The sequence below is a fragment of the Leptolyngbya sp. FACHB-541 genome, from assembly GCF_014695875.1.
Classification (GTDB): Bacteria; Cyanobacteriota; Cyanobacteriia; order Elainellales; family Elainellaceae; genus JAAUTN01.
Map to the genome: position 1 here is coordinate 1 of NZ_JACJPC010000112.1, position 57,446 is coordinate 57,446.

Genomic DNA, 57,446 nt, shown 5'->3' on the forward strand with positions numbered 1-57,446 from the left:
TACGCTTGATGGGTTGCGTCAGCAGTTGCGAGAACGTCTGGCAGCACTCACTCCTGAAGTGATTGCATCGATTACCGCTCGTCCCTCTATCTTGGAAGCTTTATCTGTCGCCGGAATTTAGAGAATTGGTATAACTGGGGTAGCTTGAACCAACGAGATCAAGCTGTTTTGCAGTTAGTCTCTGAGCATCGCCATGTTTGCTGTCTGAGTGTCAATCGATCAGGACAGCCACGCCATCCGCTCTATGTAAGAAGTGATACTTATCCTATGCCTTTTCAATCTTGACGATTTCTTCAAGCCGCTTTAACGCAACTTTCTCTAATCTAGGCAGGAGCTTGGGCAATCTAGATGCAGATATTCAGCCTGTATCTAAGTATTTTCCCAATGAGTCAGAAAAAATTAATGCTTGCGTTTGGTTCGATTTTGGCAATGACTACAATTTTGTTGACTACGAGAGCAGCACTAGCTGACTTTCGGGTTAGCAATGGCACAGGTGGCAACTACGCCTATCAACTTTGGAGAACGGATGACGGTACTCAGTACTACCTAAAAATCTGGAGTCGGCGCAGCTATCCTAATGGCAGTCATTTTCAATCAGGCAGTTTTGAATCAAGCCGGGATGCGCTGAATTATTTTGATTGTGAGTATGGTGGGCGATCGCTTCCTAGCTGTCCCAACTAACATCGCTTCCAACTAAAAAACGGGAGAGGGCTTAAGCCCTCTCCCGTTTTTTCTAGCTTGCCGGAAAGCAAACGTTAGGGGCACAGAGTCCAGCGAAAGAGAGGGTACTCACAGTCAGAGTATCGAGCGCAACGCGGCGGATAGCGTGGTTGTTGGTGTCGGCAATGTATAAGAAGTTTCCAGCGAGGCTTAAGCCTGAGGGTTCTGAGAATTGGGTGGCGACCCCTTGCGGGTATCTCTCCGAGATCGCCTCTCCATCCCTCAGCCCAGCCTCGCCATTCCCCAAAACGGTTCGACAAAATCCGGTTTGTAAATCGACCTGCTTAATTTTGTGGTTGTAGGTGTCAGCGATCCAAAGCTGTCCGTTGGTTCCAGTCTCCACCCCTAAGCAGTGTTGCAGTCTGGCTTCTGTGCCCTTCCCATCGACATCACCAAAGCCAAACAGTTCTCCACTACCGCAAACAGTTCGCACTTTGGGCATTTCAGCTAAACCGATCGCCCGAATTGAACTGGATTCACTATCTGCCACATAAAGTTCCTGCCCATCAGTTGCAATGCCGCTGGGTTGTGCAAAAACGGCATCGTTGACTAGCCCATCTACGCAAGATTCGGCTCCTGTGCCTGCGTAGGTACTGACGATACCGCTTTCCAGATTCATTTGCCAAATCTGGTGTGAACCTGCCATTGCAATAAACAAATGATTACCCAGTTTGACCAAATCCCAGGGAGAATTTAGGGCAGTTTTTAGCCCAATGCCGCTGTGAGGACGGATGTTGCGGCTTTGTTCTCCAGTTCCTGCCAGGGTAAGAACGGTTTGGTGCTGGAAGTCAACCTGGCGAATTGCGTGATTCTCTGTGTCTGCAACGTAGAGAAGCTGAGTTTCTGCATCCCACGCCATGCCTTGGGGTGAAGCAAACTGAGCATCGGCAAAGCTGCCGTCTTGCAGTCCCACTGTTCCAGTGCCAATGGTGTGTTTGATGGCTCCATCAAGGCTGGTGACAACAAGGCGGTGATATCCAGAATCAGCGATGAAGAGGGTATCGCTAGCTGCGTCTGCTAAAACTTTTCCGGGAAAGGCAAGTGGGGTGGTGAGGGGCGATCGCTCCTTCTCCAGCACTAAGCTCAATTTCTCAAAATTAACGGTTCCTTTTTGGCGATGCTCCTGGATCATCTGCTCAATCAGGTCGTCAAGCGCTTGTCGATGTCCCTCACCTGAAACGGAGCCAATCACATATCCGGTCGGGTCGATTACCATCAGCGTTGGCCAGGCTCGAACTGCGTACTGTTGCCAAACATTGAAGTCTTGGTCTAACAGCACTGGATGCTCAATGTCATGGCGCAGAATTGCCTGACGCACGTTCTCTACTTCCTTTTCGTGGTCAAATTTGGCAGAGTGAACGCCAATGACGGTGAGGCAGTCTTTGTATTTTTGCTCCAGATATTTCAAATCTGGCAGAACGTGCAGGCAGTTGATGCAGCAATACGTCCAGAAATCTAATAGAACAACTCTGCCCCGCAATGCTTTGAGCGCAAGGGGGCGATCGCTATTCAACCAGGGATAGTCTTGGGGTAATTCTGGTGCTCGAACGCGATCGCGCTGCATAAAAATTCCTTTGGGGTGAGAAGGATTGGCACTGGGGAAATGTAATTTATCGCGTCTCTACAAGGCGATCGCCCTAATGCTTAAAGCCAATAGGATGGCGGCGATCGCTCCAATCAGGGTATTCAGAATGTTGACTACTTCATTCGTCAACCAGTCAAACTTGGATTGTAAGGTTGCACCGATAACGCTTTCTAAGTTGGTGGCGATGAAGGCAGCAATCACGCACAGCAGCACACCCAGCGGATTGATCAGATTGACTGCCCAACCGATTAGAGCGATCGCCACCGAAGCGACTACACCTGCCAGCGTTCCTTCCAGGCTAACCGCTCCCTCAGTTCCAGGTGGCACGGGTTTGAGCGTGGTAATCAAAAAGGTGTGCTTACCGTAAGCTTTGCCAACCTCACTAGCAGAGGTGTCCGAAAGTTTGGTACTGAGACTGGCAACATATCCCAACAGCAGCAGGGGAATGAATGTTTGTAGCTCCGCCGATCCGCTAAAGCTGAGTGCATAGGCAGCCAGGGCACAAACCGTACCCGTCAGGGCAGATCCCCAAACGTTTTCTGGTCCGCGTGCCCCCGATCGCTTTTCGGCAATGCCCGCCGCTTCTTTTTTTGCCATGCCGATTCGTGTCACGGCAGAGCCAACCAGGAAGTAGAACATCATCACTACGTAACCTCGCCAGCCCAACGTTCCCCAGAGAATGACTCCCAAAATCCAGGCGTGAATGTATCCCGCTGGGGTCAGGAGCTTTTTGGGGGCAAAATAGGCGATCGCCAGCAAAACTGTATTTAGTCCAATTCCAATTAGCCAGGGGGTGAGGAGATTGAGGTAGGAGGGCATGGCGTTGGGGGTAGGGGATTGGAGCAATTTTCTATCGAATTTTTACGAAAAGCTACCATAGGTTGAAGTATCCAGTAGCCATGTTATCGGGAGATGAGCGATCCTACTTTAAATAATGTGGAAGCAAAATTGGCAGGGTTAAGGAGATTGACCTGGAAACCGATTGTTCAGGTTGGGGAAAGTCCGGTTGATGCCTCCAAAACATCAGGGAAGGTGTGGTTGACTCCAGGCGAAATTTGGCCGACCTGTCCCAATTGCCAGAACCCAATGCGGCTTGTGCTTCAGCTCAATCTCCAAGCGTTACCTGTTTCCTTGAATCAGCAGTTTGGGGAAGGTTTGTTGCAACTCTTTTGTTGTGAAAGCGATTTTGAGATTCACACAGGCGAATATATCTCAGTACTCTCCAGTAGCGTTCGTTCCGAGTTTCAAATCGTTGCCTACACAACCGACATGAGTGAAACGGTTGTTGACACTTTTGATTTGGATGGTTCCGACGCGACAGAAACCTCAATTCCAGAAATTCGCCCTTGTCGGATGTGGGCTTGCGAAGCGTTTTCTAGCAGTCAACTAATTAGAATTGTTCAGCCACAAGAAGGTTCAGCAGATGTTCCGGTGCCTGCAATGGAGGAGAATTTTCCTGCAAAACAAATCGTTGGTTGGCAGGAAAGTCAGGAATATCCAAACATTGAAGAGCTTGAAACTTTTGGTATTGCTTTGAATGACCAGGAAATCGAGCTTTTACTCCAAAGCGAGCTACATCCTCAAGCCGGAGATAAGTTAGGTGGTTGGGTCGGTTGGGCGCAGGCTGTTGATTATCCTTCCTGTCCGATCTGTAATCAAGCCATGAATCAGCTTATTTTTCAGCTTGAGTGGAGTCACGGCACAAATTTTCCTTATCCTCATGATGGTTTGGGCGTTGGATATTTAGTGCAATGTCCGGGGCATCGAGAACAGGTTACTTTTTTCTGTCAATTCACATGAGGCGTAAACGAGGGTGTTATGCAACAGACTTTATTTCACCTGGCTTTTCCGGTGAGCAACTTGGAACAGACCAGGGAGTTTTATGTGGATGGATTGGGCTGTGAGCCAGGGCGGGAAGGGGGGCGATCGCTCATCCTCAATCTCTACGGACACCAAATTGTGGCACAGGTAACGCAGGAACCGCTGATGCCGCAAAAGGGAATTTACCCCAGACATTTTGGCTTAGTGTTTACTGCTGAAGCGGACTGGGAAGCGTTGTTAGAAAGAGCGCAACACAAAGGGCTGAAGTTTCATCAACAGCCCAAGCACAGATTTGTTGATTCACCCCTAGAACACTGCACCTTCTTTTTAGAAGATCCGTTCTACAACCTGCTGGAGTTTAAGTTTTACTGTCATCCCAGCGCTATTTTTGGAGAGGCAACATTTGCTCAAGTCGGAGATCCGGGCTAGGCAACACTTGCAGCGGTTCTGACAAAGCATCCGCAACAGCTTTCAGGCATCTAGCATCTGTCACCATCTGAGGATGACTGGGAACAGAGAGGATCACTTCACGACCAACGGGCAGTCTGGAACTCACGGCAGGCAAGATCATTAGATCCATCGGTGTCCAGATCGAGGTGAAGTTGATTTGTGCCAGCGCTGCCACGTCTTGATTTAGGTCATACAAGAAGGCGCTATTTCGCTGCATCTGGTTGCCGCCCAAGTTGGGGCGAAAGTAAGCTGTCCAGGTGCCATTGTGAGGAGACGAAATTGTGACAAATCGCTGCACACGGTCAATTCCACCCAAACGCTGCACGTAATAGCGGCTAACAATCCCACCCATGCTAAATCCGATCAGGTCAACTGGCTGGTCAGGCGCAAAGTTTTGCTCAATGTAATTTGCAACCTGATGAGCTAGTCTGTCTAACCCGACGCTGCCATTATTGGGGATCAAGTCCAGGCTGTGAACTGTCCAACCTCCTTGGTGAAGATAGGAGGTCATGCGGTTGAACAGGATAGCAGTGTCGTCAATGCCGTGAATTAGCAAAACCGGATTACGAGAGGGGGAGTTGCTCATGGGAAAGTGGAGTGATGTATCTCTAGCTTAGACAGCGGCGATCGCTCCTATGTCTTTGGGAGGACACCTGCTGCAATGGCATAAGGGAAGGATGAAATAAGGCGGAGGTAATCACGTACTCCCTTACCCTACTCTCTATCATCTGTTGAACGGGAAGGTTGCCCAGCCATGAAAACGAGGCGATCGCCTTCCTGATCAAGGGGATCAGGAAAGCCCAGGTAAAACAAATAGGTTAAGGAAAGAATGGGAGATTCTGGCGGCAAAGGATTAACGGTCAAGCCACCCCAAGTATTCAAAACAACGGTAGGGGCAATCCGCCATTCAAAAGAACGGTTGAAACTGAAGGCGGGTTTGCTCAACTCACTCGCAACGTTAGTCTTTTCTGTTTTGAGAGGAACAAACTGAATTTCTTTAACAGAATTAGTGGATTGATTAGTAGAAGTGCTGGAACTGGTAGTCTCCCTGACGGGACTACTTCCTTCTACTGGCTTAATTCTTTCTACTAAACCGGCGTTCTCGGTTTTCTCAATCAAATTGTTTGTCTTGATTGGCTGGTCTGCCCTAGTTAGCCCTACTTTTACACCCAGAGCAGAAATGGGCGTTTCCGTTGCTGGTTGGACAGACGGACTTGGTTTTGACTTTGGCTCCAACTCATTTGCATGTTGGGCACCGTAAGCGAACTGCAACTGTGCCCGGTTAGATACTCGTAAATTAAAGACAATGCCTGCACTGATGGCAGTTTGAGAAGTTGGACTGACGGCGGGCGATCGCCCTCTCAGTTTTTGCTTACGAATTGAGTCAGGATTATAAGATGGCTTCCAATCGAAGCGGTAGGGCTCGACGTTGAGGATGACGCGATCGTCTACTACCAAACGATATCTCGGTGCTGTTTCAGCTTCATTAGCAAAGCTTGTATCCAAATTATTATCGATACTATTGGTATTGGCACTAGCTGAAGCAGTACTAGCTGGGTTAAGTGTTTGCGGTGCATCGGACTCAGGCAAATGGGGATCAGAATCTAAGGTGACATCCCTTAGTGAATCGGGTTGTGCCGCTTCAAGTTGTGTTTGAGAAAGTTCTGTCTCCTGATTCGATTCTGGAACTGCGGGATCAGTAGATAAGTCATCTCCATCCCCAGGAACTTCTTCTGTTAGGTCATCTTCAGACAACAGTAGGTCAATCCACTCGTCGGATGTCCAGTGATCAAGGTCGTCTTGAGCCAGCCGCTCGATCAGGTTTACTTCTGCTTCAGACGCTCCATAGAGACGAGGAGAATTCTCGGTCCATTCATTTTCAGACTGATTCAAAGATTCATTGAACAACTCACGATCTGATTCGTGGTCTGATTGATTACTTGATTCACTTGGCGACTCAACAGGCAAATTCTCAGAGTGTTCATTAGGGAATTCTGCATTGGGAGCGATCGCCTCAAATGCAGGATTTTCAGTTGGCTCATCCAATTCTTCAGTTGACTCAGTTTCTTCAACTGTCTCAATTAACTCAATCGGTTCAGAGAAAGCTGCGGGAGAAATAGGACTTGCTTCAGTTACAGCAGCAACCGATTTGTCCGATTTTTCATCCAGTTCTAGTGGCTCCTCTGATGGAGAGGAAACTATTTCATCGGCTCGATCAGCAACTGGAACAGACTCAATCTCTGCTTCTAAAGGTTCAGGTGGAGTAGGGGCGATCGCAGAATCCGTTTCTAAGGGCTCGACGGAAGCAGGGGCGATCGCTTCCGGTACAGGAGCAGAAAAATCTGGAGCAAATGGCTCTGGAGGGCTGACGGAAGGCACAGGAGCAACTGGGGCAATTTCCTCCACTGTCTCCACTATTTGCTCTGGCTGAGCAACCTGCACTTCCACCACAATCGATTCTGGTGTCTGTAAATCCGTTTCAATGGCAGGAGATGAATCGGGGATCGATTCGGTGGGCTGGTTGGCGATCGCTGGAGGAACTAACAGCGCTACCGAAGCTCCAGACAGCAGCAAGATATTTTTTGGATTCACAACTCTCTCCCTGAAGCACTGCAATCCTGGCTTAAGCTTCCAACCCGGTGCGGGCGATCGCAAACTGAAACAATTTCTAGCACAGGATTGACCGCGTGTTACAGCAATCGTGATTTACGTGGAGAAATATCACCGTCTGCGTATAGTCTTAAAAGGAAGGCAACCCCCCTCGTTGAAGTTGGCTATCATGCCTCTGTAGAATCAGCGCCAGGTTTTAGGAAACGCTTGCTATGGCAAATGAGGAACAACTCACTCTACTCAAACAAGATGTCGGTCGCTGGAATCAGTGGCGACAAGAAAATCCACAAGTGACTCTTGACTTTAGCAGTTGCGACTTGAGCAAAAGCAAACTTGCTGGGGCTGACCTCAGTGGAGCCAATCTGCAAAACTCAGACTTCAGCGGTGCTGACCTCAGCAAGGCCGACCTGCACAGTACTGACTTTAGCGGTGCTGACCTCAGTGGAGTTGACTTGAATCAGGCCAATTTAAGCAATGCCAACTTGAGCAGCGCTAACTTACTCGCCGCTTATTTGAGCGGTGCGACCCTCTGTTATGCCGACCTCAGCGAAGTCCGGCTTAACAGAGCAGATTTAAGCAGTGCTGATTTGAGTGAAGCAAACTTGCAAAACGCTATTTTGCTTGGAGTTGACCTAAGCAGCGCCAACTTAAGCAGCGCTAACCTGAGCCAGTCCGAGTTAAGTCGCTCTGAGTTGAGTCGGGCTGATTTAAAACAGGCAAATCTAACCAGCGCCAACTTAAACAATGCCAGATTGCTCAACGCCAACCTCAGTGGAACCAACCTCAGTGAAGCTAACTTAACTAGCGCTCGGTTAAATCGGGCTGACTTAAGCGACGCCAACTTGTCTAGCGCTAACCTAAATCAGGCTAATCTATTGGGAGCAAAACTTCCGCGTGCCAAGCTGAGTGGAGCTAATCTTAGTAATGCCAACTTAAGCGGGGCTGACCTACAACAGGCAACTTTGGAGGGAGCTAACTTGAGTGACGCAAATTTACAGGATGCTCATTTAGAAGAAACTGTCCTGGAAGGGGCTGATTTAAGCCGAACTATTATGCCAGATGGCACTGTCAGAGACTAATTTTAGTCATGGTTTCTTGAACTTTGCCGCCTGTCGATCAGGAATCAACAGCTGTTGAATGTAATTTTTGGATGAAGGTACTCATATTTCCATCTAAAAATTACGTTCTGCTCAATCTCACGCAGTAAGACTAAGAAGGGCGACTACAGATTTGCCTGCGATCGCCCCTCGTTCCAAATAGCAACGCACAATTTCGTCGAAAGCAGACAGAATAGCACCTTCTGAGTTTGAGAAATTTTGCAGCGGATTTGGGCACGATTATACTAGGTCATTAAGTCGCACGTTCTAGTGCAGACCCAAAGACTCATCCCCTCTTATCTCTTCTCTTCTCACATCCATTAGCTATGAATCGTAAACCTAATAGGAATCACTTCCCATTGTGGAGCTATCTCAACCAGCCGCTGTTCAGCGCTCAGAAACCACTAATCCTCCGTCCTCGAAGATTTTGGTATTCTCACAACGTTCGACACCTGGAACGCTGTTTGCAAAACGCCTACCGGCCGGAAGAGCATTTTCGTAGCTAAAGGTTACTTAAACGCCCACTCATCCATTAACATCTCTTGTTCGTATCTAGAATAGGGCGTTTCGATTTGAACCCGCTTCTACCAAAAGCATTACTTAGCTCATGAATAGAAATAATTCATGAACATAAATAAACAGGGAGGGGGCGCAATACGTCCCCTTTTTGCTTTTAAGGGGGGTGCTGCGCCAAGCCTTTCTGCAGCAACTCCGTTACCTGGGTCAAAGTTCCAGATTTCTGCTTTTGATTCCGGAATTGCTACCAATCCGTAGGAAAAGTGATACGACAACCTGGGAGTCCTGGAGATTGGCTAATTAAGAAGATTTCGCAGGATTGAGGGGGGAGTCTGGAGTTGTGCTTCCGTCTCAGCCTATGTTGCCTGACTTTACACGCTGTTTGATTGAGCAACGGAGATAAGAGAATCGTGGCACTAACACCTACCTACTGCCTTGAAGGGGCTGAAAACACAAGAATTGCACTTTCACAAGAAAAGTTAAGGACCATCTTCAACCAAGTCGAAGCCGAGCTTTATCACAGTGAAACCTACCGTCGGGCTTTGTCGAGCTTACAAAAAACTGTAGGAGAGGCGATCGAAGGACCTCAAGCACTGATCAAATCAGCTTGCAGAGAGGCAATTCGTTTAGCTCTCCGTCAGCTTGTCAAACAATATCAGGTACCTGCAACTGCCAATCAGTCGGAGGTACAACATGCTGCTAGCCTGTTGAGCCAGCAGGAGGGCATTTCCTCTGCCCAAGAGCCTATCCAAGACAGTATTCCTCAAGCCATCTCAAACTTGCGTGAAAAGTCTGAGGTAGCTTCGTCGAGTGGTTTGGCAATTTCGCCAAAGGCAGAACTGCGTTCAAAATCAAAGCGATCGCGTGCTGGCATCTTGGCGAAGGTTGATCCCAGTAAGCCTGATGCGACCGCTCAGCCTTCTAGCCCACCGCGCGAGATTTTAGTGCGACAAATTGGTCAAGAACTGCGCCATGCCCGTCAAGCTAAATCTCTTTCTCTTAACCAACTTCATAGCCTTACCTGGATTCCAATTCATCAACTCAAGGCATTGGAAGACGGTCAGGTTGAGCAATTGCCCGAAGACGTTTATGTGCGCGGTTTTATTCGACGTGTGGGAGATGCTTTAGAGCTAGATGGGGCAACCATGGCGGAGGCTTTGCCAGCTCCTGACACCGCTAAGACGGTGCTTCCCTCCTGGCAAATTTCAGACGAAACGTCTTCCTGCTTGCGTCCTGTCCACCTATATTTTGGATATGCAGCATTGATGGCAGGAGCCGTAGGAGGACTAGCATGGATGGCTCAGCAGCCTTTCCCGGATGGGGCATTTAACCCTGAGCCGGACTCCTCACAGGAACTCGCTCAAACGACTAGTCGAAATCAGCGGCTGGACGTGATTCCAGGAATGAGAGCAAGTGGGGCAGGGGCGATCGCCGGAACAGATCTAGCTCCACCAGAAACGATGCCATTCTAGGTTCATTCTCAACACAGTAGCTATTCGCTGATGGGGGGTGAAGCCCCCTAACACCTGGCGCTTCTTCCGGTCTTAGGATGACTCTGGGTTATGATGGCTGTGAGGTTGCTGGACAACTTGTCAAGGCGACATTGGGAGATTTTGGCTTCCTACTTCGCTTACCTAGACGCTGGTATTGCTGAAGCGGTATGCTGCTAGGGCGATCGTTTTAACGCCTAAACAAGGAGCATCCTGGTAAGCACAGGTTAGGTTGTGTTCTTAGCTGAACGCTTCATTAAGTTGCTTAGCGCTGGAAGATGCTCTAAATAGGGCATTTGCTTAACCAGACAAGCTGTTGCCAGCACCCCTCGCCTCCCCAATCAAGCGTTTATTGACCTCAGAGTTTGAGTATGATGGCTTCATGGAAGACCGGTACAGCCCCCGTGAATCCCGCAACGATTCACTGATTCGATCTGCTCCTTTTTTCGACGGTTTGCCAGAAGCCCTTGTAGATAAGGCGACTGCTCACGTTGTTATTCGGAGCCACCCGCCGAATCAGGTAATTTTGCTGGAAAACGACTGGGGTAGCTCAGTCTACTTCATCCTGGAAGGGTGGGTAAAGATTCGGACTTACAACTTGGATGGAAAGGAAGTCACACTCAATATTCTGGGTAAGGGCGAAGTCTTTGGTGAAATGGCTCCTCTAGATGAGGTGCCACGCTCAACGGATGTAATTACATTAGCTCCAACGGCGATCGGCAACATGCCTGCCCAAGATTTTGTGCAGCTAATCAACTCAGAGCCCCAAGCGGGTATTCGGTTAGCTCAGCTAATGGCGCGACGACTGCGTCAGGTCAATCGACGGTTGAGACTGCGAGAGTCAGATAGCGTTTCGCGGGTAGCAGACATTCTCCTATTTTTGGCGGATGGTCAGGGAAAGCGGGGAGAGCAGGGAATTGAGATTCCAAACTTACCCCACCGCGAACTCAGCAGCCTTAGCGGACTGGCACGGGAGACGGTAACTCGCGTGCTGAGTAAGCTAGAGCGTAAAGGGCTGATCCTGCGCGAACGGGATATTCTCTGTATTCCTGATGTTTATGCTTTGGAGCGTCTGTTGGTTTAGTAGGGACTGGGAGTTGGAGGCTAAGGCAAGAAGGTACTGCCTCATCCTTCTACTTCACTTGCCGAGGTAATTCCACTCGAAAGGTTGAACCCTGCCCAGGGCTGCTCTCAACGCTGATGTCGCCGCCCATAATCCGAATTAGCCAATCTGCGATCGCCAGACCCAGTCCCGCACCAGAATAGCGTCGGGATTGGCTTTGGTCTGCCTGCCGAAACCTTTCAAAGATGTGGGAAAGGTCGCCTTTGCTAATGCCGATCCCGGTGTCCTGGATTGTGATCAGAGCGCGATCGCCAGAAATCGGCTCTAGCGACACTAGAATTCCACCGGACTCAGTAAATTTGATCGCATTGGAGATTAGGATGACCAGAATTTGATGGAGCCGAGTGCGGTCGTTTGAGACCATTAGCATTTGCAGGTCGGATTGCACCTGTAAGGACAACCCTTTTTGCTCGGCTTGCGATCGCATCTCTTCAACTGTGGCTCTAATTAAAAGCCCTAAATCTAGATTTTCTGGATTTAAGGCTAAATACCCCGCTTCTAGGTTAGAGAGATCAAGAATGTTGTTGATCAGTGAGAGCAGGTTTCTGCCATTACTTAAAATCCGCTGCAGCATGTCTTCCTGAGAAGAATCGCTGAGATAACGACGCTGACGCAGCAACAGTTGAGAGAATCCGATAATCGCATTCATCGGAGTTCGCAGCTCGTGCGAGATAGTTGCTAAGAACTGCGACTTGAGGCGGGCACTTTGTTGAAGCTGCTGCTGCTGCTGCTGAATCTGCTGCTGTTGTTGCGCCAGTTTAGAGGTTTGCTGGAGCAGTAGCTCATTTTGAGCCGTTAAGTGATTTTCCTGCTCCTTCAAAGTATTTAGAGGTTGAGCTTGTTGAGAGGCGATCGCTCCCTGCGTCAGCAGGTTGGCAGACTGTCCAATAACGCTTGCTATTGTTGATACACCCTGCCAAGCCGCGTAGCTTGGCACTACCTCAACGCCTTCACCTTCATCTCTCAGTTGAATTCCATCTGGCTGCATTGCTAAAGGCAAGTGGGTATGAATTGCGCCCCAAGCTTCAATTTGACCTGTGCTGCTCAAAGGAACAAGCTGAACCAGAAATTTTTGACATGTACCATTCGGCTGAAATAAACGGTAAATTAGGGTGAACTGGTTTGCAGCAATCTCAGCCTGCTGCCAGAGGCTTAAAAACCGATCGCGGTCCTGTGGATGAAGGGCTTGGAGGAAATCCTGCTTCAGCGATGCTGCCATTGTCAAGCCAGTGTAGCTGCACCAGTGCTGATTCACCCAAACAACCGATTTATTCGCATCTGCTAGCCAGATGAGGTGGGGGATAGCTTGAAGCAACTGCTGCTGCCTAGTTTCATAAGCCTGCAAACGCAATCTCAGTTGCTCCACCTCAACTGAAGGCGGTTCTTCTACTGGAGAGGGGGTAGACTCAGACATCTGCTGATTGAAAGCAGGATTCATAACGTTCTTGTTTTAAAAGCAACAGGTCGCTAAACCGTACATCCAGTTCGGTAGTCGTATGTTACCTCTCGGTTTAGGTTGGACGTGGAGGCACAAATTAGTGGACTTCTAGACAAACGGCTCGATTGCTACACTTCGTATCGTTGAACCCATGAAGCTGGCTCACTTGTCGGTATAGTCGATATAGTTGGCTAGCCGTTAGCTAGTCTAGATACATTCTTCAACTGCTCCCCTTCCTTTGCCATCGTCACAAAGTTGCAGAAAGTTGCACAAATGAGATCATGAGTGAAATTTACGTTGCCCTGATTGAAGATCATGACCTGACGCGAGTTGGAATGCGAACTGCCTTACAACAGCAACAAGGTGTAAAAGTGGTTGGCGAAGCAGCCAACGCCACAGAAGGATTACAGTTACTACAGTCTTCCAAGCCCGATGTCGCGATTGTGGACATTGGCTTGCCAGATATGGATGGGGTTGAGCTGACTCGCCGCTTCCGCGATTTTCAGGCGAGCTCAGAAGAGACTAAGACAAAAGTTTTAATTCTGACTCTAAATGACAATGAAGAGACTGTTTTGGCGGCTTTTGCGGCAGGGGCAGATTCTTACTGCATGAAGGATGTCAGCCTTGACAAGCTGATGGAAGCGCTGCAAGTGACCCATGAAGGCAATAGCTGGATTGATCCGGCGATCGCCCGAATTGTGCTATCTCAAGCCCGTCAACCCCAGCCCGCTGCCGTCGAGGTAGAGCCGACCGTTGCGATCAATGCCGCTGCCCCAGAATACAACCAGATTCTAGAGACCTATCCTCTGACCGAGCGTGAGCTAGAGGTGCTAGAGCTAATTGTGGCGGGCTGTAGCAATGCGGCGATCGCTGACCGTCTTTACATCACTGTAGGCACCGTCAAAACGCACGTCCGCAACATTCTCAACAAGCTCTGCGCTGATGACCGCACTCAGGCTGCTGTTCGGGCACTTCGCTCTGGGCTAGTTGGCTAAAGCTCATCTCTTATCGTTTGAGTCGGGGCAGTTTTGGTCAAGCACACAAAAAGCGCTTGACCTATTTGTGTGGTAATCAACATATAGCAGAGGCATCTACTGTTTAATATCCGGTAGAACATTAGAAGAATTGCTGATGTCGTCTCTGAATCTATGTCTTTGCCATCCAATTCAGTCAAACTATCTACACAGCAGACTTCAATTAGAAGTTTTGCCATTTTTGGTTGAGAATTTCTTGCGATCGCGTCACACGATTGGGGGAGTGAAGTAACCGCATGACTCAAGCAGGCGAGAGCAAGCTGAGATTAATGGTTGTAGATGACGAATCTGACAACCTTGACTTGCTCTATCGAACCTTTAGGCGTGAGTTTGACGTGTTCAAGGCGGAGAGCGCACTGATCGCCCTGAGACTTCTAGACCAGGAAGGGGAGATGGCAGTGATCATCTCCGACCAGCGAATGCCAAAAATGAGCGGCACTGAGTTTCTGAGCCGCACGGTTGAGCGTTTCCCCGATACGATTCGGATTGTATTAACAGGCTACACGGATGTCGAAGACCTGGTAGGCGCAATTAATACAGGCAAGGTTTTCAAATACATCACCAAGCCTTGGAATCCGGACGAACTGAAGCGGGTGGTGCAACAGGCGGCTGATACGTACCGGGTCGTCAAGCAGCGCACAACTGAGCTACAGCGTGCCCTACGACGAGAATCCCTATTTAACGCTGTCACCACTGCGATTCGAGAGTCTTTGGACTACCGCAGTATGCTGCAAACCGTCGTCAACACGATTGGTCGAACTTTTACTGCCGATGCCTGTGTTCTTCGCCCTGTTGAAAGTGTGGGTGATCCCATCCATCACCGTCTGCTAGACGAAGTTTTCTCCTACAGAACTGAAGCATCCGCCGCAGAATTAAGCCAGAACGACGCGAATCAACCAGGAGCAATTGCCCCAGTCGCATTAAAAGAAGCGATCGCCACCCGCCAGATCCAGATCATCCCAGCCGAACACCAAACAGCACCCTACAACCAACTCATTGTTCCGCTCAGCTACCAGCAAGATTTTCTAGCCATTCTTGTGCTTTATAGGGGGAGCGATCGCCTCTGGAGTGCCGAAGAAATCGAGCTGATTGAAGGCGTTTCTCAACAGGCATCCCTAGCCATCTCCCAGGCAAAGCTTTATCAGCAGATTCAAGAACAGACTGAGCAGATGCGAACAGAGCTAGCCGTAGCCCGACAAATTCAAAGCAACCTGCTACGTCAAACCCTACCCGAAGTAGAAGGAGTTAAAGTTCAAGCGTGCTGCTATCCTGCTCGCGAAGTCGGGGGAGATTTTTTTGAAGTTTATCAGCATCCCCAGGGCGACCTCTGGCTAGCTGTTGGAGACGTTTCTGGCAAAGGTGTGCCTGCGGCTTTATTTATGGCCAGTGCGATCTCAGTGCTGCGGCGTGAGCTATCTCAAGAAAACCCGCCCGCACCCAACCTTGTCATGCGCCATCTCAACAGCAGCCTTTCAGAAGATTTGGTGGGAAGTAACTGTTTCATCACGATGGTCTTGGCCCGATACACGCCCTCGACCCAGCAATTGGTATACGCAAATGCAGGACATATCTATCCTCTGATCTGGTCACCGCAGCAAGTCCTGGCTCTAGCAAATAAGCCAGACGTGACTGTAGAGCCAACTTATTTAGAAGTGCGTGGAGTTCCTCTGGGTATCCTGCCAGTATGGCAAGCTGCTGCTGAAGAACTTACCTTAAAATCGGGGCAAATCTTGTTACTCGCCAGTGATGGCATCACAGAAGCGACCGTTTCAGACGAAACAATTGGAACTAGCCAGCAATCAACTCGCTCAATGCTGAAACAATCAGGGCTTTGGAGACTGCTCATCCAACAACAAGGTGAGCTTAGCCTAACCCACCTACTTACCAAAATTCGCGCTCATCATAAAGTTCAGGAAGATGACCAAACCATTCTTTCTCTGGAGGTTCTGTAGTTAATGAGAACTGAACTGCATGTACCGAGCGATCTCAAGTTTTTGACAATCGTTGAAAACTGGCTTTTAGGTTCCCTGGAATCTGAGTTAGGCAATGAAGTTGATTGGCCACGTCAGTCTAATCGGCTTCGCCTGGTTTTGGTAGAAGCTTATTCCAACGTAGTACGTCACGCTCACCGCGATCAGCCCAACTTGCCTGTGCTGATTCGCCTAGAGCTTCGAAATCGGGATATCTGCCTGGAAATTTGGGATCATGGGAAGGGGTTTGACCTATCTACATATCTGCCGCCCACTCCAGAAGACCAGCAAGACGGAGGGTATGGCTGGCTAATTCTTAACCGTCTGATGGATAAGGTAGAATACCGGCTTCAAGTTAATGGGCGAAACTGTCTCAGACTAGAAGCAACCTTGTCCAATCAAGAACAACATTAAACTCGCAGAAAGATTGAGGGACAATAGCCAGACGCACTTCGTTAAACCGCTTTGCATCTATCCACCCTATCTGTTGCCCGATGCCTGCTTCTTTAACTAACCGAGCTGTGATTTGAAACTGTAAGGTTGAGGCGGAACGATACATCCCACAGCAAAAAATCCACATGGCTTCAGTCGTTCAAAAAAGCTGAGTATGAGGCTAAATATGAGGCGTTTTGGGTAGATTGGGGAGAAGGGTTAAAAAGGTAAGCCAAATCAAAAGTGCAAAGATGCCGACCATAGTTCACCTGTAGTGTGTGAAGAACTAAGCGTTGCTACATAAACTTCACTGATTTTCACTCCTGTAACACCTTTACCCCATCTATCCAATTGCTCATCTTTTGCAATGGAATAAGGTGCGTATCCTCCTCACAAAAAATCCTCAACAATAGACACCCTGCGCCACCATTCACGCTTCAAAAAATGATTCATACAGGGAGTCTAGTGCAGACAAAGGCGGGACTGTTTAGGACACCTTTCTGTAAAGTAGCATGAGAGATTTTTTAAGCTGTCGTCTAGGAGACATCCGTAGGGAAAACTGAGGCAAAAGGTTTAGGAATGCAGCTATGAAGAAGATTTGGGTCAGACTTGAGATTTGGAGTCTATCTCATTTACCAGCTTTGCCGATCGTGAGACTACACAACCAGCTCAAGCACCTCGAACGCTGTTTTCAGGTTTCCTGTGTGCAGGAATGGGAGTAATGGGAAGGTAGCATTCACATCGGCAGTTCGATGATAAATTCTGTGCCTAGACCGGAGGCAGAAAGGCAGGTGATGGTACCGCCGTGTTTTTCAACAATAATTTGGCGACTGATAGGGAGTCCTAACCCTGTTCCCTTATCTAAGGGCTTAGTGGTAAAGAGGTAGTCAAAGATTTGCGATCGCACCTCTTCTGTCATGCCAGGGCCGTTATCTTCAATGCCAATGATCACCTTGTCCTCATAGTCAGCCACTTTGGTGTAGATCGTGATTGTGGCGGGTGATGATTTAGAGAATTTCAGATTTTTTGCACTGGGTTCATCAAACGCATCGATCGCATTGGCGATGATATTCATAAACACCTGGTTGAGCTGGGTGGGGTAGCACTTGACCAGAGGCAATGAGCCATAGCGCCTGTTAACCCGAATGGCGCAACGCTGTCCATTTTCCTTGAGCCGATGTCTCAAGATCATCAGCGTACTGTCGAGTCCTTCATGGATGTTGACAGCGACTTGGATGGAATCTCCTCGTGAAAAAGTTCTCAAAGACTTGCTGATGCTGCAAATCCGGTTGGTGCCTTCGGTCATGGAACCTAGCAGTTTGGGCAAGTCTTCGCTGACATAGTCCAGGTCGATCGCCCGAATTTGGGCATCGATTTCTAAAGGTGGCGTGGGGTAGTGCTTTTGGTAAAGTTGCAGCAGCTTCAGCAATTCTTGGGTATAGCGGCGAGCATACTTGAGGTTGCCTGCAATGAAGTTGACGGGATTGTTGATTTCGTGGGCGACTCCGGCAACGAGCTGTCCTAAAGTAGACATTTTTTCACTCTGAACCAGCTGAAGCTGGACTTGTTTGAGTTGTTCAACCCGCACTTCCAGTTCAGAGTTTGTCCCCTCTAGCGCTACAAATGAAGCTTGCAGTTGACGAGATAGCTGGTTAAAGGATTTTGCCAAGATTCTAATTTCGTCGGCTCCGTTAATTTCTACTTCTGCATCTAGCGGTTGATTGACAAAATCAGGTTGGGCAACGTGTTTAGTTAATCCTTTGGAGGCTTCACTGAGTTGCAGGATGGGCTGAGCGATCCACTGAGCAGTGAGAGTGCCAAGGGCGATCGCCACTAGCAGCGCCACAAAACACAGCATGACTGTGGTGCGAGTGTTGGCATGAATTTGGGACATGAATTCAGACTCAGGCACCACCACAAAAATTAGCCAGTCCAGTCCTTTGCCATCCTGAAAGGCAGTCACTCGCAAAAAGTGACGGTTTCCTGCTGAGCCTTGAGCGGAGGTATCCTCCAGGACAAAATTCATCTGGGTTTGAGACTGAATTTGCTCCACTGAGCCAAAGGATTCATTCACATGCTCAGCGGTTGCTCGAATAAACTCGTTCTGGCTTTCCGTTGCCTGGATGCGCTCTGGCTGCCCCTCAGAATTTTCTGCAAGAGGCTCAGCGGTGGAACTGGCAACCAGTAGCCCTGACCGCTCCATGATGAAGGTTTGCCCTGCTTTATCAGCATGTAAGCTGTGGAGAAATTGGTTGATGTCGTTGAGAAACAGGTCTACACCCACAACTCCGGCGATCGCTCCAGCATCGTCGTAGACCGGCAAACTTGCTGTAATCACCAACTGGGACGTATCAAAGTCGGGGTAGATTTCGCTCCAGCTTGCTTCGTTGGAGTTTGCTGCTACAGGGTACCAAGGACGACTTTGGGGCTGATAGGGATCTGGGTCAGTCTCTAGAAACTCGACTCTGTTGGTTTCAAGATTGAGCGTGTAATAGAAAGTTTGATAGTCATTTTGCTTTTGGTTGAGAGCCAATCGCAGTTCCCGATTGTGACCCTGACGAGTCACACCAATGAATTCTCCATCTTGCTGAGTGGCGTAGTAAATCCAGCTAATGGTTTCAAAATGCTGAATTTGCTGCCAGAGATATCGCTTGCTCTGCTCAGATTGAATCTCTAGCTCGCCTCGCTGCACTGCATCTACATTGATCTGGTTAATCAGTTGAGGCGTTGCTAGATAGGTCGTGAGATGCTGCTCGATGCGAGCGGCTGTTTCTTCTTGCAGTTCCGTGGCGAGTTCACTGACCGCTTTTTGTCCATTTCGCAAAGACAGCCAGCCGACTAACCCCACGACTGCAAACATCTGCAAGACGAAGGGCACAACCAGAATCAAGTGTAGCGGTAGCTTTTGCGGAACTCTGGAAAGCTGACGAGCCAGAAATTTTTGCGGCATCGGTCGTGATCAAGCGATCGGGTTGGAGAGACTAAAACGCTAGATGCCCCAGTGACAAGATCTTTGAAGTTTTGCAGAAGTTTAACAGTCTTTCCCTATACGTTTCTACTTCCGATCTGGATGCAAATCCGCTTAAAGTGACTCAAGTCATAAGATTTGTCATCCATTAAGCAAATTAATTACTAGACTTCCTGTATGAATCATTTCTTACAGCCATTCTCGGATGTATAAACCACAAATCCCTGTAGGGGCGGTTCGCGAACCGCCCCTACAGGGATTTGTGGTTTATACAGATGTCTCTACAGGAAGGTGTTGTGACGAGGGTATTTGCTTAGACCTTGCTAAGGTACTGGTGGATGAATTGGACAGCGATCGCCCCTTCTCCAACCCCCGAAGCAACCCGTTTGACGGAACCGTAACGCACATCTCCGGCGACAAAGATGCCAGGGACGCTGGCTTCTAGCAGGAATGGGTTGCGGTCTAGTGTCCAACCGCGTGGTCGCTGGCGCTCGCGCAGCAGGTCTGGTCCGGTTAGAACAAAGCCTTTTTCGTCCCGTTCGACGACACCGCTGAGCCAATCGGTTTGAGGACTGGCGCCAATGAAAATAAACAGCGATTTGGCAGGAACGTGCTGCGTTTCGCCCGTCTGGGAATTGGCGATCGCAATTTTCTCTAAATGCCCATCGCCCTGCACCTCGACAACGCTGCAATAGGGACAGACTTTGATGTTGGGCGTTGATTCGATCTGGTGAATGAGATATTGAGACATGCTGTTCACGAGGGATTCGCCCCGCACCAGCATTGTCACCTGACTGGCATAGCGAGAGAAATACATCGCTGCTTGACCGGCCGAGTTTGCACCACCGACGATGTAGACATGTTCACCCTGACAGGCGATCGCCTCCGTCATTGCTGCACCGTAATACACTCCTGCCCCAGTCAAGGGTTCGCTGCCTGGCACATCTAGTTTGCGATAGGATACGCCTGTCGCAATCATCAGTGCGTGGCAGCTAATCTCCGTACCATCTACTAGTTTGAGGATGCGGTAGGGGTCTTCCACCCGAACTCCAACGGCTTCTTGGGGAGACAAGATTTCTACGCCAAAGCGTTTGGCTTGCGTCACGGCCCGACGAGCCAGATCGTTACCCGAAAGCCCCACTGGAAAGCCAAGGTAGTTTTCGATGCGAGAGCTTGAACCCGCTTGCCCACCGGGAGCCTGGCGCTCGATCATCAGCGTGCTTAATCCCTCAGAGGCACCATAGACGGCAGCGGCCAGTCCAGCCGGGCCACCACCCACAATTACTAGATCATAAAAGGGGCGATCGGCTTGAGTTTTCAGCCCGATTTTGGTGGCAATTTCAGCATTAGAGGGCTGGCTGAGGTGTGAACCATCCGGGAACACAATGGTAGGTAGCCGTATGGCATCTTCTCGTCCTGCGTTGGCGTAGGACAATAGCTGGGTTGCCTCTTCCGATTGCTCAAAATCGAGCCATTGATAGGGCACCTGGTTGCGTGCCAAGAAATCCTTCACCTGGTGAGATTGGGGCGACCAACGGTTGCCAATGACCCGAATGCCTTCAAAAGGTGGACGAAAGGATGCTTGCCAGTCATCCAGTAAGTCATCCAACACAGGATAAAGCCGCTCTTCTGGAGGGTCCCAAGGTTTGAGCAAATAGTAGTCGAGCTTAGCTGCATTGATTGCCTGAATGGCTGCATCCGTGTCTGCGTAGGCAGTTAGCAAAACCCGTTTGGCATCCGGGAAAATTTCCATTCCCTGTTCTAAAAATTCAACGCCCGTCATTTGAGGCATTCGTTGGTCTGCCAAAAACAAAGCGACGGATTCATTTCGCAGGCTAAGCTGCTGAGCAGCTTCTAGAGCTGCTGCCCCGGAGTCTGCCCGCACGACTCGGAAGCGATCGCCATATTGATGTCGCAGGTCACGGGCGATCGCCTGCAACACTTCAGGATCATCATCAACGGTCAAGATTGCAGGTTTAGCCATGAGTAATCTGGAGTCTAGATATCTAGTTCAGCAAGCCGCAACACATTCACTATAGGATGCAGCGCCGCGTACTGTTGAGTCTGGTGTCAATACAAATGAATGCAGTGTGCAGCATTGAAATTGACGCAATGCTAAAAGTACTCTGACTCTCCACTTTCTAGAGGAATTTATTACACTTTGTAAAGGTAGGTGAATGGAGTTGATCTATGGCAGTTCGAAGCGACACTTTATTTGAACGGTTTCTGGCTCCTATCTTTAAGAACTTCCTAATCGACCGAGAAGCTTTGACGCAGTTCTACAAGAGCATTGATTGGGAGGCAGAGAGCGATCGCCTGCGTCAGCCAGACCTGCAATATCCTGACTATTACCGCAGTCAAAATTTTCACAGCATCCAGAATGGCTATTTAAACGTGGATGCAGCCGTTTCCTATGATCCCATTACTCAATACGTTCTACCGCCTAACGAAGCGATCGTGCGGCAGGGGTTGATTCAACGCATCCAAAGCAAACCCCGTCGCATTCTAGACTTGGGCTGCGGTACAGGTTCCACTACGCTGCTGCTCAAGCAAGCCTTTCCGCAGGCAGAAGTGATTGGGCTAGACCTGTCGCCCTACATGCTGGTCGTGGCTGACCACAAAGCCCGCAATGCCAAACTCGATATTCAATTTCAGCACGGCAAGGCTGAGCAAACGGGATTTCCCGATGCAAGTTTCGACCTGGTAACGGCTTCTTTGCTGTTTCACGAAACGCCACCTGCTGTTTCCCGTGAAATTTTGCGGGAATGTTTCCGATTGCTCAAGGTGGGCGGTGAGGTTGCCATTCTCGATGGCAATCAGGCTACTATACGGCAAACGGCTTGGCTCACCGAAATTTTTGAAGAACCCTACATCAAAGACTATGCCGCAGGCAGCGTGGATACCTGGATGGGTGCCGCTGGGTTTGGTTCAGTGCAAACGGAAGATATTTGGTGGGTGCAACAGGTGACCCGCGGAGTCAAACCAATTCCTGGTAGTGCGGAGCCGATGCGGTATTCTGAATGGGAAGAAGGCGATCGCCAGTGGGCAATGGGCTAGAGGAAGTATGACCCTCAAGGCAGTTTTGTTTGATTTCAATGGTGTGATCATCAATGATGAACCGCTCCACCAAAAGCTAATTGACGAACTTTTGATTCAGGAGAACTTGCGCCCCAAGCCAGGAGAGTTTTGGGAAGTTTGCCTGGGGAAAAGCGATCGCGTCTGTCTGACAGACCTATTGCAACGTCGGGGGCGCATCGTCACAGAAGAATACCTGGATCAACTGATTGCCCGAAAATCAAAGCTCTATCAGCAGCAGCTAGAGGCGATCGACAAGCTGCCGATCTATCCAGGGCTACCCGATCTAATCTTTCAGTTGCGATCGGCTCAGATCAAGATGGCGGTCGTCAGTGGTGCCTTGCGATCAGAAGTGGAACTCGTGTTAAGCCGAGCCGACCTGACCCAAGCCTTTTCATTGATTGTGGCAGGAGACGATATCAAAACCAGCAAACCAGACCCCACTGGGTACCTGCTGGCAGTGGAACAGCTAAATCAGCAATATCCGACGCTCAAGCTAGAGCCGATAGAGTGTCTGGCGATCGAAGACACCCCAGCGGGAATTGAGGCAGCCAAACGGGCTGGAATGCAGGTTGTCGGAGTTGCCAACACTTACCCGTTTCACATGATGCAGCGTCAGTCAAACTGGGCAGTGGACTATCTTTCAGAATTGGAGCTAGATCGAGTGCGGCAGGTATTTGAACGGGCAAAACCTCGCCAAGCAGTCGGCTAACTTGAGCAACAGTGCTATAAAATGCAAAAGCAACTTGGGGAATTAGCTCAGCTGGTAGAGTGCTGCGATCGCACCGCAGAGGTCAGGGGTTCGAATCCCCTATTCTCCATCAAATTTTCTATGTAAAGAGATTCTGGTAACAGTTTCGCCCGTTTTAAGGTGCGACCCAGGAAAGAGTAGGGGCGCACCGCAGTGCGCCCCTACAGAAATTGATATGTCGCGAAATCTGTCTAAAGGGATTTCGGTAAGGATGGGCGATCGGAAATTAGAACTGCGGCTAATCGGGTAAAATACCCCGCTAGTTCAGTCCTAAACAGTGCTATAGCGGTTTTCAACCGTATAAAAAACATATCGTTTCTGTAGGTGCGAACAACCGTTTGCGTCTACCTATGGTTTGTTGATCTGAAAGCCGTTATCAATCAGTGGGTTCTACAAGACTTCCATTCATCCGGCTTCAATATGGGAGAAATCAAACAGAATTTGGTGAGTTTAAAAAGGTTCACCAATAAACAAATCTAGCGAGGGATGAGAACACTGGGATTTTCAGTAATCTGAAAGGTAATTTGAAAAGCAACTTTAAAGCCGTGTTTTAGAAAAGTGAACGTAAACAGTGAGTGGCTGAGCCAACAAACGAGGGCACTAGGTGAGCGAGTAAGTACTCTATTACAACACGCTCACTCCAATTCATTACAACATCCAGAACTGTTGTCCGAAGCATTGGAAGAACTGGGTACTTCCTTGGAAGAACTCCGAATGTCTCAGGAGGTATTGAACCAGCAGAATCAGGAATTGTTAGAAGCTCATGCAGCATTAGAAGTAGAACGACAGCGCTACCAGGAGCTATTTGAATTTGCTCCTGATGGTTATTTAATCACTGACTCCGAAGGTAATATTCAGGAAGCTAATCATGCGGCTAGTTTGTTGCTCAAGGTGCCGCAGAAGTATTTGATCGGGAAACCTCTAACCGTGTTTGTGCCTCAGCCTGAGCATGGAGCTTTTTGGAACGAACTGAACCGATTGCAGCAGGTTGAACGACTTTCGGAGTGGATCATTCGATTACAGCCTCGCGGTGCCCATCCTTTTGATGCGGCGCTAACGGTTACTACAATGTTTGACTCCAAAGGTAATTCTGTGGGGTTGCGCTGGCTACTGCGAGACATCAGCGAACGCAAGCAACTCGAAGCAGCGCAGTTGCAGAATGCACTGGCTGAAATGACCAATCAGGCACTAGAAGCAGAAATTGTTCGGCGGAGACAACTAGAGCAGGAACTGCGCCAACAAGCAGAATCTCTGAATCAGGCAAGTACTCTTAAGGACGAATTTTTGGCAATCGTCTCCCACGAACTGCGATCGCCCCTCAACGCTATGTTGGGCTGGACGCAGATGCTTCGCAACAAGCAGTTAAATGAGTCAATGGTTGCTCGTGGATTAGAGACAATTGAGCGAAATGCTAGAGCACAGGTAAAACTAGTCGAAGACTTGCTGGACATCTCTCGGATCATTCGGGGCAAGCTTTTCCTTAATATTCGGCCTATCAATCTGGTGTCAGTGATTCAAGCAGCGATCAAGTCTGCACAGCCTGCTTTCACGGCTAAAAATATTCAGATTCGGACAGTATTAGATGAATCAGCCACTTTCGTATTGGGAGATGGCGATCGCCTCCAGCAGATCGTTTGGAATTTGCTTGCTAACAGCACCAAGTTCACGCCTCAACACGGACTAATTGAAGTTCGACTAGAGCGCATTGCCACTAACGCTGTGATTACTGTAAGCGATACTGGGGAAGGCATTCGTTCAAATTTTCTGCCTTACGTTTTTGATCGCTTTCGTCAGGCAGAACAGGCCACCACTCGGTGTCACGGCGGATTAGGTTTAGGACTGGCGATCGTGCGTCAATTGGTAGAAATACACGGAGGAACGGTTGAAGCAGACAGCCCAGGCGAAGGGCAAGGAGCCACTTTCACAGTCACTTTGCCTTTGCTGGTAAACAAAGAGGAAGTCAGAGGATGGGAAGAAATTTACCCTTCCAACCTCTCACCCTTTCATCCCCTCCTGGGTTTGCAAGTTTTAGTAGTTGATGATGAAGCAGACAACCGTGAATGGATAGCTGTTGTGCTGAAGGATGCTGGCGCAAACGTCAAGACAGTCACCTCAGCCAATGAAGCTTTGCAAGTGATTCAACAGTCGCAGCCCGATATTTTAATCAGCGACGTGAGAATGCCAGAACAGGATGGCTATGCGCTAATTCGTCAGGTACGGGAAATCGAATCAGAGCGCCCAAACTTGATCCCAACTACCGCAAAGCACGCTCACCTTCCGGCGATCGCCTTAACTGCTTATGACAGAGAAGATGATGATCGCAAGCAATTGCTAGATGCAGGCTTCCAGCTTCAGCTACCTAAGCCAGTTGAGCCCACTGCACTGGTGGCAGCAGTAGTCAGTCAGATTAAGTGCGTTTGAGCCCGGGATGCTTTGCGTTACTGAACCACCACGTCTTCTGACTCTTGCAGCTTCTTCCCGATGCGAGGTTCTGTGCCTGCCATCAATCGCTGAATGTTGCTGCGGTGCCGCCAAATGACATAAAGCCCACCTGCGATCGCCAACAGCTGATAGGGCAAAGGCTGATTCAGTGCCACGATGAGAACACAGCCTGCGATCGCCGCCACAATCGATCCCAAGGACACAATTCTAAACAGCGCCAACACGACCCCAAAGGCTGCCAGTGCGCCCAACCCGACCATCCACGACATCGCCAACAAAACACCTAGCCCTGCTGCAACTGATTTGCCGCCGCTAAAGCCAATCCAGATTGATTTGCTGTGTCCAAAGATGGCAAGCAATCCAGCGATTGTTACCGCCCAGGGCACCCAGATTTCTAGATCAATCGATGCGGGAGTCGTAGCAACCACCGCTGGCAATGTATAGAGCCAACGCGTGAAGGCGATCGCCCCCACTCCCTTCAACACATCAATCAGCAGCACTGCCAGCGCTGGCAGTTTACCTAGCGTTCGCAAAACATTTGTCGCACCCGTCGAGCCAGACCCATGCTGCCGAATGTCAATTCCTTTCAATCGCCCAATCCAGTAGCCCGTGGGAATAGCGCCCAGCAAGTAAGCCACGACCACTACGATACCGCCCCACATTGCCCACGTCGCCATTAGGACAAGCCTCACTCAAAGCAAAAGCAAAATCAAACAGTGTTGCACCATCAGTTTACCGTGCTGTCACAGGCTTTTGTTTCGGTCTGTCAAAAGATGCATTGACGAGCCTAAAGGGCAGTGTTACCTTATTTGGAAATCGAATAAGTAAGTCAGCCTAATCTGGGCTTATGTTTGTTTGCGATCAGTCACAAGCAAAGTTCAGAACGGAGGAACCAAATTTTGGGGCTTATCATTGCTTGATGTAGGGTTTTCGGGTTTAGGGATGATCATTTTTCCCTTGATCTTCATCCTCCATCTTCAATGAGGGACACCTCTCAGTCCTCGCCCGTCAGCTAACTCCGTCGGCATTGAGAGGAGACTGAAGAATCAGCATTTTTACTACTGCTAGATACTTCAGTGTCCTCATGTGTATGCAAGGGACGCTTTTTTGTGCGCTCGAATCGGAGTGGCACAGCGTTTCTTAGTCTGCGATCGCCTCTCGCACTCTCAGGAGGATTCCATGCTGCTGCAATTCAACATTCAGGTCATTCTTGTCGCTGCTCAAGCAACGTGGCGGCGATCGCTTCGCCCAGCACTAGTGCGAGACTCTGTGCTGCTACCAATATTGGGGTTTGCAGGACTCATTCTGCTGTGGTGGATTATTGCAATCTTCCGAAGCGAACTCATGCCTACTCCCTGGCAAGCCCTGGTTGCAAACCTTGATTACATCCTGCATCCTTTCTACCGACGTGGACCAGGGAACTTAGGAATTGGCTGGTTGCTAGCAGCAAGCCTGCGCCGGGTCCTGATTGGGTTTGGGCTGGGTGCCCTGGTTGCCATCCCCGTTGGCTTCCTGATTGGTATGTCAAGGCAAGCCATGCTAGCGCTAAACCCGATTATTCAAATCCTCAAGCCCGTTTCCCCACTGGCTTGGCTGCCGATCGCCCTTGCTATCTTTAATCTGGCAAACCCTTCCGCCATTTTTGTTATTTTCATTACGTCACTCTGGCCCACCATCATTAACACAGCTTTGGGCGTATCTAGCGTTTCTAAAGACTACATTAACGTCGCACGAGTGCTAGAAATGCCTCGCTGGAGACAAGTCATTAAAATTATTCTGCCAGCCAGCTTGCCCTACATTTTCACCGGGCTGCGGATCAGTTTAGGGATTGCCTGGTTAGTCATCGTCGCAGTCGAGATGTTGACAGGTGGCATCGGCATTGGCTTCTTCGTTTGGGATTCCTGGAATCGACTCAACCTAAGTTCTGTATTTCTGGCAGTAGTTGTAATTGGGGTTACAGGACTGGTTTTAGATTACTTCGTCAGCAGAATCCAAGTTTGGGTAACGCATCGTCCTATCTCCCAAACCTAATCCTTTGGCTACAAATCAATCTGTGGAACGAGCTTCTTGACCGTTTTGACCAAGCAGAAAAACTGCTCTACAGGCAACCAGAAATTCTGAACTTTAGCTACTTTTTGCGTCACCCCATACCCAGCAAGAGGGCCGAGCATGACTACTCTTTTTGATAACCCCTGGAGTCGGCGGAGATTTCTCAAACGATTTGGCGCGACCGCAACCGGATTGGCACTAGCTTCCTGCGCCACAGGTAGCACCAGTTCAAACATCCTCACTCCCGCGGCCCAAGCGATCGATCAGGTTGTTGATCCCGGTACGTTAGAAAAGCCAAATCTGACTATTGGCTATGTCCCGGTCAATGACTGTGCGCCATTTGCGATCGCCCACGAAAAAGGCTTCTTCCACAAATATGGGCTAAACGTCAAGATGAACCGGGAAGCAAGCTGGGCCACCTCCCGCGATGGCATCATCTTTGGTCGCCTCGATGCCGCACCTGTCGTCTCTGGTGCAGTCACCAACGCCCGCAGTGGAGCCGAAGGCGCACGTCACGCGCCGCTGTGTGCCGCCATGACGATTCACCGTCACGGCAACGCCATGACCATGAACAAGGCGATGTGGGAGAGTGGCTTGCGTCCCTGGCAAGAATACAACGGTGACCTGGAAACTTTTGGTCAGGACTTTCGCCGACATTTTGGTAGCCTGCCTCCAGAACGGCGAGTTTGGGCAGTCGTCCTTAGTTCTGCCATTTATGAATACTTCATTCGCTATCTGTCAGCAGCAGCAGGGATAAATCCGCTAGATGAGTTTCGTATCATCATTACGCCGCCGCCCCAAATGGTTTCCAACATTCGCATCGGTGCAATGGAAGGCTACATGGTGGCAGAACCCTGGAACACCCGCGCTATCAGCGGCAACGAAGGCGTTGGTTTCACCTTTGCCCAGGGGCGAGAAATTTGGCAGGGGCACCCAGACCGTGTGTTGGGAGTAATGGAGTCCTTCATCGAAGAAAACCCCAAAACCTATCGCTCATTGGTCAAGGCCATGATTGAAGCCTGTCAATATTGCAGCAATCCTGACAACCGCCAAGAGGTTGCTCAAATCATCACAGGTATCTCCTACACGGCTGCCAAACCCAAAACCTGCCAGGCACCCCCAGCCATTACTGAAGACAACATTGGCTCTTTGCCTGACTGTGTTACCAAATTCACGGGAGCTGCCATCCTGGGGAACTACAACTACGGCGGGTTTGATGAAAAAGAGCGGCTAGTCGAAGCGCCTGACGAGACAACTATCTTCTTCGATATGCCTTCGACCGTTTCTACGGTACCCAATGATCACTCTACGTTTCTCTGGCAGTCGCAAAGCATTTGGCTTATGACCCAGGCTACCCGATGGGGACAAATTTCAGAATTTCCTAGAAATGCGGAAGAACTGGCTAGACAAGCTTGGAGAACTGACTTATATCGTGAGATTGCCGCAGAAATGGGCATTGAGTGTCCGGCTGATGATTACAAAGTTGAACCGCCAGAGGCATTCATTGACAACATCGGGTTTGACCCCAGTGATCCGGTTGGCTATTTGAATCGTTTTGATATCCGAGCCGATCGCCCCACTCGCATCTTCATGTCTTGAGAATTGCGGCTCTAAACCATTCCTGATCTAGATTTCTCGCTCTACTGCAACTAGGAGTCCCACATGATTAAACCCACTGCGAACTTTGCCAACACATCTCAAACTGCAAACTCACCCAAAGAGTTTTTGGTAATCGAAAATGTGACAAAGGCTTACCCTAAGCCAAACGGTGGTGAAACGGTGGTTCTCGACGACATCAACCTGAATATTGGTGAGAACGAATACATCTCCATCATCGGTCACTCCGGCTGCGGCAAATCGACTCTGCTCAAGATTGTTAGTGGACTAGAAAAGGCGACATCAGGCTCCATCTGGCTAGACGGACGCGAAGTTCGCAAGCCCGGAGCAGAAAGGATGATGGTGTTTCAGCACTATTCCCTACTGCCCTGGTTAACGGTGCGCGAAAATATTCGATTAGCCGTTGATGAAGTGCTAGATCACCTAACTCCCGCAGACAAAAAGCGAGTGGTGAATGAACACATCGCTATGGTGAACCTGAATGCAGCGGCTGAGAAGTACCCTGATGAGCTATCCGGCGGGATGAAACAGCGGGTGGGTATTGCTAGAGCATTGGCCATTCGCCCCAAAATGCTGCTGATGGATGAACCTTTTGGAGCGTTAGATGCTTTAACGCGCGGCAGGTTGCAGCGGCAAGTATTAGACATTTGGGAGAATCAGCGACAGGCAGTCATGATGGTGACTCACGATGTGGATGAGGCGCTGTATATGAGCGATCGCATTGTCATGATGACCAACGGTCCGCACGCCAAGATAGGTGAAATTCTAGATGTCCCCTTTGAGCATCCCCGCGTCCTGAAAGAACTGCGAGAGATGCCCATCTATTACGACCTGCGAAACCATGCGTTGAATTTCCTCGATCAGCACTTCAGTCAAGATGATTAGTCGGTTGGGGTTGGCGATCGATTATTAACTACTTCCCAGTTAAAGATTAGGTACTAAAAGATTCAGGGATCACCCCCACTTAGCAGGGCTGCATCCCTGAATCTTTTAGTGGAAGAGTAACTATATAGTTACGGTTAGTGCTCCTCAATCACTGAGCAGTAACGTGATGCATAGCTTCAGTGCCAGTATTTTCAAATTCCGTCTGGGAAAGCTTTTAGGGGTCTGAAACTAGTTCACACCCAACCCGTCTATAGAGTAGTGGTATAGGCTAAAGCACCAGGCACAAACATTGCACCCTAGTCACAATCTCTTTACTGAATGTGATGTAGGTTGGGTGAAACAACGTGAAACCCAACACTCACCTAGATTCTGTTGGGTTACGCATTCGCTTCACCCAGCCTACGATACATACATAGTTTTAGGAGCTTTGTCGGTCAACCAGAAGTAGGACATCACAACGGTTTTCCCAGTTGGCTGCAACTCTTAACCGTTTGTAGGATAACCCGCAAAGTTATCTGCATCACACTCCTCTTGGTAACAAAAGTAGCCTAATGGTGGAGGACTAAACTAATTGCGATCAGGCATCCTAGTAGACAGGATCGAAAGAATAATGGCTGGGGATCATGACGAACTGTGTAGAAAACCATTTAGCTCGACTTAAATGCAGTACCAAAGCAGAATGGAATTCTCAATATAAATAGAGCCAAGATTCTCCAAATTCTCTAAACCGTCCTTCCGATTAAAACAAATCATTTCTTAACCTTTTTAGTCCAACTACTATGAAAAAAACAGAAGGCGTAAAGATTGAAACTGTACTGACACGCCTGCAGAATACTCTGGGGCAAGAAGACTGGGTCAAACAAATCTTGTTGCTGCGAGGAGCAAAGTCAAATATTGCATCTCGCAAAACAATCAACTTGATTGTTGGCTACAACGGCTCTTCCAGTAGTCAAGCAGCCTTAGACCTAACGCTATGGATTGCCCACCAAATTCGCCTAGCCACGAAAAAGCAAGTCACTGTCCATGTGGTTTATGTGGTAGAAGACCTTCAGAGCCTTCAGCAGTCTAGCGATTTTGGCACTTTGAATAGCGGGCAGCATTCTGAGTTGAGCCAATCTGTATCTCAGTTGCCTCAGTTCACCTCTAATGTCGCGACTTTAATGCGATCGCCCCTAGAACTCAGCCCTTCACGCACCACCGTTTGCAGTACCTCCTGTCACCCTAGCCCCGACGCATCACTGAGTGCACTAGAAAAAGCCGACTGTATCCTCTGGCAAGCTCGATGCATGGCAGAAGAGTGGCGTGGCTCTCTTGATGCCCATCTGCGCTTTGGCACAGTAGCAGGTGAGCTACGTGAGGTTGTGGAGTCTTTACACGCCGATTTGCTGGTTTTGGGCTGCACTTCTGCTAATCATCGGCTGATTCGTCAACTCACTCGTCGCTTTCCTTGCTCGGTGGTGGGTATACCCACTCAGGCAGCCGTTGCCTAACAGGTGAGTTTACAACAATGTAATGGGCAGCTTTTCATCTGCCCATTGTGTCAATCAGGTGAGCTTTTTCTGTTTAGCTCCTGGGAGCGTACATCATGATTAAAACGCCGATCAATACAACCCAGCCGCCCAAAAGATCAAACTTGTCCGGTCTGATCTGATCCACTAGCCAGCCCCACAAAATAGACATCGCAATAAACACACCCCCGTAGGCAGCATAAGCACGTCCAAAATGAGTCGGTTGCAGCGTCGGAACGGCACCATACAGTCCGAGTATCACCACTCCAATTAGCGCTAACCAATAACTCTTTCCCTCTCGCAAAGCCAACCAAACCAAATAGCCACCGCCAATTTCACAGACTCCAGCCAGGACAAAAAACAACATCGACTGAATCACGGGCACATCCTCTTCGACCTTTCCCCGACAAATCTTCTTATGGAGGTTGGGTGAAGCAGAGCGGAACCCAACACTCACCTAGATTTCGTTGGGCTCCGCATTCGCTTCACCCAACTACGATATACCCATAGTTTTGGGAGTTTCGCTATGCGGTATTATCGGAAGGAGTTGCTTAACAGAGAGTTGAGAGCAAAATGTCTCTACAAAACACTTTTTACTGCATTTCTCCCCCATCTGCCCGCATTCACTAGGGCAGGACAAACAAAGATTTTTTCAGGTTGATTGCTTGAATCTCTTTTGAGCATTGCTGAAGCCAGATACAAGTTCGCAACTTATCCAGTTGCGCGAACTTGCATTTCTGACTAGCGATCGCCCCTATTAATCCTGCCCTCGCTTCTAAACGGTTCATTGACCTTTGCGGGAATAAGGATTTTTTCCATGAAAACTCAAGTCAACGCTCAAACGATCGCTCGCCTTGGGCTAGTTTCGATTTTGCTCGCAGCAACGCTGTGGGGCACGGTTGGGGTGGTGATTCAAGCGCTGTATCGGTTGAGCGACACCAATCCCCTTTCGGTTGGCTTTTTGCGGCTAGCGCTCTCGCTGCCGCTGCTGTTTGTAGTTTGCGGGTTTACTTTGGGACGCAAAACGTTTCGGGTAGCGCGGCGCGATTTGGGGCTGATGCTGCTGATTGGTGCAATGACTGCGCTGTATCAGGTTTGCTATTTCTCAGCGATTACCCATATTGGTGTAGCAGCAGCGACGCTGATTGCACTTTGCGTTGCGCCGGTCTGGGTGGCACTGCTGGCAACCGTTCTATTGCGCGAACGGATGACTCGCGGCGTTTTCTTAGCAGGAAGCTGTGCGATCGCCGGAACAATTCTGTTAGTAGGCATACAGCCGGATTCTGAAATGCAGTCAATGGGGTTAGGCGTGCTGCTAGCGCTGGGTTCAGCACTGGGCTATGCGGTGGTCGCGCTGTGTGGGCGATCGCTAGCCGAGCGCTATCATCCGCTGCAAACGTTGACCATTGGGTTTGGCTCTGGAGCAGTCATTCTCCTACCGTTTGCCCTGGGAACTGGATTGGCAGTCAACTACTCCGGTCTGGGCTGGTTAGCGCTGCTGTATCTGGGCATCATCCCGACAGCCCTCGCCTATCTGCTCTACTTTGGTGGAATTCGCCATACCACCGCGACCGTTGCCAGTATTGCAACCCTGCTGGAGCCGCTTGTCTCGACTGTATTAGCCTGGTGGCTGCTGAATGAGCAACTGGGTTCGCTGGGAATAGTCGGAGCAGTGTTGCTATTGGGGGCGATCGGATTGCTGTATTTGGAGGACGGGAGGAGGAAGAGTGAAGGATAAGGGATGAAGTAGGATGTGTTAGCGCAGCGTAACGCATCGCCTTTTGCTCGTTCCCAAGCTCCGGCTTGGAAACACGTTTTGGAAGCTCCCGCTTCCAGTGCCACCGGAGAGGAAGCGGGAATTTCCTTGATTACACTGCCAAACTGGAGCTTGAGCTGGTTAACTGACAAAACCTTTAAAACCATTGATATGCCGTAGGTTGGGTGAAGCATCGCGGAACCCAACCGAATTGAGGCAGGAGTTGGGTTCCGCTTTGCTCTACCCAACCTACATCAGGAGATTTGTCAGTCAATCAGAGAGCTTGAGAACTAGTCCAGCTTGAGAAGTAGATAATACCAGAGCTTAGCAACTAGGCAAAGCCGCAATGCCACTATAACTTCGTCTTCAGGTAAGAACTTATGGCTCTTTTTATTAATCATTGGATAAAGTGTCCCTCAGAACAAGCTAGAGGACTTGGTAGTTGTCGTAGCGGAGTCTACATACTCGTTTTAGTTAACGCGCCTGTAGAAGAAACCGCTCAAGCGTTAAGCACTACAAGAGGAATGAATGTTTGGGAGAAAAATGTATATGGGCAAGAAATTAAAATCCTTTATGAAAGCACTTTTGTACTGCGTTTTCGGGGTCATTCCTGGAGCATGATTTATATGCCTTTTGTTATAGCTTCTCGAATTGACGAAAATCGGCGAGTTGGGGATTTGAGTAAATATAGATCTCTTGTGCGTCCGCCGTATGTTACGGAGCCACAACAGCTTGAAGAAATCCCAGAGTCAGCCAAACCAAAACGAAAGTTCAATGTGTTGCAAGACCAGGACACTTTAGAGTTATCTAAATTGCTCAATACTCACGCTATTTATTACTGGGATAGTGATGGAGAGTCTATTGAATATCAGCTGTACAGCAATGGCGCGTTACAAGAAAAATTCTTCTATGAGGTAGGTTTTCCTATCCAGTTTCAGTCCGAGCTGAGGCGTTCTAATTTTCATAGAATCAGAGATATTCGTAAAATTAGAGATAGAGAAATTAGAGATAGAACCGCTTTTTCCTTCATAGACGAGTTCCTTAAACAGCAGGATGCTTATATCCCTGACTTGGCTGTGGTAGAACACGTGGTGAATGAAGATCTGGTTGTTGAAGTTAAAGATCTTGCACCTGATGGTATTGAACGAGTGGATTATTTAGCCTTCCAGTAGAGAACTAGCTAGTTCCTAAGCTGAAGCGTAGGAGCCAGTTATGGTGCGATTCTGATTAGTCGTGCGGAATTTAGAGGTTCTACTTCTAACGTTAGGCAGTCGGAGGCAGAGCCTTTATTTGGGATCACCAATCAGAGGCTAAGAACTGGGGAAGCCAAAGGTTAGGGATCAGAGACTTCAGATTTTAATCCCGGAACTGTACTTTGAAGGGAGAGGCTTCTGGTTCTAAACCAGAAAGTTCCGGTTCTGAACTGGAACTTTTCGGCTTTGACCTCGGAACTTCTGATTTGAAATTGAAAACTTCCTGTTTGAAATTAGAACGTTCCAGTTTAAACCTGAAAACTTTCGGTTTAGAATCGAAAATTTCTTATTTGAGATTAGAACGTTGCGGTTTAAACCTGAAAGCTTTCGGTTTGAAATTAGAACGTTGCGGTTTCAAACTGGAAATTTCCTGTCTCAAACTAGAAGCTTCAAACTGAGAACTCGAAATTGCCAGTTTTGAGGGCGATCGCCCCCTCCCAACTCCCAATCGCCCCACCCTCACTTCCCCGACCCGCCGCTCACTTTTGCCTTATAACCAAGCTGGATCAGAAATTGGGCAATCTTCTGAGCATGATCGCCCTGAATTTCAATTTCATTGTCCTTGATCGTTCCACCTGCCCCACACTGGGCTTTAAGCTGCTTCAGCAAAGCCGCCAGCGTTTCAGAATTAGATTGGAAACCACTGATTACTGTGACCGTTTTGCCCTTTCGTCCCTTGCGGGAAGCCTGCACCTTCAGGTTTTGCTGATTGGGCGGCAGGTCAGGTGTGCCCCGTTGCATCGCAGCCGAGTTATCGGGCGTACCGAACTCGGAGTAGACGACGCGATCTTTACCTGACTTTTGTGAATCAGATGATTTACCTTTAGAAGCCGCCATATCCCAAAACCTCCTATCGGAAAGCAATTCACCGCGTCTTTGCAGAATAGCAATTGTTCTATTTTCTGGAATGTTTCTATCTTCCAGGATTTCTCTATAATGGGGGCTAATCCATTATCTTAAATTGGGTCTGTGACACGTACTCCCCTTTCCCCCAGCCAAAATACCACCGATGCTCCTAGCATTTCAGAATCGACTCAGCGACCAGATAACCTAGGACGGTTCGGACGATTTGGCGGCAAGTACGTACCCGAAACCTTGATGCCTGCTTTGACAGAGCTAGAGACTGCATTCTACGAATATCGCGATCAGCCAGAGTTTCAGCAAGAGCTGCAAGGGCTGATGCGCGATTATGTAGGACGACCCAGTCCGCTCTACTTTGCTGAACGGCTAACGCAGCATTACGCTCGACCCGATGGCACAGGCGCACAGATTTACTTAAAGCGAGAAGACCTAAACCACACCGGTGCACACAAGATTAACAATGCGCTAGGGCAGGTGTTGCTGGCAAAGCGAATGGGCAAACAGCGGATTATTGCCGAAACGGGAGCAGGACAGCACGGCGTAGCGACTGCAACGGTTTGCGCTCGATTTGGTTTGACCTGCATCATCTACATGGGCGTTCACGATATGGAGCGGCAGTCGCTCAACGTGTTTCGGATGCGCCTGATGGGAGCAGAGGTGCGCCCGGTTGCAGCTGGAACCGGAACGTTGAAAGATGCCACGTCTGAAGCAATTCGTGATTGGGTAACAAACGTAGAAACAACCCATTACATTCTTGGCTCCGTTGCCGGACCGCATCCGTATCCAATGGTGGTGCGCGACTTTCAAGCCATCATTGGGCAGGAAACCAGAGTTCAATGTGAGGAGAAATGGGGTGGATTGCCAGACATTCTCCTCGCCTGTATTGGCGGCGGCTCGAACGCAATGGGTCTGTTTAACGAATTCGTAAATGAACCCAGCGTCAGAATGATTGGCGTAGAGGCGGCCGGTGAAGGCGTTGACACAGGCAAACATGCCGCAACTTTGACCCAAGGACGAGTTGGTGTGCTGCACGGAGCAATGAGCTATCTGCTGCAAGACCAGGATGGTCAGGTGATTGAGCCTCATTCGATTAGTGCGGGATTGGACTATCCCGGTGTTGGGCCAGAACACAGCTTCCTCAAAGACGAAGGACGGGCAGAGTATTACAGCGTGACGGATCAGGAAGCGATAGACGGATTCCAGCAGCTTTCTCGGTTGGAAGGAATTATTCCAGCGCTGGAGACGGCTCATGCGATCGCCTTCCTCAATACGCTCTGTCCTCAACTTACAGGCAACCCTCGCATCGTGATCAACTGCTCAGGACGAGGCGACAAAGATGTGCAAACGGCGGCCAAGCTTTTAGACATGACCAGCTAGCTATTGCAGATCGCTATCGTGGAGTAGATAGGCTTACTCCACGATGGTTCACATGGTTCGTTTTATTTCGTTTGCAAGATTTGCTGCATTTTGGGTTGGTGGCGCAGGTTTGTTGGCGATCGCTTCCTGCCAAGAAGTTACTTCTGAAGTGCTGCCACAGCTACGTCCGCCTGAGCAACCTGAGCAGTCCGCTTCCCCTTCAGAAAGCCAGCCTCCCAGCCCTTACGCTGAGCTAGAACAGGCAGTTCACACTCAGATTAATCAATATCGCGCAGAACAAGGGCTACCACCGCTAGAGCTAAACGCTGAGATGAGTGAAATTGCCCGGCAACACAGTCAAGCAATGGCAGACGGGCAAGCTTCCTTTAGTCATGATGGGTTTGAGCAAAGGGGACAGGCGATCGCCCGCAAAATCCCATTCAGAACGGTTGCCGAAAATCTCGCCTTTAATCAGGGTTTTGCTGACCCTGTAACGCAAGCCGTAGAAGGCTGGATCGACAGTCCCGGACATCACGCTAACATTAAAGGCAACTTTGACCTGACGGGCATTGGTGTGGTCAAAAATGAGCAAGGGGAATACTACTTGACGCAGCTTTTTGTGAAGCGGCTGTTGCCGTTTTAGGGGTATTGGTCACTGGTCGCTGGGTCAGTGACTAAACTCAGACTTTTGAATACTAGAATTGGTCTAGTTTCTCCAGTGTGGCTTGATGGAATTTGAATTTCAGGTGTGCGATCGCGATCTCTCCGATGAGATTCTTTCTGAGTATTTGCAGGCGGAGGCGATCGCTGTTGATACCGAAACGATGGGATTGTTGCCACAGCGCGATCGCCTTTGTTTGGTGCAGCTTTGTGACCCCAAAGGAAACGTAGCGGTCGTTCGCATCGCACTGGGGCAAACCGAGGCACCCAAACTTAAACAGGTTCTAGAGTCCTACAGCACCGTTAAGGTGTTTCACTTTGCCCGCTTTGACCTGGCGACGTTGCAGCATCACTTAAACATTCAAGTTCAACCGACCTTCTGCACTAAAATTGCCAGCAAGCTAGCCCGCACCTACACGCCCCGTCATGGATTGAAGGATCTAGTGCAGGAGCTAGAGAGAGTTGAGCTGGACAAAAGCGCCCAAAGCTCTGATTGGGGAAATGCTGCCAACCTATCTGAGGAACAGCTTCGCTACGCGGCAAATGATGTACGCTATTTGCTCAGCGTCAGGATCAGACTGACCGAAATGCTGAAGCGAGAGGGACGCTGGGAGCTAGCTCAGGAGTGCTTTGCCTGTCTACCTACCATCGTCAAGCTAGACCTGATGCAGTATTCCAGCATCTTTGAGCATTAATTCAACATGAAAATTGCAACCTGGAACGTTAACTCAATTCGCACTCGAATGGAACATGTGACCAACTGGTTGCAGGAGAATCCTGTAGATGTGCTTTGTGTGCAGGAAACGAAGGTTGTGAATGAGGACTTTCCGCGATCGCCCTTAGAAGCTTTGGGCTATCACCTCTACATCTACGGGCAAAAGTCCTACAACGGTGTAGCACTGATTAGCCGCGCTCCGCTCACCGATGTGAAAATGGGCTTCTCAGCCGTTCTTCCCGAAACCCTGGTGGATGACCTTGATGACCAAAAGCGTGTGATCAGCGGCATCGTCAACGATCAGGTGCGACTAATTAACCTTTACGTACCCAACGGCTCTTCAGTCGGCAGCGATAAATATGAGTACAAACTGCGCTGGCTAAAAACCTTGCGGGAGTATGTACAAGCTTTGATGCTTCAGTTACCCAACAACCTATTGATCTGCGGCGACTTCAACATTGCCCTTGAAGACCTGGATATTCATAATCCTCAAGGGCGCGAAAAAATGGTGATGGCAACCGACCTGGAGCGGGAAAGCCTGAAAGCCGTCCTGGATTTGGGACTTCAGGACGTGTTTCGCAAATTTAACCAGGAAGGGGGACAGTACAGTTGGTGGGACTATCGCACCGCCGCTTTTCGTCGCAACCTTGGCTGGCGGATTGACCACCACTACGCCACTCAACCCCTTTATGACTCCGCAAAAAGCTGCACCATCGACCTAGCTCCCCGCAAACTCGAAAAGCCCAGCGATCACGCCCCCGTTATTGTGGAACTTTAATCAGAACTAAGAATTACGTTGGAGGACAGCATTTACCGAAGAAACTTTTGGCTGAACCTGTAAATTTCACACCTTGACCTAACCTAATCCACAGATGAACGAGCAAGCTTGGCAAGTCGATCCGCAATCCAGATCTTGATAATCGATTGGCGGGTTACTCCGAGCCGCTTAGCTTCCTGGTCCAATGCAGCAACCATCCATGTTGGAAAATCAACATCAATCTGTTGCTGTTCGTATCCAGGACGTTTTGCTTGAGGGAGGTCTAGAGAAGCGGTGATATCCTCTCCGTTGTCAAATTTGCTATCAAATTCGGTTGCTTTCATAAACTTTCACCTCTTCTACACGAGAGCAACGAACAGAAATAATGCGAATCTTGCCCTTTCGATAGGTAATTACCGCTGACCAATGCTTCTGAAGAATTTTGCCAATCACTAAGTATCTTGGCTCATCTTCAGTCTTTGCTGGAATCTCAATTCTGGCAGGATCAGCCCACAGTCTCTGTGCTTCTACAAAGTCAATCTTGTGCTTCTCCTGATTAGATTCGCTCTTAGATGAATCATACTCAAACTCCATAGGCTGTATGAGTCATACGCTCCTTTCCTCAGCGTTCTCTCACTCATCTTAATTTCTGCCTTGAGTGGAGCGATCGCACACCTCACATAAATCTTGAGCTACCCTACGGGAAGAAGCATATACAATCTGCCTCTAGCCCCCAGTCCCTAATCCTCACCCCCCAATCCCCATGTTTCTAGTTACTGGAGCCACCGGAGATCTCGGCACCCGCGTCGTTAAGCGGTTGCGAGAAGAAGAAAAACCCGTCAGAGCCTTCGCGCGTCTGACCTCGCGCTATGCAGAACTTGAAAGTCGTGGCGCAGAAATTTTTGTTGGCGATCTGTTGAAAGAGCGAGATATTCAAAAAGCCTGCCAGGGCATTCGCTATGTGATTAGCACTCACGGTGCAAGCGAAGCCGGTGGTGGCACTGCTGAAACGCTGGACTATCGCGCCAATATTGACTTAATTGATGCAGCAAAAGCTGCCGGAGTTGAGCATTTTGTCTTCATTTCCGTGCTGGGAGCCGATCGCGGCTATGAAGACGCACCGACATTTAAAGCAAAGCGGGCAGTTGAAAACTACTTGCAAGCTAGCGGACTCAACTACACAATCCTGCGTCCATCCGGCTTTGCTTCTAACATTGTGCCCTTGGCAGAGCGGTTCAAGCAATCCGGCATTTATTTCACTATTGGTGACCTGAGAATTCGCTCGTCGATCGTCAGCACCGATGATTTAGCCCGAATTGCAGTAGATTCCGTAGCCATTGACGCCGCCCGCAATCAAATCTTTGCGGTTGGTGGGCCAGAGATTATTGAGCGAGGCAACATTCCAAAAATCTTTGAACAGATTTTTAATCAGGAACCCGTTGTAATTAATCCGCCCATTGGCGCTGTGGATGGGATTCGCACCGTCGTAGGATTCTTTAATCCTGAAGCAAAGCAGGCGCTGGGAACTTTTCGGACATTGCTCTCGAATGAGTTTTACTGCACTGCTACCGAAATCGAGCGATTAGAATCGGTCTTCAACATGAGAATGGAAACCCTGGATAGTTACATCAGACGGTATGTGCCAGCTCAGGCTTAGGCACCAAAGCCACCACCACCGGGAGTTTCAATTACAAACAGATCACCTGAATGTACCTGTACTTCTGCCTTACCGGGTAGAGAGGCGATCGCCCCATCCTTTCGTTCTACAAAGTTACGACCGATCGCCCCAGGTTCACCTCCCTGCAACCCAAAGGGGGGAATGATCCGATGCCCTGAGAGAATTGCGGCAGTCATCGTTTCGCGAAAACGGATGCGGCGAATCACGCCATTACCTCCCGAATGGTGTCCTTTGCCGCCACTGTTGTGCCGAATTGCAAACTCTTCTAGCAACACGGGAAACCGCCATTCCAATACTTCTGGATCGGTGAGTCGTGAGTTAGTCATGTGAGTTTGCACGGCATCGGTTCCGTCAAACGTTGCTCCAGCGCCAGAGCCACCACAAATAGTTTCGTAGTATTGGTGCTGCTCATTGCCAAAGGTGAAATTGTTCATCGTGCCTTGGGCTGCCGCCATAACACCGAGAGCACCGTAGAGTGAGTTGGCGATCGCCTGTGAAGTCTCCACATTTCCCGCAACTACAGCAGCAGGATAATGTGGATTTAACATGCAGCCATCGGGAATGGTAATTTCCAAAGGTTTCAAGCACCCCGCATTGAGTGGAATATCATCTTCCACAAGGGTGCGAAACACATATAAAACAACTGCTTTGCAGATCGCAAGAGGTGCATTTAGATTGCTCTGCTGTTGGGGTGAAGTGCCTGTGAAATCGACGTGGGCAGAGCGATCGCCCCGATTAATCGTAATCTTCACGCGAATCTCGCAGCCGTCATCCATTGGATAAACAAACTGCCCATCCTGCAATACATCAATCACTCGTCGCACGGACTCTTCTGCATTGTTTTGCACATGCTGCATGTAAGCCCGCACTGTTTCTAAACTATAGTGTTCGACCATTCGCAGCAATTCCTGTGACCCTCGCTCATTCGCAGCAACCTGAGCCTGTAAGTCAGCAATATTTTGTGAAACATTCCGAACCGGATACTCCCCAGAAGTGAGTAGATCAACTAATTTAGATTCACAAAACTCTCCTTGATTCACAAGCTGAAAGTTATCAATTAACACTCCTTCTTGCTCCATTGAGGTGCTGTGAGGCGGCATAGAGCCAGGAGTAATCCCACCAATATCAGCGTGGTGTCCACGAGATGCAACGTAGAAGAGAGGGGTAGAGGGATGGAAAGTTGCTACAGTGGCAAAAACGGGAGTGATAACGGTGATATCAGGAAGGTGAGTGCCGCCGTTGTAGGGGTTGTTGGAGACGTAAACATCACCGGATTTGAGAACATCACTTTTTGCTTGAATCAAACTGCTGACGCTCTCGCTCATAGAGCCGAGATGGACTGGAATATGAGGCGCGTTGGCAACCAGTTGACCGTGCTGGTCGAAGATGGCACAGGAGAAATCTAGCCGCTCTTTGATATTAACGGAATAACTGGTGTTTTGTAATGTGATGCCCATTTCTTCAGCGATCGCCCGAAATAGGTTGTTGAAAATTTCCAGAAGAACAGGGTCGGGTTTGCTGGAGGTTGAGGGTTGGGAAATGAGAAGGGGTTCGTCTTTTGTTCGTTGTTCTTTGCTCTTTATTTGGGTTAACACCAAATGGTTTCGCTGGGTCAGTTCTGCGCTCCAGCCCGGTTCAATGACATTGGTGCCGGTGGGTTCGATGATTAGGGATGGACCGGGAAGGCGATCGCCTGGTTTCAGGTCTTCTCGCTGGTAAACCGGGGTGTCGTGCCAGGTGTCGTGAGTGTACATCTGGACGGTGGCGATCGGGTTGAGCGGGGTAGTTCTGCCCGTAGGAAGCAGAGGTTCGGTGAGTGGCGTGGTTTGTCCAATTGCTTCCACTGAGACAGCTTCCACAATCAGGACTTTGTGAGGCATGGTGAAGCCATAGCGCTGATGATAGGACTGCTCAAAGTGAGTTCGTATCGTGTCTGCATCACCAAAGTCTACGATCAGGGCAGAATCCGTGCCTTCGTAGCGAAGATGAGTTTTAAGCAACGTTTGGATGCGATCGCCACTCACTCCCTGTGCCAGGATTTCCTGCTGAGCTTCTGCACTCAACTCCTCCAACATCTGCTTTAGCGTAGGAATTGTATCTGGAGTTAAGCGAACCTCTGCTGCTTTTTCTTTGAGGGTACGAAGGTCAGCTAAACCAATACCATAAGCTGACAGTACGCCTGCATAGGGATGAATAAAGATTTGCGTCATGCCTAGCGCTTCAGCAATCAGGCAGGCATGCTGTCCACCTGCGCCACCAAAGCAGCAGAGAGTGTACTCAGTTACGTCATAACCCCGCTGAACCGATATCTTTTTGATTGCGTTAGCCATTTTGTCGATGGCGATCGCCAAAAACCCTGCTGCCACTTGTTCTGAGGTGCGGGAATCACATGTTTTGGAGTGAATTTCTGCACTCAACTCAGCAAACTTTTGCTGCACAATGGCATTATCCAAAGGCAAATTCCCTGTTTCACCAAACACATGTGGGAAAAACTCTGGCTGAATTTTGCCCAACATCACATTACAGTCGGTCACTGCAAGTGGTCCACCCTTGCGGTAGCAGGCTGGGCCAGGGTTTGCCCCTGCGGATTCTGGTCCAACTCGATAGCGAGAACCATCAAAAAACAGAATTGAGCCTCCCCCTGCCGCAACCGTGTGAATCGACATCATCGGGGCACGTAGTCGCACACCGGCTACTTCTGTTTCAAAAGTGCGTTCATACTCCCCGTTAAAGTGAGAGACATCGGTGGAGGTGCCTCCCATATCAAAGCCAATAATTTGATTGAATCCTGCAGCAGTGCTGGTTTTAACCGCTCCTACAATTCCTCCAGCGGGGCCAGAAAGGATACTGTCCTTGCCTTGAAACAGTCGGGCATCAGTGAGTCCTCCATCCGACTTCATGAACTCCAGTTTGGTAGAGTGAGTTTCTGTTTTGGTGAGGTTGGCTGCGACCTGCTCTACATATCGCCGCAAAATTGGAGACAAATAGGCATCAACAACGGTAGTATCTCCCCGACTCACCAGTTTCATTAACGGACTCACTTCATGGGAAACAGAGATCTGTGTGAAGCCGATTTGTTGGGCGATCGCCATCACCTGTTGCTCATGTTTGGGATAGCGGTAGCCATGCAAAAATACAATCGCACAGGCATGAATGCCATCTTCAAAGGCAACTTGCAATGCTTGAGTTAAGCGGGCTATTTCTTCAGGGCTGATGGCAATGAGTTCTTCACCCTGCGCCGTGTAGCGCTCCTCCACTTCAATCACCTGTTCATACACCATTTCGGGTAGAACAATGTGACGCGCAAAAATATTTGGTCGATTTTGATAGCCGATCCGCAGAGCATCTCGAAAGCCTTTTGTGATTAACAGAAGGGTGCGATCGCCTTTTCGCTCTAACAGGGCATTGGTCGCTACCGTTGTTCCCATCTTCACCACCTCAACCGCTCCTGATGGAATGGGTTCATCAGAGGCAATTCCTAAAATGTCTCGAATGCCTTGGATCACTGCATCCTGATATCGTTCTGGATTCTCTGACAACAGTTTGTAGACAATCACCCACTGATGATCAGGCAGCGAGACAACCTGAAACCGTTCAGGAGAATGAGAGAGGTGACGGGCGATCGCCTCATCATCCGTCACGGCAACCAAGTCAGTAAACGTACCCCCGCGATCGGCAAAAACTTTCAGCATAGAGCAGTGCTCACTGGGCTAATGCCATGACAATTTCACTTGATTGTATGACACCTGTTGAAAATCACCGCAACATGCTGAACGACCAGTAATTCGAGGGTTGTCAGCGCTGCAAAATTAAAAATGTTGAAATCCTTGATTGAGGTTAAGGGCAACATCAGGCTGTCCATTGCTCTGGCTTAACCAAACTTCGCTGCCTGCAACAATACTGCCAACAATCGCCGCTCCATTACCCAAACGCTGCCCTATCACCTCAGCCAGATCAGGAGGCAAACACAGCACCAGTTCAAAATCTTCCCCCCCGTACAAAGCCCAATCCAGCGCTTGCTCTGGAGAAAGCCATTGCTTAAAAGCAGACGGCATAGGAATTTTTGCCCTTTCCAACTTGGCTCCTACACTGCTAGCTCGACAAATTTGTAGGACGGCATCTGCTAGCCCATCACTGCTATCCATCCCAGCCAGCCTAAAGGGAATTTGGACGGGAGATTGGAGGGAATAAACCTCTTGCAAGATTGGCAGAATGTCTAAACGTGCAGCAGGACGTTGGTGCGCTTTGATGAGCTGATCGCGATCGCCCCCACTCAGCCCCACCCCCGCATCGGGATTCAGTAACAGTTCCAACCCAGCCCGCGAGGCTCCATGAACGCCCGTCACCAGAATTGCATCTCCCGGTTGCGCCTGAGAACGAAGGATTGCTTGATCCGGAAAGACCTGACCAAAGGCAGCAATTGCCACCGTTAACACCGTCGAGCGGCACACATCCCCACCCACAATCGGCGTATTGTATTGCGCCAAACAATCAGCTAGGCCCTGGTAAAGCTGTTCTACCCAGCTCACGGGCAAGTCTCCTGGCAAACCCAGCCCAACCGTAATTCCCAAGGGAGAAGCACCCATTGCGGCTAGGTCGGAGAGGTTGGCGATCGCCGCCCGCCATCCCACATCTGCCGGAGAAGTCGTATGCACACCCGGAGATGCCAGTCCCACACTGAAATGCACTCCGTCAACCAGGATATCGGTCGTGACCACAACCGACTGGCCCATCGCCACAGCCATCAGTGCTGCATCATCACCAACTACAGCAGGGGGGCAAAAACGCTGCAACTTTTGCAAAAGCGCCTGCTCCCCCAAATCACGAATCAACATGAGACAACTTTAAGCAGCTTGCGGCTCTACCAGATTTTCAGCGCCTTTGACGACTTTGGCAGAGATAATCTTGTCGCCTTGCTTGAGTTGTTCTAGAACTTCCTTATTCTCGATGACGTAGCCAAAGACCGCATAACGTCCATCCAGCAAATTCAGCCCAGCAGGAGTCAATTCTGGCTCAAACAGGAAGAAAAAGAATTGCGACGAACCTCCATTGGCATCCTCACCGGGACGAGCCATTCCCAACGTGCCGTAGGCAGAGAAAGGTAGTACGGGCTTATCCAGATAGCGTCCTGCATCCTCTAGCGTGATTCCATAAGTCGGCTCAGTGTCACCTTCTACCAAAACTTCCAAAGGAATTGCCCGATATTCACCCGTGTTCGGATCAATAAAGCCTTCTTCTTCTCCGGGTGGATCGCCGATTTGCACTACGTAAAAGTCTTCTGCACGGGTAAACTCTAGCCCGTCATAGAAGCCACGCTGCACCAAATCGACGAAATTTCCAGCGGTGACAGGAGCACTATAGCCATCCACAACCAGCGTCATCGTGCCTTTACTAGTTTCGACCTCAACTGTGGCACGACCCTTAAGTTGGGGCAAATTGCTGTATTCAGCAGGCACCTCAAAGGGAAAATCTTGTACCATCAACTCTTCGAGCTGACCGACCATGTCCAACATTTTGCCCCGCCGAATCCAGATCGCTTCTTTGTCTTTGGTTTCGACGTCTTGCCGCATAGCGTTGATCTCATTCTGCAATTGCAAGACAAGATATTCTGCTTGAGGCTTGTTCTCATCGGGAACGGTAGTCAGCAATTCTGAACGGCGCGAATTGAGAATTCGTTCGGCTTGAGCCAAATTGCCGTTGATTGCACCAAATCGTCTGCGTGCCCGCAGCACTTCCGAAATTTCTTCAATGCTGGTTTGAATTCGTCGCACGGCAGTGTTGTCAATCGGCAATGCATATCTAAGCAACGCTTTGCCATCAGTAATGGCGTTACCAGGCGGCAAAGCGCTAATCAATACATCCGCTGAGGCTGGGCTAACGCACCAAGTTGTACTGAGTCCCAGAAATAGAGCAGCCTGCACTGCGATCAAGACTCCGGCTTTGAGGTAGGGGCTAAGGAAGCTGGCAAACCTCTTGCAAAGTTCAGTTGAACTCGTCTTGGGGGATTCACTAGCCGTTTTTGCAAGAGCGATAGTCATCAGAATTGCTTAAAGAACTCGGCATGAGAGCGGGGATTTTTTGGAACAACCCCATGTTTAATCTTGCCATAGTGGGGGGAATGGGGATGAGGATTGGCGATCGCCAATCCTCATCCCCTAATCTCCAATCCCCAAAATGCTTCTCAGGAAAGTGAAGACGCACCCACTTGAGCGGTACAATAAGTTGCCAATTGTTCTCCTTCAAAAGATTCATGATTTCCAGCAATGACTTTCGCCCAGGTGTCAGCATTGAGCTAGATGGCTCCGTGTGGAAGGTGGTTGAATTCCTCCACGTCAAGCCAGGGAAAGGGTCTGCATTCGTCCGCACTAAGCTAAAAAATGCTCAGACTGGCAGCGTGATCGAGCGGACGTTTCGAGCCGGTGAGACGGTTCCTCAGGCGACGCTCGAAAAAAGCACGATGCAGCACACCTACAAAGAAGCTGATGACTACGTCTTCATGGATATGGAGACCTACGAGGAAGGACGCCTCAACGCCCAGCAGATTGGCGATCGCGTCAAATACCTGAAAGAAGGTATGGAAGTAAACGTCGTGCGCTGGGGGGAGCAGGTCATCGAAGTTGAACTGCCCAACTCTGTCGTGCTGGAGGTGACGGAAACTGACCCAGGAGTCAAGGGTGATACGGCGACCGGAGGCACCAAGCCCGCAATTGTTGAAACGGGCGCTCAGGTGATGGTGCCGCTGTTTATTTCAATTGGCGAACGGATCAAGATCGACACCCGCAATGATACATACTTAGGACGAGAGAATTAGTGGTTTAGCTGGGTGGTGGCGACAGGCGATAGGCTAAAAGCGCCATGGCCCAAGCCTGTTGCCTGTTGCCTATTTTGAGGGGTCACATAAGTGGAATTTGATTTTAACGAACTCCGTCAACTGCTGGCGGTGCTAAATCAAACGGACATAGCAGAACTGACGTTAAAGAGCGATGACTTTGAGCTAGTCGTGCGGAAGGGCTCTCAGATTGGCGATCGCCCTCCAAGCAGTGGTGTTGTTGGGGCAGAAGGCTTTGCGCCACCCGTAGCGATTTTGCATTCCCCAACTCCTGGGGCAGCTACGACGACAGCCGATGTTAGCGTCACCGCTTCAGTGCCGACCCCTGCCCCTCCTGCAAGCGATCGCCTGGTCGATGTGATGTCGCCTATGGTCGGCACCTTCTACCGTGCGCCCGGTCCAGACGAGTCACCTTTTGTAGAAGTGGGCGATCGCATTCGCCCAGGGCAAACCGTCTGCATCATCGAAGCGATGAAGCTGATGAACGAGCTAGAAGCCGAAGTATCCGGCGAAATTGTAGAAATTTTGGTGCAAAACGGAGAGCCCGTAGAATACGGGCAAGCTCTGATGCGAGTCAACCCTGGCTAGATTAAACATCAGCGGGTTCTAGCCGCAAGAATACTTCCTCAAATCGCCACAGCAAGTGACTACTCAAGTTTTGGGAATAGCTCCACCAGCCGTTCAGGGCAAAAATGTACTCCCTTGGTAGGCTACCTGCGGGGGCACGAAAGCCATATTTGAACGTATCCCACTGGAGCAGCCAAATATTATTCACATACCAGCCAATTTGCGCTCCAAATTTGCATTCACTCTTGCTTTGGGCAAACAGCCAGGAGTCTGTTTTGCAGTTTAGCTCACGCCAAATTTTGCTTTGAGTGCTAAACCCAAAGCGGCCGTTGCTATATTTGACCCAAAGGCGATCGATCGCAGCAAGTGTTGCAACAGGCAAATTTCTCACATCTTCTTCACTGAGCCAACCCGCTTCTTCGCGATTCATAATCTTCAGCAAGATTGCTTTAGTCTCAAGGTCTGCATCTTTCCAACGACCCGATGCCATGAGTAGCTGCAAGTAACTTAAATCGGTTGATTGAGGTTGTGCTTGATAAGTTGTGTTTTCTTGATAAGCTGTATTTCCTTGGTAAGCTGTGTTTTCTTGATAACTTGTATTTTGGTGAGCCCAATCTGAATAAGTTGCGTTTTGGTAAGACGTATTTTGATAGTTCGAGCTTTGATAGTGCGGGCTTTGGTAAGACGTATTTTGAGGATTTTGATAAGTAAAGTTGTCAGCAGAATTTTGAGGAGGCTCGTTGTAGCGGGGCTCATTATAGGGTGTTGAAAAGCCCATTTCAGGAGCGAAGTCATAGGACTTTAGAAAAGCATAAGCTGCATTAATTTCCTTCACCTTTTCCTGGGCTTTCTGTTGGAGCCTGGGATTGTGCGTGAAGCGGTCAGGATGCCAAACAACAATCAAATCCTTGTATGCCTGTTTCACTTCATGCTTTGATGCACCGGGCTTAAGGTCAAGAATCTGGTAGTAGTAGGCACAATCCATAAGAAATCAACTGAGATAGGGTAAATTGCTTGAAACTCAAACAGATTAGCTTTTGTAGTTTACAGACCAAGTTTATTTCAGTCCGGATATCCTCAAAAACTCAACTAGAATCTTCAAAGCTAGCAACTGCATCATGACAAAACTTAGGGCGATCGCTTCTAATTTCGTTGGCTACTTAACTCGGTTTAAGCCATTGAATGCATGACTAATTCATATCAATTCCCTAAAGATTTGCTGTTAGAGAGTATGGTTTATGAATTTAATCGATCGCATCAGTTGGGCTGCCCTTGAGCGCATGATTCACACTCAGTTTCCAGCAGTTCGGCAAATTGAATCTGAAGAACTGGCAGCGAGACTAGAGCAGACAGATTTGCCCCAGCTAATTTTGCTGGATACGCGCAACCCGGCAGAATTTGCGGTTAGTCATTTAGCTAACGCCCGGCAAGTTGATCCTAAGCTGGAAATATTCGAGAGCCTAAGACTCCCTTTGAACACGCCAATTGTGACGTACTGCTCAGTCGGATATCGGTCGTCAGCGATCGCCTCTCGCTTACAAGCGGCAGGCTACTCCAACGTGGTCAACTTGAAGGGATCAATCTTTCAATGGGCAAATCAAGGCAGACCCGTTTACCGAAACGAACAGATTGTTCAACAGGTCCATCCTTACAATTCGCTCTGGGGAAGACTTTTAGATGCTAAATTTCATGCTTACGAACCGTAGTCAAACAATAAAAACTGCTATCGAATTTGCTCAAAAGCGTTTGCTCAAAATCAACAATTTGTTCTGAGAAGATCAAGTGCATTTATGCAGATTTATCAGAAGCACATGGAGGAAATTTAGCTTTCGAACTTTTGTCGGTGGGATTCTCCAGACCAAAACAGACGGATATCTGTACCGGACCTCTTGGGACAAATTCGCCAAAATTAAGAAGTAACCGGAGGAACTTCCTATGACAAGCAACCAACCAGGCAATCAAAAATCTTTTGTTCAATCGATTTATCAGTGGTACCGCAGCACCATTCGCAATCCTAAATATCGCTGGTGGATCATCTTAGGAACTCTGGCTTACTTTTTCAGCCCCATTGACATTGCTCCAGATTTCATCCCGGTGATTGGGCAGATCGATGATGTAATGCTAATGACTCTACTGGTGTCAGAGCTATCTCAATTGATGATCGAGCGGGTTAGAAATCGCAAAGATGAAGATGCAGTTGCAGTAGGTAGCGATCGGGTCGCCTCAAGCGTAGAGCAAGAACCTGTTACTGTTGATGCCATCCCCGTTGAGTAGCCGAACCTCCTAAAAATTTGAGATTTAACCTTCTGTAGAGACACGATTCAACGTTTTCCTTAATGAAGGGGACAGGGCAAAGCTCTGTCCTTTTTTTTGCCCAAATTTGTCCTAAAAGGATTGACTCACCTGACGTTCTAGATGAGCCGCAATGCTCGCCTGTTTCTCTAAATCATCCGTTTCCAAATAAACTCGCATTAAAGGTTCTGTACCAGACGGACGCAGTAATACCCAACTGCCATCTTCCAGATAAAGTTTAATTCCATCCTTGCGACCGATCTGCTTAACCCTGATTCCGGCGATGTCGGCTGGCGGATTCTGGCTAAAGGTATCCATCAGAGCTGCTTTGTGAGAATTGCTCAGGTGAAAGTCGAGCCGATGTTCGTAACGAGGTCCTCCAGCATCGGCGATCGCCTCTTCTACCAGTTGGCTCAGCGGTTTGCCTGCGTAGGCGATCGCCTCCACCACGAGCAGGGCTGCTAGTACCCCATCCTTTTCAGGAATGTGTCCTGCAATGCTCAGCCCGCCTGACTCCTCACCGCCAATTAGCACGTTGGCAGTTCGCATTTTTTCGCCAATATGCTTGAATCCGACTGGCGTTTCATAAAGCTCCAGCCCATATTTCAGTGCCAAATTATCGAGCAGATGGGTTGTGGCAACCGTCCGAGCGATCGCCCCCGTCTTACCCCTCTGTTCAACCAAATGGCGCGTCAGCAGCAGCAAAATTGCGTTGGGCGTGAGAATATTTCCCTGATCATCCACAATGCCAAAGCGATCGCTATCTCCATCAGTGGCAACTCCCAGAGCCGCCTTATCCTGCTGCACTGCTTTCACCAAGCCTCTCAATTGCTTGCCTTTGGGTTCAGGAATGCCACCACCAAACAGCACGTCTCGCTGCATGTGGAAGGCTTCAGTCTGACAGCCGCAGTGGCTTAACGCGACATCCAAATAGCCACGCGAAGTTGAGAACAGCGCATCGTACTTGACCTGTAGATTAGCCTTGCGAATCCGCTCGATATCCAGCAGCGTGTATAAGAACCGGAGGTAGTTAGGTTTAGGGTCAAAGGTAGAAATCTGATCAGTCCGATCGCTGCTGGGAGGTCGAGTCGATACTCGATCGAGCTGAGCTACGATTGCATCGGTAATTTTTGATGTAGCCGGGCCAGCATAGTCAGGGATATATTTGATGCCGCAATACACGGCTGGGTTGTGGCTGGCTGTGAACATAAGCGCGCCTGCCGAGTTGAGCAATTTGGCGCTGTAAGCGATCGCTGGAGTTGGGCAATCTCGCTCTACCAGTTTGACTGTCCAGCCTGCATCTGCCAGCACTACTGCTGCTGTTTTGGCAAATTGATCGGCAAGGAAGCGAGTGTCATAGGCAACCAAAACAGGACGCGATTTGGAATAGGCAGTTTCTAGATAATGGGCGATCGCCCGTGTGACTCTACACACATTGGCAAAGGTAAAATCATCCGCAATGATTCCACGCCAGCCGTCCGTGCCAAAGCAAATTTGGCTTGTATCGTTGGCTGCCTTCATTCTGCCTTTCCTCCCTCACCTGAGTCGAATATAGCGCTTTACGCTCGACTCGCCACTCGCCATCTCTGATGACTATTGCTGCGTCTACTGATTTCCTGCGCCTACGCAGCTCTCAGCTAGACAAACCACCAACACCGAGGTAATCGTAGCGGTTGGTTGAAATTCTTGAGTTTCATTAAAATCAGCGGTTGTCGAAGGATAAACGCCAGCAGTTTGCTGATTGAAATTGCCCGTTCCAAAGGAAAGGTTAGAGGCAGGATGATTCTCAAAACGGACGTATTCCCGCCCTTCGTTCTGCGTGTTGTAGGAAAGCGTTGCTTTACCGTAAGCTGATTCTGCTTGAGCGATCGCCACTCCCGGACCCACTGATTCACCAGTGAGAAACTTAGGATTATCAGTCATTAATCCTTGAATCACATCTTCATCTGTAAAGGTTCCACCTGGCAGATAGAGAATGTAAAACTGAACTTCGCCAGCTTGACGAACGGCGATCGCATCAAAGTCTGCAATAAAAGGAGACTCAACCACAAACTCGGTTTCTGCTCCCAACGCCTGCTTTAACTCGCCCAGGGTCATTCCTAATTTGGCTAGCCCAATTCCCTCGGCTGAGATGCGTCGCTCATCGGAAACAGCTGTCTCTGATACTGAAGGAGTAGAACTGGGAGACGGAGCACCTTCTTCAGCAGCAGGCGTGCTATCTGGCACAGAAGCTTCTGGACTGACGGGAGGAACAGTACCGCAACCCGCCAACCCCAGCAAAATACCAGAGAAAATTAAGTACTTTTTCACAAACGTCTAACTGAAATTTCAATGGAATCGTAACAAGTAACCTTAGATCAACGGAAGCAATTTGAGCAACTTAGTTCCCCCTTCTCGCTCTGGTTGAAAATACGAAATAAATGGAGCGATCGCCTAGTAGAAATCTATCGAGGTTAGTCCGGCATCCGTTAAATCAGAGGTTTCACCATCCATACAGATTGGGAAGTATAACCTAGTTTCTGGTAAAGGCTAATCGCAGGTTGATTTGCAACAAAAACCTGTAGACCCATTTGACGATCGCCCCTCTCCCTTGCCCACTCCTCCGCATGGTGCATCAATGCTGACCCAATTCCTTTACGACGATGAGCAGGCAGCACATAAAGCAAGAAAATATGAGAGTGGCGATCGCCTTTTACCTGATCAATAGCGTTTCCTAACCACAAGCAAGCAATTGGCGATCGCGCATAAGTTCCCGTACCAAATTCAGGCTTATGAGCATCGGACTGCCCAATCCACCAGAGCGGCGTTTCCTTAGAAAAATACTGCTCAACAGTTCGCGCAAGATGAGCAAAGGACTGATCAGGATATAGCTCCTGATACGTGCGCTGCATAAACTGCACCAACAGCGCCCGATCCAGCCCCGAACCTGACCAAAGCACATAATCGGTGGGAATTGCCACAGCTAAAACCCAGCGACGCTAAAAGGAAGCCGCTTCGGGCAAGCCATGCACCAAAATTTCTAATGTGGGAGGCAAATCTGCAACGGCTTCGGTGTCTGCGGCTTGTGCTTGCTCCTCTGGCTGCTCAATAGGAGCAGGAGCCATCATGTCAGAAGGCAGGAAAATTCGCGCACTGACAGCAACGAGGGCGACCACAAAAACCAGGACAACTAAAAGCGGCGCAATATATTGACGAAAAATAGCCATGATGGGTGAAGGGATTTTAAGAAAAAATCTCAAGTTTTATAAAGCTCTTTCATCCATCCTACTACCATTCATTCTGAGTGATCGCTATCCTCGACATCTCCTAAGCCCGGTCTAGGAACTGCCAACGGACGCGGATGCCAGGGAGCAAACAGCGGCAACAGCAACAGCCCCGGCAAAGCCGCAATCAGAGTCAATAGGAAAAAAGTTGTCCACCCTGTAAGTTCTACAATTCTTCCGGCTGGAGCCACCAAAATATCGCGGCTGACTGCCATTAAGCTAGACAGCAAGGCAAACTGCGTCGCCGAAAATCGCTGATTGCAAAGACTCATCAGAAATGCCACAAAGGCAGCAGTTCCCAAGCCAGCACAGAAGTTTTCGATATTGATCGCTACAACCATGAAGGGATAGTTTCGACCGATTTGCGCCAGGATGAGGTAAGTCAGGTTGCTAACTGCCTGAAGTCCACCAAAGATCCAGAGGGAACGGTTGATTCCCAATTGGCTTAAAACCGCACCACCCGCCAACACACCTACGATTGTTGCCAGCAGACCCATTCCACCCTGGATGGCACCAATATCAGTTTGACTAAAGCCAGCCTGCAGCAGAAATGGCAGGGACATATTGTTGACTAACGCATCGCCCAGTTTATAGAGAACGATGAAAACTAGAATAGCGATACCCTGGAACAACCCCGATCGCTGAAAAAATTCCAGGAAGGGCATTTTGATTGCTTCTGCCAAAGAGGATGGCGGGCGATCGCGCAAAACTGGTTCCGGTGCCCAAATGGAAAAAACAATACTAATCGCCATCAACCCTGCCAGGCACAGATAAACTGCCGTCCAGGGAATTCGATCTGCCAGGATAAGCGCCAGGGAACCTGTCAACAGCAGCGCAACCCGATACCCCAAAACGGCAACGGCTGCTCCGGCTCCCATTTCTCGCTCTTCCAGCACATCGGTGCGGTAAGCATCAAACGCAATATCTTGACTGGCGCTAAGAAACGCGATCAGCAATGCATTCACGGCAAGAAGCTGGAGCGCTTGAGTTGGGTTTTGCAGAGCCATAGCGGCGATCGCCAATGTCAACCCCACTTGCGTAATCACCAGCCAACCCCGACGACGACCCAAGAATGGTGGCATGTAGCGATCGATCAACGGCGACCAGAGAAACTTCAGCGAATAGGGCACCCCCACCAAACTAAAGGCTCCAATCGAGGCTAGATCAACTCCCTCAACTGTCATCCAGGACTGTAGCGTCCTACTCGTCAAAAACAGCGGCAGTCCTGACGCAAATCCCAGAAACAGCAGTGCTGCCATTCGCTGGCTCTGAAAAACCTTAAAGAAAGAATCAACTGACTTCACGATCGCCCTCCGGCTCCTGACAGGAGAAATGCCTCCTTTCTGATTCAGTCATCTTGCCACAGAGCGATTATCAAAAAGTCTTTGTTTCCCGCTAATGCACCAACCCCTGCAGGAAGAGTCACCCTTACAATCATTCACCAGTCATTCTTCCTATCTGCTTCATCACCTGTAGCACCTTAAAAAGCACATTACGTCCCGGCAATAGCATCACATCCGAGACATCATAACGAGGCTGTGGTTCTTGAATGAGTTTAATGAAAGCAAAACTGCTGCCGTTGGTTACCAATCCATAGGTCAATCGCGCAGGGTGAGGAGTTGCCAGCATATATCCCAACGCCTGAGGGATTGCGCGATCAATGCCAAAGACCGAATTTTTTGCCTCCACTACCAAAACCCAGAAAAAGTCTTTGATCACCAGCGCATCAATTCGACCTCTCCAAAGTTCATTTGCTTCTGTAACTTCAATCTGTACTGGCTCCTCCAGCCTGACCTCAAACGGATATCGATAGAACCCAGCTAGATGCAACAAAGGAGAAACCACTATTAGCTTGATCAAACCTTCAGAAATTTGCCCCATTCGAGTTTGATCAAAATACTCTTGCTGTACCTGCTCCAGATAGCGTTTTTCCTCATCACTCAACTCGGGAAGAGCTTCATGCCACTCCGCAAAAAACTCAGGATCATCTGTTAGCTTGAGATTCTGCTTTTCCTCTAGCTCCGGCAACGTGAGGTTACTGATTGCAAGGCTCTGTACCATTTGTATCTCAGCTGCGGATCTGGACCGGCATGACCAGGTAAGTCATTTTCGTGCCGCCTAAAGGAGTGAGAATTGACGGGCTGGTTGCCGTATTGAACTGCATCTGAATTTCGGTAGTGTTGAGAGCCTTCAGGCCTTCCACCAGATATTTCACGTTGAAGGCGATTTCTAAGTCTTCACCAGAAATTTGCGCCGCGACGGATTCGCGTCCACTGCCCACGTCAGCCGCGTCTACCGACAAAACTAACTCTTGCTCAGCGTTGTTCATTTCCAGCTTCACAATGCTGTTTTTTTGGTCTGCGAGGACTGCAATTCGCTCTAACGCACCAACAAATAGGCGACGCTCAACCGTCAGTTGGCGGGAAAACTGACGCGGAATCAGTTGCCGATAGTTGGGATATTGTCCTTCGAGTAAGCGGCTGGTGAGGCGCTGATTTGCCCACTCGAAGGTTAACTGCCCCTGGTCAAAGTGAACGGCGATCGCCCCCGTATCCTGATGCACTTGCAGCATTCGCTCTAGCTCTCGTAGAGCTTTACTCGGAACCGTCACATCAAATTCGGCTTTTGCCTCTGCATCAGTCGTTCCTTTGCCATTTGCCTTAGCTGCGCTAGACGGTTCCACATCCGGTTCCACGTTCACAGTTTGGACTACCGCAAGACGATGTCCATCCGTTGCGGCAAATTCCAGGCTGTCTGGCTCCACCGTCAAATGCACCCCGGTTAAAACCTGCTTGGTTTCATCAGCACTCGTTGAGAACAGCGACCCGCGCAGCCCTTCAATCAAAGATTCAACGGGCAAATAGGTCACATCCCCATCTTCAATCGTTGGCAATTCGGGATACTCTTCTGCACCCATGCCGCGAACCTGATACCGCCCAAAGGCACAGGTCAGCGTTGCAGTCATATCACCCGATTCAGTTGCCAAAGTAATTTCGCCATCGGGCAAACGCGAAACGATATCGCTCAGCAGCTTAGCAGGCAGGGTCAGCGTCCCCCCTTCCTCAACCTGTGCCGCAAAGCTAGTTTGCACTCCCAAACTCAAGTCAAATCCAGTGAGACTGACGCGCTGAGTTTCCTCATCCGCCTTCAACAGCACATTTGCCAAAACGGGATGGCTGGGACGCGAAGGAACAGCGCGGCTAACCAGGGAAAGGTGAGAACTTAGTTCGTTTTGGGCACAAATGAGTTTCATGGGTGAAAAATTGATGCTTGCGGCTGTCTGATTGAGGGCTTCTGGGTCAAAGACGGATTGAAGGAACTTGGGTATGCTCTGCGAGATTTCAACTTTTAGACGCTTTAACTTGAGTTAGCTGGCTTGGCTAGTAATGGGTTCGCGCTTGTTTTGTAACGGCTCAGTATTTAGAGATCAGATCCTTTGTACTATTTAGTTGTACAAAAGCTAGTACTTCAACTAGTACATTGAAAAGCCAAGGACAAGTTCTGCTTGGAACGAGATCCTAACACCCTTACCGCCTTTAATTGAACCTTTCAATTTGTTGAATCTGAAGCATTCATCCGTGACTTTAAAGGATTCCGGATCGGATCTTTAAAAAAAGATCGGTAGTAGTAGGGCCTGTGGAAAATGTGGAAAAAGTCAGGGGATCACGCCAGCGTAGGGATCTTGAAAGTTTCTAACTTGTGGAGAACTTGTGGAAAAAGAGAAGAGAGTTTTACCCAGTATTTATACTCATCTAGCATTTCCACCTAAACCCTGGCTTTTCCACGTTGGTTTCCCCAAAGTTTTCCACAGAAAAATGGTGCTTTTCCACAGCATTTTTCCTCTTAATATTCCTTAATTTAAGAACGCTACAAAAGTT

55 protein-coding genes, 1 tRNA gene and 1 riboswitch are annotated in these 57,446 nt (G+C 49.2%); of the genes, 31 read left to right on the top strand and 25 right to left on the bottom strand.

What is annotated here, in order from left to right; genetic code table 11:
• The first annotated feature begins 384 nt into the window (after positions 1–384).
• Positions 385–681, top strand: coding sequence for a hypothetical protein (locus tag H6G00_RS24445; protein ID WP_199313847.1), 297 nt, complete (start codon positions 385–387; stop codon positions 679–681).
• Between the two features lie 52 nt (positions 682–733).
• Here H6G00_RS24445 and H6G00_RS24450 read toward each other — a convergent pair whose 3' ends face one another.
• Entirely contained in the window at positions 734–2,284 is a 1,551-nt protein-coding gene (locus H6G00_RS24450) for a thioredoxin-like domain-containing protein (RefSeq protein WP_190798745.1), read from the bottom strand.
• A 57-nt stretch (positions 2,285–2,341) separates the two neighbouring features.
• A complete protein-coding gene (locus H6G00_RS24455) occupies positions 2,342–3,124 on the bottom strand; it encodes a TIGR00297 family protein (RefSeq protein WP_190798788.1) in 783 nt (260 codons plus the stop codon).
• 93 nt (positions 3,125–3,217) lie between these two features.
• Here H6G00_RS24455 and H6G00_RS24460 point away from each other — a divergent pair, with 93 nt between their 5' ends.
• Together H6G00_RS24460 and H6G00_RS24465 are read left to right on the top strand one after the other, a co-directional pair.
• The gene (locus H6G00_RS24460) at positions 3,218–4,105 is read left to right on the top strand and encodes a DUF1963 domain-containing protein (protein WP_190798746.1); all 888 of its coding nucleotides are present in this window, start codon (positions 3,218–3,220) and stop codon (positions 4,103–4,105) included.
• Between the two features lie 18 nt (positions 4,106–4,123).
• Positions 4,124–4,555, top strand: coding sequence for a VOC family protein (locus H6G00_RS24465; protein ID WP_190798747.1), 432 nt, complete (start codon positions 4,124–4,126; stop codon positions 4,553–4,555).
• Here H6G00_RS24465 and H6G00_RS24470 read toward each other — a convergent pair.
• Positions 4,509–5,162, bottom strand: a complete 654-nt coding sequence (locus H6G00_RS24470; protein WP_190798748.1) for a triacylglycerol lipase — start codon at positions 5,160–5,162, stop codon at positions 4,509–4,511. The two genes, H6G00_RS24465 and H6G00_RS24470, sit on opposite strands and share 47 nt — an antisense overlap.
• 128 nt (positions 5,163–5,290) lie before the next feature.
• A complete protein-coding gene (locus H6G00_RS24475) occupies positions 5,291–7,168 on the bottom strand; it encodes a hypothetical protein (RefSeq protein ID WP_190798749.1) in 1,878 nt (625 codons plus the stop codon).
• Between the two features lie 230 nt (positions 7,169–7,398).
• Here H6G00_RS24475 and H6G00_RS24480 point away from each other — a divergent pair, with 230 nt between their 5' ends.
• From H6G00_RS24480 to H6G00_RS24490, 3 genes are all read left to right on the top strand, one after another.
• A complete protein-coding gene (locus H6G00_RS24480; RefSeq protein WP_190798750.1) occupies positions 7,399–8,265 on the top strand; it encodes a pentapeptide repeat-containing protein in 867 nt (288 codons plus the stop codon).
• 944 nt (positions 8,266–9,209) lie between these two features.
• Positions 9,210–10,271: a helix-turn-helix domain-containing protein gene (locus tag H6G00_RS36805; RefSeq protein WP_190643993.1), complete on the top strand. Its 1,062-nt coding sequence runs from the start codon at positions 9,210–9,212 to the stop codon at positions 10,269–10,271.
• Between the two features lie 400 nt (positions 10,272–10,671).
• Positions 10,672–11,373, top strand: a complete 702-nt coding sequence (locus H6G00_RS24490) for a Crp/Fnr family transcriptional regulator (protein ID WP_190643994.1) — start codon at positions 10,672–10,674, stop codon at positions 11,371–11,373.
• Between the two features lie 49 nt (positions 11,374–11,422).
• Here the strand turns inward: H6G00_RS24490 and H6G00_RS24495 are convergent, their stop codons facing one another.
• Complete coding sequence (locus tag H6G00_RS24495) at positions 11,423–12,850, bottom strand: PAS domain-containing protein (RefSeq protein ID WP_190798751.1); 1,428 nt, start codon at positions 12,848–12,850, stop codon at positions 11,423–11,425.
• Between the two features lie 281 nt (positions 12,851–13,131).
• Here H6G00_RS24495 and H6G00_RS24500 point away from each other — a divergent pair, with 281 nt between their 5' ends.
• From H6G00_RS24500 to H6G00_RS36265, 4 genes are all read left to right on the top strand, one after another.
• A complete protein-coding gene (locus tag H6G00_RS24500) occupies positions 13,132–13,845 on the top strand; it encodes a response regulator transcription factor (protein ID WP_190643996.1) in 714 nt (237 codons plus the stop codon).
• 275 nt (positions 13,846–14,120) lie between these two features.
• Positions 14,121–15,836, top strand: a complete 1,716-nt coding sequence (locus H6G00_RS24505) for a SpoIIE family protein phosphatase (protein ID WP_190798752.1) — start codon at positions 14,121–14,123, stop codon at positions 15,834–15,836.
• 3 nt (positions 15,837–15,839) lie between these two features.
• The gene (locus H6G00_RS24510) at positions 15,840–16,268 is read left to right on the top strand and encodes an anti-sigma regulatory factor (protein WP_190643998.1); all 429 of its coding nucleotides are present in this window, start codon (positions 15,840–15,842) and stop codon (positions 16,266–16,268) included.
• A gap of 605 nt (positions 16,269–16,873) precedes the next feature.
• Positions 16,874–17,008 carry a hypothetical protein gene (locus tag H6G00_RS36265; protein WP_277881960.1) on the top strand — a complete coding sequence of 45 codons (135 nt, stop codon included), beginning with the start codon at positions 16,874–16,876 and terminating at the stop codon, positions 17,006–17,008.
• A 14-nt stretch (positions 17,009–17,022) separates the two neighbouring features.
• Here the strand turns inward: H6G00_RS36265 and H6G00_RS24515 are convergent, their stop codons facing one another.
• Positions 17,023–19,236 carry an ATP-binding protein gene (locus H6G00_RS24515; protein ID WP_190798753.1) on the bottom strand — a complete coding sequence of 738 codons (2,214 nt, stop codon included), beginning with the start codon at positions 19,234–19,236 and terminating at the stop codon, positions 17,023–17,025.
• A gap of 331 nt (positions 19,237–19,567) precedes the next feature.
• Entirely contained in the window at positions 19,568–21,238 is a 1,671-nt protein-coding gene (locus H6G00_RS24520) for an FAD-dependent oxidoreductase (RefSeq protein ID WP_190798754.1), read from the bottom strand.
• A 206-nt stretch (positions 21,239–21,444) separates the two neighbouring features.
• Here H6G00_RS24520 and H6G00_RS24525 point away from each other — a divergent pair, with 206 nt between their 5' ends.
• The 4 genes from H6G00_RS24525 (at position 21,445) to H6G00_RS24540 (ending at position 25,501) form a co-directional block, all read left to right on the top strand.
• Positions 21,445–22,311, top strand: coding sequence for a class I SAM-dependent methyltransferase (locus H6G00_RS24525; RefSeq protein ID WP_190798755.1), 867 nt, complete (start codon positions 21,445–21,447; stop codon positions 22,309–22,311).
• A 7-nt stretch (positions 22,312–22,318) separates the two neighbouring features.
• The gene (locus tag H6G00_RS24530) at positions 22,319–23,041 is read left to right on the top strand and encodes an HAD family phosphatase (RefSeq protein ID WP_190798756.1); all 723 of its coding nucleotides are present in this window, start codon (positions 22,319–22,321) and stop codon (positions 23,039–23,041) included.
• 36 nt (positions 23,042–23,077) lie between these two features.
• Positions 23,078–23,150, top strand: a tRNA-Ala gene (locus tag H6G00_RS24535).
• Positions 23,151–23,638: 488 nt separating this feature from the next.
• Positions 23,639–25,501: an ATP-binding protein gene (locus H6G00_RS24540; protein WP_190798757.1), complete on the top strand. Its 1,863-nt coding sequence runs from the start codon at positions 23,639–23,641 to the stop codon at positions 25,499–25,501.
• A 17-nt stretch (positions 25,502–25,518) separates the two neighbouring features.
• Here the strand turns inward: H6G00_RS24540 and plsY are convergent, their stop codons facing one another.
• Positions 25,519–26,199 carry a glycerol-3-phosphate 1-O-acyltransferase PlsY gene (gene plsY / locus H6G00_RS24545; RefSeq protein ID WP_190798758.1) on the bottom strand — a complete coding sequence of 227 codons (681 nt, stop codon included), beginning with the start codon at positions 26,197–26,199 and terminating at the stop codon, positions 25,519–25,521.
• 183 nt (positions 26,200–26,382) lie between these two features.
• A riboswitch (cyclic di-AMP (ydaO/yuaA leader) is annotated at positions 26,383–26,564 on the top strand.
• 137 nt (positions 26,565–26,701) lie between these two features.
• Between plsY and ntrB the strand changes: the two genes are divergently transcribed.
• Positions 26,702–27,553, top strand: coding sequence for a nitrate ABC transporter permease (gene ntrB, locus H6G00_RS24550; protein ID WP_190798789.1), 852 nt, complete (start codon positions 26,702–26,704; stop codon positions 27,551–27,553).
• A gap of 8 nt (positions 27,554–27,561) precedes the next feature.
• Here ntrB and H6G00_RS36270 read toward each other — a convergent pair whose 3' ends face one another.
• On the bottom strand, positions 27,562–27,693 hold the full coding sequence (locus H6G00_RS36270) for a hypothetical protein (protein ID WP_277881961.1): 132 nt from the start codon (positions 27,691–27,693) through the stop codon (positions 27,562–27,564).
• Here H6G00_RS36270 and H6G00_RS24555 point away from each other — a divergent pair.
• The 3 genes from H6G00_RS24555 (at position 27,692) to H6G00_RS24565 (ending at position 31,563) form a co-directional block, all read left to right on the top strand.
• Positions 27,692–29,170 (top strand): ABC transporter substrate-binding protein, encoded by a 1,479-nt coding sequence (locus H6G00_RS24555; protein ID WP_190798759.1) that lies wholly within the window; start codon positions 27,692–27,694, stop codon positions 29,168–29,170. The two genes, H6G00_RS36270 and H6G00_RS24555, sit on opposite strands and share 2 nt — an antisense overlap.
• A 63-nt stretch (positions 29,171–29,233) precedes the next feature.
• On the top strand, positions 29,234–30,073 hold the full coding sequence (locus tag H6G00_RS24560) for an ABC transporter ATP-binding protein (protein ID WP_190798760.1): 840 nt from the start codon (positions 29,234–29,236) through the stop codon (positions 30,071–30,073).
• 779 nt (positions 30,074–30,852) lie between these two features.
• The gene (locus H6G00_RS24565; RefSeq protein ID WP_190798761.1) at positions 30,853–31,563 is read left to right on the top strand and encodes a universal stress protein; all 711 of its coding nucleotides are present in this window, start codon (positions 30,853–30,855) and stop codon (positions 31,561–31,563) included.
• Between the two features lie 73 nt (positions 31,564–31,636).
• Here the strand turns inward: H6G00_RS24565 and H6G00_RS24570 are convergent, their stop codons facing one another.
• Both H6G00_RS24570 and H6G00_RS24575 read right to left on the bottom strand, forming a co-directional pair.
• A complete protein-coding gene (locus H6G00_RS24570; protein WP_190644137.1) occupies positions 31,637–31,948 on the bottom strand; it encodes a YnfA family protein in 312 nt (103 codons plus the stop codon).
• A gap of 259 nt (positions 31,949–32,207) precedes the next feature.
• On the bottom strand, positions 32,208–32,369 hold the full coding sequence (locus tag H6G00_RS24575; protein ID WP_190798762.1) for a hypothetical protein: 162 nt from the start codon (positions 32,367–32,369) through the stop codon (positions 32,208–32,210).
• A gap of 29 nt (positions 32,370–32,398) precedes the next feature.
• Between H6G00_RS24575 and H6G00_RS24580 the strand changes: the two genes are divergently transcribed.
• From H6G00_RS24580 to H6G00_RS24595, 4 genes are all read left to right on the top strand, one after another.
• Entirely contained in the window at positions 32,399–33,319 is a 921-nt protein-coding gene (locus H6G00_RS24580) for a DMT family transporter (RefSeq protein WP_190798763.1), read from the top strand.
• Positions 33,320–33,334: 15 nt separating this feature from the next.
• The gene (locus tag H6G00_RS24585) at positions 33,335–33,517 is read left to right on the top strand and encodes a hypothetical protein (RefSeq protein WP_190798764.1); all 183 of its coding nucleotides are present in this window, start codon (positions 33,335–33,337) and stop codon (positions 33,515–33,517) included.
• Between the two features lie 200 nt (positions 33,518–33,717).
• Entirely contained in the window at positions 33,718–34,509 is a 792-nt protein-coding gene (locus tag H6G00_RS24590) for a hypothetical protein (protein WP_190798765.1), read from the top strand.
• 203 nt (positions 34,510–34,712) lie between these two features.
• Positions 34,713–34,988, top strand: a complete 276-nt coding sequence (locus H6G00_RS24595; RefSeq protein ID WP_190798766.1) for a hypothetical protein — start codon at positions 34,713–34,715, stop codon at positions 34,986–34,988.
• A gap of 61 nt (positions 34,989–35,049) precedes the next feature.
• Here H6G00_RS24595 and H6G00_RS24600 read toward each other — a convergent pair whose 3' ends face one another.
• Positions 35,050–35,427 carry a translation initiation factor gene (locus H6G00_RS24600; RefSeq protein ID WP_190644056.1) on the bottom strand — a complete coding sequence of 126 codons (378 nt, stop codon included), beginning with the start codon at positions 35,425–35,427 and terminating at the stop codon, positions 35,050–35,052.
• A 183-nt stretch (positions 35,428–35,610) separates the two neighbouring features.
• On the opposite strand from H6G00_RS24600, the gene trpB reads away from it, so the two are divergent.
• The 4 genes from trpB (at position 35,611) to xth (ending at position 38,960) form a co-directional block, all read left to right on the top strand.
• Positions 35,611–36,828 (top strand): tryptophan synthase subunit beta, encoded by a 1,218-nt coding sequence (trpB, locus tag H6G00_RS24605; protein WP_347278222.1) that lies wholly within the window; start codon positions 35,611–35,613, stop codon positions 36,826–36,828.
• 52 nt (positions 36,829–36,880) lie between these two features.
• Positions 36,881–37,450 (top strand): CAP domain-containing protein, encoded by a 570-nt coding sequence (locus tag H6G00_RS24610; RefSeq protein ID WP_190798768.1) that lies wholly within the window; start codon positions 36,881–36,883, stop codon positions 37,448–37,450.
• 82 nt (positions 37,451–37,532) lie between these two features.
• Entirely contained in the window at positions 37,533–38,162 is a 630-nt protein-coding gene (locus H6G00_RS24615; protein WP_347277334.1) for a ribonuclease H-like domain-containing protein, read from the top strand.
• Positions 38,163–38,168: 6 nt separating this feature from the next.
• Complete coding sequence (xth, locus tag H6G00_RS24620) at positions 38,169–38,960, top strand: exodeoxyribonuclease III (protein WP_190798769.1); 792 nt, start codon at positions 38,169–38,171, stop codon at positions 38,958–38,960.
• Positions 38,961–39,043: 83 nt separating this feature from the next.
• Here xth and H6G00_RS24625 read toward each other — a convergent pair whose 3' ends face one another.
• Both H6G00_RS24625 and H6G00_RS24630 read right to left on the bottom strand, forming a co-directional pair.
• Entirely contained in the window at positions 39,044–39,283 is a 240-nt protein-coding gene (locus H6G00_RS24625) for a CopG family transcriptional regulator (RefSeq protein ID WP_190644061.1), read from the bottom strand.
• Positions 39,264–39,533: a BrnT family toxin gene (locus tag H6G00_RS24630; protein WP_190644062.1), complete on the bottom strand. Its 270-nt coding sequence runs from the start codon at positions 39,531–39,533 to the stop codon at positions 39,264–39,266. Before H6G00_RS24630 ends, H6G00_RS24625 begins: the two co-directional genes overlap by 20 nt.
• A 169-nt stretch (positions 39,534–39,702) precedes the next feature.
• Here H6G00_RS24630 and H6G00_RS24635 point away from each other — a divergent pair, with 169 nt between their 5' ends.
• The gene (locus H6G00_RS24635; protein ID WP_190644063.1) at positions 39,703–40,596 is read left to right on the top strand and encodes an SDR family oxidoreductase; all 894 of its coding nucleotides are present in this window, start codon (positions 39,703–39,705) and stop codon (positions 40,594–40,596) included.
• Here the strand turns inward: H6G00_RS24635 and H6G00_RS24640 are convergent.
• The 3 genes from H6G00_RS24640 to H6G00_RS24650 form a co-directional block, all read right to left on the bottom strand.
• Positions 40,593–44,309: a hydantoinase B/oxoprolinase family protein gene (locus H6G00_RS24640; protein WP_190798770.1), complete on the bottom strand. Its 3,717-nt coding sequence runs from the start codon at positions 44,307–44,309 to the stop codon at positions 40,593–40,595. The genes H6G00_RS24635 and H6G00_RS24640 overlap by 4 nt on opposite strands.
• 117 nt (positions 44,310–44,426) lie before the next feature.
• Complete coding sequence (gene thiL / locus H6G00_RS24645) at positions 44,427–45,452, bottom strand: thiamine-phosphate kinase (RefSeq protein WP_190644065.1); 1,026 nt, start codon at positions 45,450–45,452, stop codon at positions 44,427–44,429.
• Between the two features lie 9 nt (positions 45,453–45,461).
• Positions 45,462–46,655: a peptidylprolyl isomerase gene (locus H6G00_RS24650; protein WP_190798771.1), complete on the bottom strand. Its 1,194-nt coding sequence runs from the start codon at positions 46,653–46,655 to the stop codon at positions 45,462–45,464.
• Positions 46,656–46,867: 212 nt separating this feature from the next.
• On the opposite strand from H6G00_RS24650, the gene efp reads away from it, so the two are divergent.
• Entirely contained in the window at positions 46,868–47,428 is a 561-nt protein-coding gene (gene efp / locus H6G00_RS24655; RefSeq protein WP_190644067.1) for an elongation factor P, read from the top strand.
• A 90-nt stretch (positions 47,429–47,518) separates the two neighbouring features.
• On the top strand, positions 47,519–48,034 hold the full coding sequence (gene accB, locus H6G00_RS24660) for an acetyl-CoA carboxylase biotin carboxyl carrier protein (protein WP_190798772.1): 516 nt from the start codon (positions 47,519–47,521) through the stop codon (positions 48,032–48,034).
• 1 nt (position 48,035) lies between these two features.
• Here accB and H6G00_RS24665 read toward each other — a convergent pair whose 3' ends face one another.
• Positions 48,036–48,998, bottom strand: coding sequence for a GUN4 domain-containing protein (locus H6G00_RS24665; protein WP_190798773.1), 963 nt, complete (start codon positions 48,996–48,998; stop codon positions 48,036–48,038).
• Positions 48,999–49,251: 253 nt separating this feature from the next.
• Here H6G00_RS24665 and H6G00_RS24670 point away from each other — a divergent pair, with 253 nt between their 5' ends.
• Both H6G00_RS24670 and H6G00_RS24675 read left to right on the top strand, forming a co-directional pair.
• Positions 49,252–49,719 (top strand): rhodanese-like domain-containing protein, encoded by a 468-nt coding sequence (locus H6G00_RS24670; RefSeq protein WP_190798774.1) that lies wholly within the window; start codon positions 49,252–49,254, stop codon positions 49,717–49,719.
• A gap of 229 nt (positions 49,720–49,948) precedes the next feature.
• Positions 49,949–50,287, top strand: coding sequence for a YkvA family protein (locus tag H6G00_RS24675; RefSeq protein ID WP_190798775.1), 339 nt, complete (start codon positions 49,949–49,951; stop codon positions 50,285–50,287).
• A 111-nt stretch (positions 50,288–50,398) separates the two neighbouring features.
• On the opposite strand, the gene H6G00_RS24680 is transcribed toward H6G00_RS24675, so the two are convergent.
• From H6G00_RS24680 to dnaN, 7 genes are all read right to left on the bottom strand, one after another.
• The gene (locus H6G00_RS24680) at positions 50,399–51,826 is read right to left on the bottom strand and encodes a phosphoglucomutase/phosphomannomutase family protein (protein ID WP_190798776.1); all 1,428 of its coding nucleotides are present in this window, start codon (positions 51,824–51,826) and stop codon (positions 50,399–50,401) included.
• Between the two features lie 84 nt (positions 51,827–51,910).
• Positions 51,911–52,615, bottom strand: coding sequence for a hypothetical protein (locus H6G00_RS24685; RefSeq protein ID WP_199318691.1), 705 nt, complete (start codon positions 52,613–52,615; stop codon positions 51,911–51,913).
• A gap of 158 nt (positions 52,616–52,773) precedes the next feature.
• Positions 52,774–53,265 (bottom strand): GNAT family N-acetyltransferase, encoded by a 492-nt coding sequence (locus H6G00_RS24690; protein WP_347278221.1) that lies wholly within the window; start codon positions 53,263–53,265, stop codon positions 52,774–52,776.
• Positions 53,266–53,283: 18 nt separating this feature from the next.
• Positions 53,284–53,511, bottom strand: coding sequence for a hypothetical protein (locus H6G00_RS24695; protein ID WP_190644073.1), 228 nt, complete (start codon positions 53,509–53,511; stop codon positions 53,284–53,286).
• Between the two features lie 68 nt (positions 53,512–53,579).
• Positions 53,580–54,827 (bottom strand): AmpG family muropeptide MFS transporter, encoded by a 1,248-nt coding sequence (locus H6G00_RS24700; protein ID WP_190798792.1) that lies wholly within the window; start codon positions 54,825–54,827, stop codon positions 53,580–53,582.
• 175 nt (positions 54,828–55,002) lie between these two features.
• Positions 55,003–55,629 (bottom strand): type I restriction endonuclease subunit R, encoded by a 627-nt coding sequence (locus H6G00_RS24705; protein WP_190798777.1) that lies wholly within the window; start codon positions 55,627–55,629, stop codon positions 55,003–55,005.
• 7 nt (positions 55,630–55,636) lie between these two features.
• Complete coding sequence (gene dnaN / locus H6G00_RS24710; protein ID WP_190798778.1) at positions 55,637–56,821, bottom strand: DNA polymerase III subunit beta; 1,185 nt, start codon at positions 56,819–56,821, stop codon at positions 55,637–55,639.
• Positions 56,822–57,446 lie beyond the last annotated feature (625 nt).

Coding starts and splice junctions, on each gene's coding strand:
- H6G00_RS24445 (WP_199313847.1), top strand. CDS start 385: ATGAGTCAGAAAAAATTAATGCTTGCGTTTGGTTCGATTTTGGCAATG.
- H6G00_RS24450 (WP_190798745.1), bottom strand. CDS start 2,284: ATGCAGCGCGATCGCGTTCGAGCACCAGAATTACCCCAAGACTATCCC.
- H6G00_RS24455 (WP_190798788.1), bottom strand. CDS start 3,124: ATGCCCTCCTACCTCAATCTCCTCACCCCCTGGCTAATTGGAATTGGA.
- H6G00_RS24460 (WP_190798746.1), top strand. CDS start 3,218: ATGAGCGATCCTACTTTAAATAATGTGGAAGCAAAATTGGCAGGGTTA.
- H6G00_RS24465 (WP_190798747.1), top strand. CDS start 4,124: ATGCAACAGACTTTATTTCACCTGGCTTTTCCGGTGAGCAACTTGGAA.
- H6G00_RS24470 (WP_190798748.1), bottom strand. CDS start 5,162: ATGAGCAACTCCCCCTCTCGTAATCCGGTTTTGCTAATTCACGGCATT.
- H6G00_RS24480 (WP_190798750.1), top strand. CDS start 7,399: ATGGCAAATGAGGAACAACTCACTCTACTCAAACAAGATGTCGGTCGC.
- H6G00_RS24490 (WP_190643994.1), top strand. CDS start 10,672: ATGGAAGACCGGTACAGCCCCCGTGAATCCCGCAACGATTCACTGATT.
- H6G00_RS24495 (WP_190798751.1), bottom strand. CDS start 12,850: ATGAATCCTGCTTTCAATCAGCAGATGTCTGAGTCTACCCCCTCTCCA.
- H6G00_RS24500 (WP_190643996.1), top strand. CDS start 13,132: ATGAGTGAAATTTACGTTGCCCTGATTGAAGATCATGACCTGACGCGA.
- H6G00_RS24505 (WP_190798752.1), top strand. CDS start 14,121: ATGACTCAAGCAGGCGAGAGCAAGCTGAGATTAATGGTTGTAGATGAC.
- H6G00_RS24510 (WP_190643998.1), top strand. CDS start 15,840: ATGAGAACTGAACTGCATGTACCGAGCGATCTCAAGTTTTTGACAATC.
- H6G00_RS36265 (WP_277881960.1), top strand. CDS start 16,874: ATGAAGAAGATTTGGGTCAGACTTGAGATTTGGAGTCTATCTCATTTA.
- H6G00_RS24515 (WP_190798753.1), bottom strand. CDS start 19,236: ATGCCGCAAAAATTTCTGGCTCGTCAGCTTTCCAGAGTTCCGCAAAAG.
- H6G00_RS24520 (WP_190798754.1), bottom strand. CDS start 21,238: ATGGCTAAACCTGCAATCTTGACCGTTGATGATGATCCTGAAGTGTTG.
- H6G00_RS24525 (WP_190798755.1), top strand. CDS start 21,445: ATGGCAGTTCGAAGCGACACTTTATTTGAACGGTTTCTGGCTCCTATC.
- H6G00_RS24530 (WP_190798756.1), top strand. CDS start 22,319: ATGACCCTCAAGGCAGTTTTGTTTGATTTCAATGGTGTGATCATCAAT.
- plsY (WP_190798758.1), bottom strand. CDS start 26,199: ATGGCGACGTGGGCAATGTGGGGCGGTATCGTAGTGGTCGTGGCTTAC.
- ntrB (WP_190798789.1), top strand. CDS start 26,702: ATGCTGCTGCAATTCAACATTCAGGTCATTCTTGTCGCTGCTCAAGCA.
- H6G00_RS24555 (WP_190798759.1), top strand. CDS start 27,692: ATGACTACTCTTTTTGATAACCCCTGGAGTCGGCGGAGATTTCTCAAA.
- H6G00_RS36270 (WP_277881961.1), bottom strand. CDS start 27,693: ATGCTCGGCCCTCTTGCTGGGTATGGGGTGACGCAAAAAGTAGCTAAA.
- H6G00_RS24560 (WP_190798760.1), top strand. CDS start 29,234: ATGATTAAACCCACTGCGAACTTTGCCAACACATCTCAAACTGCAAAC.
- H6G00_RS24565 (WP_190798761.1), top strand. CDS start 30,853: ATGAAAAAAACAGAAGGCGTAAAGATTGAAACTGTACTGACACGCCTG.
- H6G00_RS24570 (WP_190644137.1), bottom strand. CDS start 31,948: ATGTTGTTTTTTGTCCTGGCTGGAGTCTGTGAAATTGGCGGTGGCTAT.
- H6G00_RS24575 (WP_190798762.1), bottom strand. CDS start 32,369: ATGAACCGTTTAGAAGCGAGGGCAGGATTAATAGGGGCGATCGCTAGT.
- H6G00_RS24580 (WP_190798763.1), top strand. CDS start 32,399: ATGAAAACTCAAGTCAACGCTCAAACGATCGCTCGCCTTGGGCTAGTT.
- H6G00_RS24590 (WP_190798765.1), top strand. CDS start 33,718: ATGGCTCTTTTTATTAATCATTGGATAAAGTGTCCCTCAGAACAAGCT.
- H6G00_RS24600 (WP_190644056.1), bottom strand. CDS start 35,427: ATGGCGGCTTCTAAAGGTAAATCATCTGATTCACAAAAGTCAGGTAAA.
- H6G00_RS24610 (WP_190798768.1), top strand. CDS start 36,881: ATGGTTCGTTTTATTTCGTTTGCAAGATTTGCTGCATTTTGGGTTGGT.
- xth (WP_190798769.1), top strand. CDS start 38,169: ATGAAAATTGCAACCTGGAACGTTAACTCAATTCGCACTCGAATGGAA.
- H6G00_RS24625 (WP_190644061.1), bottom strand. CDS start 39,283: ATGAAAGCAACCGAATTTGATAGCAAATTTGACAACGGAGAGGATATC.
- H6G00_RS24630 (WP_190644062.1), bottom strand. CDS start 39,533: ATGGAGTTTGAGTATGATTCATCTAAGAGCGAATCTAATCAGGAGAAG.
- H6G00_RS24635 (WP_190644063.1), top strand. CDS start 39,703: ATGTTTCTAGTTACTGGAGCCACCGGAGATCTCGGCACCCGCGTCGTT.
- H6G00_RS24640 (WP_190798770.1), bottom strand. CDS start 44,309: ATGCTGAAAGTTTTTGCCGATCGCGGGGGTACGTTTACTGACTTGGTT.
- thiL (WP_190644065.1), bottom strand. CDS start 45,452: ATGTTGATTCGTGATTTGGGGGAGCAGGCGCTTTTGCAAAAGTTGCAG.
- H6G00_RS24650 (WP_190798771.1), bottom strand. CDS start 46,655: ATGACTATCGCTCTTGCAAAAACGGCTAGTGAATCCCCCAAGACGAGT.
- efp (WP_190644067.1), top strand. CDS start 46,868: ATGATTTCCAGCAATGACTTTCGCCCAGGTGTCAGCATTGAGCTAGAT.
- H6G00_RS24665 (WP_190798773.1), bottom strand. CDS start 48,998: ATGGATTGTGCCTACTACTACCAGATTCTTGACCTTAAGCCCGGTGCA.
- H6G00_RS24670 (WP_190798774.1), top strand. CDS start 49,252: ATGAATTTAATCGATCGCATCAGTTGGGCTGCCCTTGAGCGCATGATT.
- H6G00_RS24675 (WP_190798775.1), top strand. CDS start 49,949: ATGACAAGCAACCAACCAGGCAATCAAAAATCTTTTGTTCAATCGATT.
- H6G00_RS24680 (WP_190798776.1), bottom strand. CDS start 51,826: ATGAAGGCAGCCAACGATACAAGCCAAATTTGCTTTGGCACGGACGGC.
- H6G00_RS24695 (WP_190644073.1), bottom strand. CDS start 53,511: ATGGCTATTTTTCGTCAATATATTGCGCCGCTTTTAGTTGTCCTGGTT.
- H6G00_RS24700 (WP_190798792.1), bottom strand. CDS start 54,827: ATGGCAGCACTGCTGTTTCTGGGATTTGCGTCAGGACTGCCGCTGTTT.
- H6G00_RS24705 (WP_190798777.1), bottom strand. CDS start 55,629: ATGGTACAGAGCCTTGCAATCAGTAACCTCACGTTGCCGGAGCTAGAG.
- dnaN (WP_190798778.1), bottom strand. CDS start 56,821: ATGAAACTCATTTGTGCCCAAAACGAACTAAGTTCTCACCTTTCCCTG.